This window comes from Marinobacter sp. L-46 (assembly GCF_056859535.1).
In genome coordinates this window covers 1-57,215 of the sequence record NZ_JBSXOP010000092.1, presented here as the reverse complement: position 1 = coordinate 57,215, position 57,215 = coordinate 1, and the positions used below count along the sequence as shown (strand labels likewise).

The window sequence follows — 57,215 nt, the reverse complement described above, 5'->3', positions numbered from 1 at the left end:
GAGGCAGCCTTGTCTCCGCAATCGGATGTCCTGGGCCTGACCATTCGGGATGCCCGGTTCCGGGACCGGTACGGTGCCGTGGTGCTGGCGGTTGCCCGGGGTGGCGAACGGGTGTCCGGCAACCTCGGCAATATCCGGCTGAAGCCCGGGGACGTGTTGCTGCTGGAGGCGCGCCCGGCGTTTGTCAGTCGCCAGCGCTACAACAAAGACTTCCTGTTGATTAATGACCTGGAAACCGAAACGCCACGGCATGACCGGGCGTGGTTATCCTGGGGTATCCTGCTGGTTTTTGTGGGGCTGGCGGCTTGCGGAGTGCTGAGTATGCTCAATGCGGCCCTGCTGGGGGCTGCAATGATGATACTTTTAGGTTGCTGCTCGGTGGGCCAGGCCCAGAAGTCGGTGGATGTGCCGGTTATGCTGACCATTGCCGCGTCCTTTGCACTCGGAGCAGCACTGGAAGAAACGGGAGCGGCCACGTTTATGGCGGAGGGCATTCTGGCGTTCAGTGCCGGCCAGGTTCTGCTCACGCTGTTCCTGGTCTACTGCGCGGTTTCGTTTCTGACGGAAGTGATCACCAATAATGCAGCCGCAGTGTTGGTCATTCCGGTTGTGCTATCGATGACCAACAGCATGGGCGTTCCGGCAGAGCCTTTTGTGATTGCCGTGATGATGGCCGCCTCTGCCAGCTTTGCCACGCCCTTGGGGTATCAGACCAATATGATGGTTTTCGGGCCCGGAGGTTACCGCTTTTCCGACTTTGTGAAAGTGGGGTTGCCAATGAATCTTTTGGTGGGGCTGACGACGGTGGCAGTCATTGCCACTGTGTATGGGCTGTAAAAAGAAAACCCGGCCTTGGCCGGGTTTGTCTGAAATCAGTTGTTGCTGGGTACTACTACGGATTCGTCGAAGTCGAGTTCCATGTCGTTTCCTCTCGGTCACTGAGGCCCCGCGACGGGGCGGATTTAAAGTATGAGTAAATTTTATATCCGCCATGAATTTCAACAATCCGTAGAACCGCATACGCCAAAAGTGGTGGATGTCAACCTCTGTGGATTCTTGATCAGAAATTCTGATGCTGGCCTGCAAAACATTCTGGTTGGTTCACTGTTGGAGGCTCTCTAGACTAGTGCCTGAAGATTACGACCTCGATTTCAGCCCGGGAGGGGCATTGGCATGTCGCTAAAGAATTCTGAACATCACTATGGCTGGCTCGCCGTTGTCCTGCACTGGCTGGTAGCGGCTGTCGTGATTGGGCTGTTCGCCCTGGGATTCTGGATGGTGGATCTGTCCTACTATGATGAATGGTATCGAAAAGGGCCGGACCTGCACCGGAGCATCGGGCTGATACTGTTTGCAGTGGTGGTGTTCCGGTTGCTGTGGCGGTTTATAAACACCAGTCCCAGGCCCCTGGCCAGCCACAAGCGCTGGGAAGTCGTCTCGGCCCATGTGGCCCACAGCCTGCTGTACGTGCTGATGTTTGTCGCGATGGGCAGTGGCTATCTGATTACCACGGCAGACGGTTCGTCGATCAGTGCCTTCGGCTTGTTTGACGTGCCGTCGCTGACCGGTCGGGTGAAGGGTATGGAAGACACTGCGGGTGCCGTTCACCACTGGAGTACCTGGGCACTGGTCGGCCTGGCGGGACTACACGCCCTTGGCGCCCTGAAACACCACTTTATAGACCGGGATGAAACCTTACGCCGGATGTCAGGCCGCGCCTGATTGCCGAAATGTTGTAGAAATTGCTCAAATAAACTGTGTAACAGGAGAACACCATGAAAAAGATTTTCTTGGCATCTGCATTGTCACTGGCCGTTGCCGGAACCGTTCAGGCAGATGATCACAGCGGCACCTACGCGTTTGATACCCAGGGTGCGCACCAGTTCGTCACCTTCAAGATTTCTCATCTGGGTTACAGCTGGCTGTACGGCCGCTTCAACGACTTCGATGGCGAGTTCACCTACGACGCGGAAAACCCGGAGAACAGCTCGGTATCTGTAACCATCGATACCTCCAGCGTCGACTCCAACCACGCCGAGCGGGACAAGCACCTGCGCAGCGAAGACTTCCTGCACGTGGGTGAGTTCCCGGAAGCCACCTTCAAGAGCAAGCGCGTAGTGCTGGATGAAGAAGGCGAGGCAGACATTGTCGGCGACCTGACCCTGCGCGGCGTAACCCGTGAAGTGACCCTGGATACCGAAATGCTGGGCCACGGCCAGGATCCCTGGGGCGGTTACCGGATGGGTTTCGAGGCTGAAACCGAGCTGAAACTGAAAGACTTCGGTATTCCGATGGACCTGGGCAAGGCCTCAGAGACAGTGAAAATCGAGATTTCGGTAGAAGGTATTCGTCAGTAAGTACGAAAAAAGGCGGCCCGGGAATAACCCCGGGCCGCCTTTTTCAGCTATTTCCTTTCCTGAGCGCCGCTCAGCTTTCCTGGGCGCTTCCTGTGTGTTCTGCAGACCGGCACAAATACCGCTGCCGCCAGAACTGTCCCGAAAAAACCACGATCCAGATAACGAAACCCGCCCATAGATAGGGCTCGGGTACCTGGAATGTGCCACTGATAGCAAACTCCACCAGTAGCATCAGGATAACCGCCAGAACGGCGTTGACCAGGGCCGTGACCATGGCATGCCCGCAGGCTTTCAGATTGGGTTTCATAGGTTTCCGCTTGGTTAAAGATAAGACGGCTTTCTACTCACTGTGGCGAGAATACGGCGCACCTTACAGACTCTCCATGCGGGAATTCCGCTATTGGAAATTGGTGTATCCGGGCTGGCGTCCATATAATGTGCCGACATTGCCCGAAGCACACGGCGGGCACAGAGGTTAGCACCACAACCACATTTCAAAACAGGCAGTTAAGGCAAAGAGGCATCTATGCCAGAGTTTCAGACAACGGATGAAGGTTTCGAGCGGGTCTCCCTCAGGGATTATACCGAGAAGGCCTATCTGGACTATTCCATGTACGTCATCCTCGACCGGGCATTGCCCAACGTGGGTGACGGGCTCAAGCCGGTACAGCGCCGGATTGTATATGCCATGTCGGAGCTGGGGCTGAAGTCCACCTCCAAGTACAAGAAGTCCGCCCGTACCGTGGGTGACGTGTTGGGTAAGTTCCATCCCCATGGCGACAGCGCCTGTTATGAAGCTATGGTGCTGATGGCCCAGCCGTTTTCCTACCGCTATCCGCTGGTAGACGGCCAGGGTAACTGGGGTTCTCCGGATGATCCCAAGTCCTTTGCCGCCATGCGTTATACCGAATCCCGCCTGGCGCCCTTCGCTGATGTGCTGCTGGGAGAGCTGGGGCAGGGCACCGTGGACTGGACGCCTAACTTTGACGGCACCATGGAAGAGCCTTCGGTACTGCCGGCACGCCTGCCCCATGTGCTGCTGAACGGCACTACCGGCATTGCCGTGGGTATGGCGACCGACATTCCGCCCCACAACGTGCGGGAAGTGACAGCTGCCTGTATCCGCCTGCTGGATGAGCCGGATGCCACCGTTGACCAGCTGTGTGAACACATCAAGGGCCCGGATTTCCCGACCCGTGCTGAAATCATTACCCCGCGCAAAGACCTGCGGCAAATGTATGAAACTGGTCGCGGTTCGTTGCGCATGCGCGCCCGCTGGGTTCGCGAGAGCGGAGAGGTCGTCATTACCGACCTGCCGCACCAGGTTTCCGGTAACCGGGTGCTGGAGCAGATTGCCCAGCAGATGCAAACCAAGAAGCTGCCCATGGTGGCAGACCTTCGGGACGAGTCAGATCACGAAAACCCCACCCGCCTGGTGATTGTGCCGCGTTCCAACCGGGTAGACCTGGACGGCCTGATGGCCCACCTGTTTGCCAGCACAGACCTTGAGAAAACCTACCGGGTGAATATCAATGTGATCGGAAATGACGGCCGCCCCGGGGTGAAAGGCCTGCGTACCATGCTGACCGAGTGGCTGGCGTTCCGGAAAACCACCGTCACCCGCCGCTTGCAGCATCGCCTGGATAAGGTCCTGGCGCGCCTGCACATTCTGGAAGGTTTGCTGATCGCTTATCTGAATATCGATGAAGTGATCGAGATTATCCGTACCGAAGACAAGCCCAAGGCCGAGTTGATGGCCCGTTTCGGGCTGTCGGCGGACCAGGCCGAAGCCATCCTTGAGTTGAAACTGCGCCACCTGGCCAAGCTCGAGGAAATGAAGATCCGTGGCGAACAGGATGAACTGGCCGCCGAGCGCGACGAGCTGCAGTCCATTCTGGGCTCGGAAGACCGTTTGCGGGAACTGATCAAGACCGAGCTGAAGCAGGATGCCGAAACCTTCGGTGATGATCGCCGTTCACCGATCGTTGAGCGGGAAGAGGCCCGGGCCTTCAGTGAAACCGACCTGGTATCCAACGACCCGGTTACCGTAGTGCTGTCTGACAAAGGCTGGGTGCGCGCCGCCAAGGGCCATGATATTGACCCGGCAGGCCTCAGCTACAAGTCTGGCGACCGCTTTGCCCTGGCTGCCCGGGGCCGCAACAACCAGCATGCCATCTTCCTGGATTCCACCGGCCGGGCCTATGCCCTGATGGCCCATAGCCTGCCCTCTGCCCGGGGGCAGGGTGAGCCTTTGACCGGCCGCATCAACCCGCCGTCCGGCGCCACCTTCTCAGGCTTGCTGATGGGTAATCCTGAACGTAAGGCGTTGCTGGTGACCGATGGCGGCTACGGCTTCGTGACGTCACTGAACGACATGGTCAGCAAGAACCGCGCCGGCAAGGCGGTGGTTTCGGTGCCGAAGGGGGCGCGGATCATGCCTCCGGTGGTAATCCCGGAAACCGCGTCCACCCTGTATCTCGCAGCGGTTTCCAACGAGGGCCGGATGCTGGTGTTCCCGCTCACAGAGCTGCCGGAGCTGGCCAAGGGTAAGGGTAACAAGATCATCAGTATTCCCTCGGCCCGGGTGCAGAGCCGTGAAGAGTATGTGGTTGCGGTCGCCGTGTTCGGCGAGGAAGACCAGGTGGAAGTGAAAGCCGGCAAGCGCAAGCTGGGGCTGAAATTCGGCGACCTGGAACATTACCTCGGTGAGCGTGGGCGTCGCGGCCACAAGTTGCCGAGAGGCTTGCAGCGGGTGGATGGTATCGACGTGATTCCGTCTGCATCCCGGGCGCAGGAAGAAGCGCAGGAACAGGAAGGGGAGAGTACAGACAGTGAGTGAGCTGGTACTGGTAAACGTATCCGGGCGCGACAAGCCCGGGCTGACGTCGGAAATTACCGGCATCATGGGCCAGTATGATGTGCGCATCCTGGATATCGGCCAGGCGGTGATCCACGATCACCTGACCTGGGGCATCCTGATCGAAATTCCGGACGAGTCCAAGTCGTCTCCGGTCATCCGGGACCTGCTGTTCCGCCTGCACTCGCTGGACCTGCAGGTGCGCTTTGCGCCGATTACCGTCGAGGAATACCAGGCCTGGGCGGAAGGCCGTAACCGTGCCTGTTACATCGTCACCCTTCTGTCCCGTGACATCAAGGCAGAACAGATTGCCCGGGTGTCGGCGATTACCGCCCGCCATGGCCTGAACATCGATAACATTACCCGGCTGTCGGCCCGGCCTTCGCTCAATCCGAGCGACAACCGGATTGCCTGTGTGGAGTTTTCGGTGCGCGGCACGCCGTCAGACCTGGAACAGCTGCGGGCGGAATTCCTGCACATTGCCGGTGAGATGAACGTGGATATCGCGTTCCAGGAAGATTCCATCTTCCGGCGTAATCGCCGCCTGGTGGTGTTTGATATGGACTCGACCCTGATCGAGGCGGAAGTGATCGACGAGCTGGCCCACGAGGCCGGTGTCGGCGAGCAGGTGGCCGAGATCACCGAGCGGGCCATGCAGGGCGAGCTGGATTTCAGTCAGAGCTTTGCCGAGCGCCTGGCGCTGCTGAAAGGCCTCGATGAATCCGTTCTGGAGGGTATCGCTAACCGCCTGCGTATGACCGAGGGCGCCGAGCACCTGATCCGCAGCCTGAAAGCACTGGGCTATCGCACGGCTATTCTGTCTGGCGGCTTCACCTACTTTGCCCGCCACCTGCAGCAGAAGCTGGGCATCGATTATATCTATGCCAACGAGCTGGAGATTGTCGACGGCAAGGTGACCGGCCAGGTAAAAGGCCAGGTTGTGGATGGCAAGCGCAAGGCGGAGTTGCTGCTGGAAATTGCCGGGAAGGAGCATATCTCCCGGGAGCAGGTGATTGCCGTGGGCGATGGTGCCAATGACTTGCCCATGCTGAGCCAGGCCGGCCTCGGTGTGGCGTTCCGGGCCAAGCCGCTGGTGAAGGAGTCGGCCCGGCATTCCATCTCCACCCTGGGGCTGGATGCGATTCTCTACCTGATCGGTTTCCGGGAAAGCGAAACCAACCTGTTTTTGCAGAATCCCGACCGCTGAAACCACAAAGGGCGAGGTATCACACCTCGCCCTTTGTTTTTCTGGCACCTGTTGCCGGATCAGCCTGCCCCGAAATCGTAGTTCATGGCCGGCGACGGTGCCTGCAGGTAGTTACCCTGGATAAAGTTCACACCCGCCTGGTACAGCAGGGCCAGCACGCTGGCATGCTGCACATCCGGGATGATGGTGATCTTGCCAGCGTTCTGAAGGCCCTTCACCATGGCTTTCAGTTGCTCCTTGCCGGCATCACCCTTGTCCACTTCCTCCACAAAGGATCCATCCAGGCGAACGTAGTCGGCTTCAATGTGTTTCAGGGTGTTGTACGGGTCCAGCGCGCAGCCGAACTGGGAGATAGACACCTTGCTGTGCAACTGGTGCGCAGCCCTGGTGAACTCCTTGGCCTGCTTCATGAAGTTGTTGGCATCGCCTTCACGGAACTGGAATATCAGGGCATCACCGGGCAGCCTTGCGGCTTTCAGGGCAACGCTCAGCCAGGGCGTAAAGGTCTTGTCCTGAACGGTTTCAGCCGACAGGTTCAGGAACAGCCGGGTATCGTGGCCGCTGGCGCGATGGCTGGCCAGTTGCTTGATGGTCTGCAGGATCATCCAGCGGTCAATCTTGGTGGCGGCGTCGTCACGACCGACCGGCGGAAGCTTGTCGAAGGGCGAGACTTCGTTATTGTCTTTGTCCAGCATCAGCACGGTGACTTCGTAGTGCTCGTCGCCTTCGCCACGCAGGTTCATGATCGGCTGGTACATTACCCGGAACCGGCCATCGTCCATGGCCTTGAGAATCGCATCGGCGGAATTGGATTCCTCGATGGTTTCGTAGTCCGCGGGGTTGTATACCTTGACGCCGTTACCGCGTTCGTGGCCTTCCAGTTTCTTTACATCGCCGGAAGCGACATGGGCACGCCCGATCAGTTCTTCAGCCTTCGGGGAATTCTCCGTAATGGCGGCAACACCAATGGAGACCGTTAGCGGCACGGTACGGCCGTTGATGTCGAACAGGTGATCATCCACCGCCTTGCGAACGCCCTCGCACAGCATGGCCATACCTTTCTCGTCACAAGGCATGCACATCATGCAGAAGGCGTCGTCGCTGAGCCGGGCCAGGGTAATGCCTTCGCCGGTGTTGTCTTTGAGCAGTGCGGCAACATCGCCCAGCAACAGGTCTGTGCCGGCGATGCCGATCTGGTGTTTGATGCTCTGGAAGTTGTCCAGGGCAATGTAGGCAAGGGCTCCGGTCTCGTTGTTCTTGCCTGCCTCGGCGATGGTGCGGGCCAGTTCGTCCATCAGGTACTGACGGTTGTAAAGGCCGGTGAGCAGGTCCTGGCTGCTGATCTGCTTCAGCTTTTCTTCCAGCTCGGCATCGCTGTGTTCCGGTTGCAGCACAATCTGGGTGCAGGCTTCGCCATCGTAGGTGGCGGCAGAGACCGACATGGTAACGGCCAGTTCCTGGTGGTCGCTGCGGCGGGCGGTACAGTTCATGGTCATGCCGTCTTTGCGTTCTTCGGCAAAGGCTTTCATGAATTCCTTGTACCGCTCCTGGCTCTCCGGCGTCAGGGTGTCCAGGACCGGGATGCAGATCAGGTCGTCGATATCGTCGTAGCCGAGGAATTCCATGTACGACTGGTTGGCGTAGATATGCATGCCATCGTTGATGTAGGCAATGGCATCCTTGGAGCTTTCCAGCAGCAGCTGGCAACGTTGCTCGGCTTCGCGCAGGTGGGACTCGAGAGTTCGGCGCCGGCGCCGGTCTTCCAGTGCGGCAAGCTCGCGCTTGGCCACCAGAACCAGCAAGTCTTTGTATTCAAAGGGTATCGCATCCTGGGCGCCTGCCCGGATGATGTTGACGGTACGCTCGCGATCGTATTCTTCGGTCAGCAGAACAAAGGGAATGTCCTTGTCCATCCGTTTGATGGTAGCCAGGGCATCATCCGGGCCGAACTCCTGCTCCAGGTCCCGGGCCAGGAACAGATCCCAGTTGGAGTTTTTCAGGGCGTCTTCGAGGTCTTCTTCGGATGTGATTCTGTGCGCCCTGGTCGCTTTGCCGGAGTTGCGCAGCAAGCTGACCATGGATTCTGCATCGTTCTGGGAGGGATCCAGAATCAGAAGGTGTACGGTCGCGGTTTTTTTCTGCATTCCGAGGGCTCTGCATCAAGAAAGGTAGACATTCGTTAATGCCTGAATGATGCAGGGGTTGGCGACCAATAACAACCCTGAAGCGCCCCGGTTGTGGCAGGAGTCCCGTTACAGGGACGGCCAGAGGGAGTCGAATTCGTCTTCCCGGCTACCTGGTGCAGACGGCGGATTCTGGTTATCTCCTGGGAGTATTTCCGGGCTGCGCAGTTTCAGCTCGAACTGGCTGATGCTGCCGGTAGAGGAGACTTTCTTCAGCAGTTGGCCGTGGTCTTCCCGGCCATCGTGCATCAGTGAAATACGGCTGCCGGTCTGGAATGGAAGCCGGGGCGTAATCAGGGTGGCTGCGTGGTTCACCGCACTGATTTCCGGTAACAACAAACCCCGGAGGTATTCACTGCTGTTGCCCATTTTCTGGATCAGCCGGATGGCGCAGGGGGCTGCGCTGGGGGCCAGCAATTCAATGCCAATCTGGGTGCCCTGGTTGCGTACTTGCCGCAACCAGCGAACCACCGCAATGCTCCAGGGGTGGCTGCTTTGCTCCCGAACCCCGAGAATTTCTCCGGCCTGCAGGGTTTTGGGTACGTTGTTCTCCCAGGCCACGCAGTAACCGCCGGGGCTGGTGTTCACCAGCAGCGCGTGGTGGGACTTGGGCAGGTTGCGGTCGTGGTGTTCGGTAACCGCACGGGTGCTGCCGCGGAAGGTGATCGGGGTGTCGACCGAGTGCAGCTTGTCGTCGTGTGGGCCGGCATCGTGTGCTTCAGACCAGGCATCGGCTTTGCGGTTGGCATTGCGGATAAAGCGGTTGTTCTGGTGGTGGCCGTTGTCGTTGCCATCCAGGAACTCCGCAAAGCTCTTCTCGCCCGCAACAAAGTAATGGGTGGCCGACAGGCCAACAGAGATTTCCAGGGTGCCCTGGCTGGCGATACGGTTAAAGTTACGCTTGGCAATAATGCCGAGCGCCTGGCTCAGGTGGGTGAGCAAGGTATCGCTGACCGGGCCGGGAACTTCCAGGCGGGTCTGGGCCTTGCTGTGGGATCTGCGGGCATCGAGGGTTTCGGACAGATAGCCGGACAGTTCCTCGGTGTCGAAACCGAATCCGTTGTCGCCTGCCTTGCCTTCCAGCAGGCTACGGTAGACCGGAGCGCTGTCCCGCTCCATATTGACCACGAACAGGCTGTCAGGGCCGACATCAGGGCCGCATTGGCAGTATTTTGTCCAGCCTTCGAACAGTTCGTATATCTGGGTCAGCTCGGATTGCCGCAGCTGGTTCGGGCGCGCGCATCCGAGTAGCAGGATGCGTATATAACTGTCGGCCACGGTGCTGCCCCGGCTTGCGCTCAGGGTGTCGTCTTCCACATCGTGATCTGCCAGTTTGTTTCGGCAGGCAAAGCGGTAGAGCCGGTGACATTCAAGCCAGCTGTGGGCCGGGCTGGGGCAGTAGAGCTGGTGCGAACGGACAATGGTGGCCGCCAGCTCGGAAATCGCCCGATGGATGGCGATGGCAATGTGTTTGCGGTTCTTGTCCAGGCCACCGTTATCCAGGTATTCCAGCAGGCAGCGCTTATAGCCGGAAGCCAGGTGCAGCTGAAGGGCCTGGGTCAGGTTGGCAATTTTGCGCTGTTTTTCCGGCAGGGCGACGGCCAGGCCCAGGAAGTGGCGCGAAAGCTCGTTGCACACGAAGTGGATGCTGCTGCGGATAGCCTCCAGGTACTGGATGCGCATCTGGGGTGTCAGAAACAGGTGGTTGAGCTCGATAATGGCGTGGTAAAGCTGCCGCGATGATTCACCAATATTGGCCATCGGCAGCTGGTCGACCCAGGCCCGGAATGCCTTCGGCGTTGTATCGCAAAACGACAGGCTTGCTGTTTTCTGCTCGGGAACCTTGAGCTCTGGTTTGAGTATCGTGCCTTCCATGTTCTCACGCCAATGTCTGGGCAGCATCGTATTCGGGCTGAAAATGCCACAAATACAGGCCGTTATTGTTAGTCGGTCATGAACTCTAAGATAGCAAAGCGGCAACAAAAAGCGAGAAATGCACGAGTTGACAATGTTTTACAAGTTACGGTGCGCAAACTTATGCGACAGGTCTCAAACTCCGACAGGAATCGGGGTCTTGCTGGCCTCTCCGGGCAGCTCCCGAACCAGCTTTGGCACCAGGAATCCCGGGAGTTGCTCCATGAGTTCCCGCACCAGTGTTGCAGCCCTTTCATCACTGACATCGAAATGGTGGGCGCCGGCGACCTGGTCGAAGGCGTGCAGGTAGTAGGGTAGTACGCCGGCCTCGAACAGGGACTCGCTCAGCTGCGCCAGGGTTGCCACTGAATCGTTCACGCCACGCAGAATAACGCTCTGGTTGAGCAGGGTGACATCGGCGGCTTTCAGTTTCCGGAAGGCCTCCCGGGTGGCGTCATCGATTTCTGCCGGATGGTTGATATGCACCACCAGCACGGTTTGCAGTCGTGTGTTCGACAGCCAGTCCAGCAGCTGGTCGTTGACCCGTTGAGGGATCACCACCGGCAGCCTTGAGTGGATTCTCAGCCGGCGCAGGTGCGGCACGGTATCCAGTTGTTGTGCCCAGCTGGCCAGCAGCTGGTCGTTGACGGCCAGGGGGTCGCCACCGCTGAAGATAATCTCGTTGATCTCGGGGCTCTGTTGCAGGGTGTCGATAACCTGCCGGCGGTCATCCGGGCCAATCTTCTGGGAGCCATAGGGGAAGTGGCGGCGGAAGCAGTAGCGGCAGTTGATCGCGCACTGGCCGGTCACCATCAGCAGGGCACGGCTGCGGTATTTCCGGATCAGCCCGGTGGTCTGGATGGCGCTGTCTTCCTGCAGCGGGTCGCGAACGAAGCCCGGTTGCTCGGCGGTTTCTTCCAGCAGGGGCAGTACCTGCCGCAGCAACGGGTCGTCCGGGTTGCCCGGCTGCATTCGCTCGATAAAGGGTTCCGGAACCCTTATCGGGAACAGCGTATGGCCCGCCTGTGCGCCGCCCAGCCAACGCTCGACCGGTAACCCAAGGCGCTCCAGCAGCTGTTCCGGCCGGGTGACAGACTGGCTCAGGATCTGCTGCCACGAGGAGCCGGAATCCTGCTTCGGGGCAATGTTCTGTGTGCGGGACGCGGGTTGGCTCAAATCACGGGCTTCTGTCAAATCATGGGCTTCTATAGGGGAGGGGGTTCGCTGTATCATAGCGACCTTTGAAAATTTAACGACAGTCTGTCAGGTGGACATTTCATGGCTTCATATTCTACCAACGAATTTCGTAGCGGTCTCAAGGTTTTGCTGGATGGCGACCCTTGTATCATGCTTGAGAACGAATTCGTCAAGCCGGGCAAGGGCCAGGCATTCAACCGTGTAAAACTGCGCAACCTGATGACCAACCGGGTCTGGGAACGTACGTTCAAGTCCGGCGAATCCCTGGAAGCGGCCGACGTAGTCGAGCAGGACATGGAATACCTGTATACCGACGGGGAGTTCTGGCACTTTATGCTGACTGACGGCTCCTTCGAGCAGTTCGCTGCCGATGCCAAGGCGGTAGGCGATACCGTGAAATGGCTGAAAGAGCAGGACGTATACACGGTGACCCTGTACAACGGTGCGCCGCTGTCTGTTACGCCGCCTAACTTTGTGGAACTGGAAGTGGTGGATACCGATCCGGGCATGAAGGGCGACACAGCCCAGGGTGGCTCCAAGCCGGCAACCCTGTCTACCGGCGCCGTGGTGAACGTGCCCCTGTTCATCACCATTGGTGAGGTGCTGAAAGTAGACACCCGCTCCGGTGAATACGTGAACCGCGTCAAGAGCAGCTGATCCCTGCCCATGACTGACAAACCTGTCTGGCAGCCTACTGCCTCGCGGGATGTTCTGAAAAGCCGCGCACAGCTACTGGCATACGTGCGCGGCTTTTTTGCACAACGGCAAGTGCTGGAGGTGGAAACCCCGGTGCTTGGCCGCCATGGCGTAACCGATGTGAACCTGGACGGCATCCCGGCTTCGCTCAATGCGGCCGGCATCACGTCCGGCTGGCTGCAGACTTCCCCCGAATACCATATGAAACGGCTGCTGGCGGCCGGTTCCGGCTCTATTTTCCAGGTTGCCCGGGTGTTCCGGAATGGCGAGCGCGGGCGCCGCCACAACCCGGAATTCTCGATGCTGGAGTGGTACCGGGAAGGTTTTGACGACCGGCAGCTGATGGCCGAGGTGGCGGACCTGGTTTGCGGCTGGCTCGGTTGCAAGCGCCCCCTGGTACTTGCCTACCGGGATGCGGTGCAGGCCTATGCCGGTTTTGATCCGATGACAGTGAGCGATCGGGACCTGGCCCGCTATTGCGAACAATGGCTGGAGCCGGAGCAGCTGGCCGGCATGGGGCGGGATGCCTGCCTGGACCTGGTGATGAGCTTTGTGGTGGAGCCGAAGCTGGGCGTAGATGCCCCGGTATTCCTGACCCGTTATCCGGCCTCGCAGGCAGCTCTCGCCAGGGTATCCGATGACGACGGCTTTGCCGTTGCCCACCGGTTCGAGCTTTATATCAATGGCCTGGAGCTGTGTAACGGCTACTGGGAATTGACCGACCCGCAGGAACAGCGGCAACGATTCGAGGCGGATAACCGCCAGCGCCGGGCGGCAGGAAAACCGGAAATGGCGGTCGACCAGGCGTTTCTTGATGCGCTGGATGCCGGCTTGCCGGAGTCTTCCGGGGTTGCGGTGGGCCTGGATCGGTTGTTAATGCTGAAGGTGGGAGCAGCCAGCATCGAAGAGGTGCTGGCATTTCCGGTCGAGCGGGCCTGAGCCCGCCGCCCTGGTCAGGCTTTTGAGGCGCGCAAGGTGCCGAAGGCTTCGCCCATGCGCACGGTTTTGCCGGGCACCTGGTTTGGCTTCCACTTCATGGAACCCCTGGGCATCACCAGCACCACGGTAGAGCCCAGCCGGAACCGACCCATTTCCTCGCCTTTCTCGAAGCTGACGGCGTCGTCACCCTGGTACTGCCAGCGGGATACCTTATGGAGGTTGGGTGCAATCACACCGCCCCAGGTGGTTTCTACACTGCCGACAATCATGGCGCCGACCAGAACCAGTGCCATGGGGCCGGCTTCGGTATCAAAGATACAGGCCACCCGCTCGTTGCGGGCGAACAGGTTGGGTACGTTTTCCGCGGTTACCGGATTAACGGAGAACAGCTTGCCCGGCACGTAGACCATTTCCCGAAGAGTGCCGGCCAGCGGCATGTGCACCCGGTGGTAGTCTTTCGGTGACAGGTAAATGGTGGAGAACTCACCTTCGGCAAAAGGCTTTGCCCGTTCCTCGTCACCACCGAGCAGTTCGGTCAGGCTGAAAGACTGGCCCTTGGCCTGGAACACCCGGTCGTCGCCGACTTGGCCGATCTGGCTGATGGCGCCGTCTACCGGGCTGACAAAGGTATCGGCAGCGTCTGCGACCGGCCGGATGCCGGGCTTCAGGGCCCGGGTAAAAAACTCGTTGAAGGTGGCGTAGGCCTCGGGGTTGGACTCGGCCGCCTCGCTCATATCCACGCCATAGCGATTGATAAACCAGCGGGTGAAGCGGTTTTTAAGTGCGGGTGATTTGTCGCTGTCGGCAAAACGGCCAGCCAGGCGGGAAACCGCCAGTTGCGGCGTTACGTACTGGCTCAGGACAAACAGTTTATCAAGCATCCGGAAAGTCTCTTACCTCGGGAAAGCGGCGAAGTTTAGCAAAACGCAGCCGCCGAATAGAAATGAATTCGTGCCATAAGGGTTGTTGAGGTCACGGTCAGGGCAGCTTCAGGCCGCGGGCCTGTTGTTCGGCCATGTCTTGCAGAATCCGGTGGAAACTCTTCAGTCGCTCGGTGGAAATCTCCCCCTCCGCAGCCGCCCTTTCAAGGGCGCAGCCCGGATCGCCCATGTGCCGGCAGTTACGGAACTTGCACAGGCCGATCAGTGGCCGGATTTCCCGGAACCCGTACTCCAGCTCCTGGGGTGTCATATGCCACAAGCCAAACTCCCGGATACCCGGAGAATCAATCAGGTCACCGCCGCCGGGCAGGTGAAACAGCTTGGCGGTCGTGGTGGTGTGCACACCTTTACCGGTACTCTCTGAGACCGCGCCCACCCGCAACAGTTCATCCGGCAGCAGGGTCTGGATGATCGACGACTTGCCCACACCGGACTGCCCCACAAACACACTGGTCTTGCCCCGCACCAGCGCCTCGACCTCCGGCGCCGCTTCGCCCTCGCAGGCCGCAGCCGACGTGCGTTCAACCTGGTAGCCCAAGGCTTCGTAGCGGGCCAGCAGGGTTTCGATCTGCTCCCGGTTACGATCATTAATCAGGTCGGTCTTGTTCAGCAGGATCACCGCCGGAATATCGGTGCTTTCCGAAGCCACCAGGTAGCGGTCAATCAGGTTGTCATGGGGCTCGGGCTCGGGGGCGATCACCAGGATAATGTGGTCAATATTCGCCGCCACCGGCTTCAGCGCCCCGAAATTATCCGGCCGTTGCAGCAGGTTGTCCCGCTCGCACCTGGCCACAATCACCCCGGTTTCACTCTTCCCGGGCCGCCAGACCACCCGGTCGCCTGTTACCAGGCTGTCGATATTGGCCCGGACAAAACACCGGAACACCTGCCCGGTGTCTTCGCCTTCCAGCGCCTCGATATCCAGTTGCTGCCCGTAGTGGGCAATCACCAGCCCTTCCTGCTCCGGCCCCAATTCCCCGGCCTCGGCCTGAGCCTCCACGGCTTTTTCCTTACGGGCCATGCGCTCGGTGCGTTCTTTCTGGATTTTCTCGATGCGCCACTGCTGGCGTTTATTCAGTTTTCTCTTGGCCATCGGCTCTTAAATGTTCCGGGGAAGTGGTGTGACACATGATACGTGAATCATGGACAATAGGCAGAGTTTCTGATGTTTGGCGCATGTCTGTCTGGACTCTGACCTGGGTGCAGGTGCTGGCCGGGGACACCTTTCCGGGAGACGCTACGAGCACGTCCCTGTGCGCTTGACTGAAGCCATCCTTGGCTTCAGACACTCCCGGAAAGGTGTCCCCGGCCAGCACCACTAACCACGGCGTGGGTTTCAGCTCAACACGCGGCCAGCAATGTAGCCCGAAGTGCAGGTGTGGTTGTGCTTTCCGGAAATGTGCGGAGCCATGGATGGCGGAGCAGAAGCGCCACATGGATGTGCCGCAAGGAGCGGTTTCCGGAAAGCACAACCACACCTGCACCAGCTCCCAAACTAAACCGCATAGGAAAAAAAGAATGCCCGACCACAACCGTTTAGTGTGGATAGACCTGGAAATGACCGGCCTGGATCCGGAGCAAGAACGGATCATCGAGATGGCCACGATTATTACCGATTCGGAACTGAACCTGGTGGCCGAAGGCCCGGTGATTGCCATTCACCAGCCTGACAGCCTGCTGGAGGCTATGGACGAATGGTGCACCAACACCCACGGCGCCAGCGGCCTGACCCAGCGGGTGAAGGACAGCAAAACCAGCGAGGCAGAAGCCGAGCAGGAGACCCTGGCGTTCCTGAAGCAGTATCTGTCCGCCGGCGAATCGCCCCTGTGTGGCAACAGCATCGGCCAGGATCGCCGGTTCCTGGTGAAGTACATGCCGGAACTGGAAGCTTTCTTCCACTACCGGAACCTGGACGTCTCAACCATCAAGGAGCTGGCTCGCCGCTGGCGGCCGGATGTGCTGGATGGTGTGAAGAAGAAAGGCAGCCACCTGGCGCTGGACGATATCCGCGATTCCATCGAGGAACTGCGCCACTACCGCGAGCACTTCTTCAAGCTGTAAGGCCGTGCCGGCGCAACGCCCAGGTAACGTGCTCCCGCACCAGTTCTGACGGGTGGTCCGCCCGTTGCTTCAGTGCCTCGATCACCGGAATGGTGCTCGGGGCATTGCCCAGTCCTACCGCCAGGTTGCGCAGCCAGTTCTCGTAGCCGGTTCTGCGTATAGCAGAGCCTTCGGTGTTTTTCAGAAACTGCTCTTCCGTCCACAGGAACAACTCGGCCAGGTTGGTGTTGTCCAGGCCGTGTCTGGGCTGGAAGTCGTCTTCCCGGGTGGGCTTGCTGAATTTGTTCCAGGGGCATACCAGCTGGCAATCGTCGCAGCCGAATACCCGGTTGCCCATTTTCGAGCGCAGCTCTTCCGGGATCGGGCCTTTCAGTTCAATGGTCAGGTAGCTGATGCAGCGGCGGGCATCCAGTAAGTGAGCGCCAACAAAGGCATCGGTCGGGCACACTTCCAGGCAGGCGGAGCAGGAGCCGCAGTGCTGTTTCTCGAAGGGCTCATCCACCGGCAGCGGTGCGCTGGTGAAGATTTCACCGAGGAAAAAGTAAGAGCCGGCTTTCGGGTGAATCAGCATGTTGTTCTTGCCGATCCAGCCAAGTCCGGCCCGTTGCGCCAGCCCCCGCTCAAGAACCGGGGCACTGTCCACAAAGGCCCGGTAGTCGTAGCCGCTGACGGCTTCATCGATCTTTTTGGCCAGGGTTGCCAGGCGTTTGCGCATCAGCTTGTGGTAGTCGCGCCCCAGGGCGTAGCGGGTGATGTAGGCGGTTTCCCGGTTAGTAAGCGCTTGTTTCGGGTTGTCGGGCGAGGGCAGGTAGTCCATGCGCACGGAGATGACCCGTAGGGTGCCGGGTACCAGGGAGTCCGGGGTGTAGCGTTTGTCGCCGTGGTCGGCCATGTAGGCCATGTCGCCGTGGTAACCGGCGGCCAGCCAGCGTTGCAGGCGTTCGGCATGGGGGCCGGTGTCGGCCAGGGTAATGCCAGCATCGGCAAAGCCGAGATCCCTTGCCCACTGCCGGATTTGCTCCGGCAGGGTGGTCAGTTCGGTGCCGGAAGGGTGATTTTCAGTGGTCTCGGGCTGGCTGGTCATGATCGCAACGTCGGCCTTTGAAGCCTGCAGAGATTTAATTTGATTAAGTTATGACCTTTTTTCCTGTTTTGCTATGCTTAACAGGTATCTGGCCAATTTTCTTAAACCGGTTTCTTTAACGGGATGCCCCATGCGCTACGCGGACAGTCTACCAGAAGCCCTGTACTCCGCCGACTCGGTTCGAGCGATGGATCGGTATCTTATTGATCAGCAGGGTGTTGATGGCTTTGAGTTGATGCAGTCCGCGGCCAGGGGAGCGTTTCGCCAACTGCTCCGGCACTGGCCGTCTCCTGCATCGATTCTGGTGCTGTGCGGGGCTGGCAATAATGGCGGCGATGGTTACCTGATCGCCCTGAATGCCCATAAGCAGGGGATTCCTGTGCAGTGTGTGTCGGTCAGCCCGGCGGGCAAGCTGTCGGGAGATGCTCTCAAGGCCTTCAAGGCTGCCGAACAGGCCGGTGTTGCAGTGGCTGATTTCGCCGGGTTGCCGGAAGGTGACCTGGCCCGACGGCTTGCCGCTGCAGGCGTGGTGGTGGATGCCATGTTGGGTACCGGTGTGGCGGGTGCTCCCCGGGAACCGTTTGCCGGCATTATCCAGGCATTAAACCAGGCCCGGGTGCCGGTGCTGGCAGTGGATTTGCCTTCCGGCCTGAATGCTACGACGGGTGCGGCTGAAGGCGAGGTGGTTCGTGCCACGGTTACGGTCACGTTTATCGGCGCCAAGGCCGGGCTGTTTACCGGTGCAGGTGCCGGTGTTTGCGGGCGGGTAGTGTTTGAATCCCTGGGCGTGCAAGAGCAGCTGCAAGGCTATGCCGGCCAGCCGCTGGCAAGTTTGCAGTCCTGGGCCCGGTGCCGGGATTGGTTTCCTGAGCGGCCGCTGAATGCCCACAAAGGGCAGTTTGGCCATGTGTTGGTGGTGGCGGGTGATCGTGGCTTTGGTGGCGCCGGCATCATGGCGGCAGAGGCGGCGGCCCGTTCCGGCGCGGGGCTGGTCAGCCTGGCTACCCGGCCTGAGCATGTAACTGCGGCCCTGGCCCGGTGTCCGAATGTCATGTGCCATGGCCTGATTCATGGGTCGGAACTGGCGCCGCTGTTGCAGCAGGCAGACATTGTAGTGTGTGGCCCGGGCATTGGCCGCTCGGCCTGGGGCCAGCAGATGTTGCAGCAGGTTCTCGACAGCGGGAAACCGCAGGTGCTGGATGCCGACGCCCTGAACCTGATGGCTGCCCGTGCGGTGGCAACGGCAGACAACCGTGTACTGACCCCGCATCCGGGAGAGGCGGCACGGCTACTGGAATGCAGCGTGGCCGAGATTGAAGCAGACCGTCTGAGAGCGGCCACACGGATTCAGAAGCTTTGGGGTGGTATCGTTTTGCTCAAAGGCGCAGGAACCGTGATTACCGACGGGTCCAACACGCCGTTTGTGGTAGCCGGGGGCAATCCCGGTATGGCGACCGGAGGCATGGGGGATGTGTTGTCCGGCATGATCGGAGCGTTTCTTGGCCAGCTGGAGGATTTTACCCGGGCCACGGTTGCGGCGGCCTCTGCCCACCTGGCAGCGGCAGACCTGGCATCGGAACGGGTTGGCTACAAGTCCCTGGTGCCGGCCGATGTCCTGGATGCCTTGCCGTCGGTATTGAAGCAAACTGAAACCATGCCATTCCATGACGACCGGGAGGCGCGATGAGTATTTTTGGCAACGAACGCCGGTTGTTTCTCGAAGGCGAGGCCGAAACTGTGAAGCTGGGCTCCGAGCTGGCCCGGCTGGCCCAGGCCTCGGAGCAGGGGCTGACGGTGTTTCTGGATGGCGACCTGGGTATGGGGAAAACCACCCTGAGCCGCGGTGTGATTCGTGCCCTGGGCCATGAAGGCGCGGTTAAAAGCCCCACCTATACGCTGGTGGAGCCCTATGAAGACCTGGAACCGCCGGTTTACCACTTCGACCTGTACCGGCTGGGCGATCCTGAAGAACTGGAATACATGGGTATCCGGGATTACTTCGCCAGCCGCAGTTTCCGCCTGATCGAATGGCCGGAGCGCGGCGAAGGCATATTGCCGGACCCGGATATCGAGATTCACCTGGAACGGGAAGGCGAGGGGCGTTCGGTCGTGCTCAGGGCACGTTCGGAACTGGGCGCCAGACTGCTGAACGAAATTGAGTTAATTGGGCCGGAATCATGAGAGTTGTACTGGGGTTCTTGTTGATGATGACTGCAAGCCTGGCCAGCGCCGCTGCTCAGGTGGAAGGTGTGCGTATCTGGCCGGCACCGGATCACACCCGCCTGGTGCTGGACACCGCCGGTGCAGTGGAGCACAACGTGTTTTCGTTGTCTGCCCCGTCCCGGCTGGTCATCGATCTGAAAAATGTTTCCCTGAAAACCGACTTCAGCAAGGTGGACCTGGAAGGCAGCCCGATTCGCCGCATCCGCAGCGCGCGGCGAAATGGCAACGACCTGCGCGTAGTGCTGGATCTTGCCAGTGATATCAAACCGCGAAGCTTTGCCCTGGAGCCCAACCAGCAATACGGACACCGGCTGGTGGTTGACCTGATCGACGAGAAAGGTAGCCGCATAGAGCGGGCTACCAGCCCCACCGTCACCCAGGATTCTGCAGGCAAGCGGGATATCATCGTGGTGATTGATGCCGGCCACGGTGGCGAAGACCCCGGCGCCACCGGCCCCCGGGGCACCCGTGAGAAAGACGTCGTTCTGAGGATGGCGAAAACCCTGGCAGACCTGGTTAACAAGCAGCCGGGCTTTACCGCCAAACTGACCCGCACCGGGGATTACTACATCGGCCTGCGCAACCGCACCATCCTGGCCCGCAAATATAACGCCGACCTGTTTGTGTCGGTGCATGCGGATGCCTTCCGCACACCGCAACCCAGTGGAGCCTCGGTGTTTGCGCTGTCCCAGCGCGGCGCCACCAGTGAAACGGCACGGTGGCTGGCCCAGAGTGAAAACAGTTCGGACCTGATCGGCGGTGCCGGAGGCCTTTCGCTGGAAGGTCGGGACGAAATGCTGGCCGGTGTACTGCTGGATCTGTCCATGACAGCCAGCATCAATGCCAGCCTCGGTGTCGGTAGTTCGGTTCTGGGCCGGCTGGGCAACGTGGCCAAGCTGCACAAGCCCGGGGTGGAGCAGGCGGCCTTTGTGGTGCTGAAATCCCCGGATATCCCCTCGATCCTGGTCGAGGCCGGCTTTATTTCCAACCCCAAGGAAGAAAAGAACCTGGCCAGCCAGTGGTACCGCGACAAGCTGGCGAGCGCGATCATGGATGGTATTCATGAATACTTCCGGCGCACGCCGCCGCCAGGCACCCTGTTGGCCTGGCAAAAACAGAACAAGGGTAGCCCGGAAGTGAGTCAGTACCGGATTCGCCGTGGCGATACCCTGTCGGGCGTGGCCCGGCAGAATCAGACCACCGTCAGTGAGCTCATGCGCTTTAACGGCATGAGCGATGATCGTGTTATGGTAGGGCAAACCATTCGTATTCCCTCATCCTGATCAAGAGGTAGTTCCCGGTTATGCCCCACATCCAATTGCTCTCGCCCCGGCTTGCCAACCAGATAGCCGCCGGCGAGGTGGTGGAGCGCCCTGCATCCGTAGTTAAAGAGCTGGTAGAGAATGCCCTGGATGCAGGGGCCGGCCGGGTAGATATCGAGATCGAGCAGGGCGGGGTCAAGCTGATCCGGGTTCGTGATGACGGTTCCGGTATCGACGAAGCGGACCTGCCCCTAGCCCTGAGCCGCCACGCCACCAGCAAGATCCTGACCCTGGACGACCTCGAAGCGGTGGGTACCCTCGGCTTTCGGGGTGAAGCCCTGGCCAGTATCAGCTCGGTATCCCGCCTGTCCCTGACTTCCCGAACCGAGACGCAGGAAGCCGCTTCCCGGGTGGAAGTGGAAGGCCGGGATATGGACGCGAAAATCTCGCCGGCCGCCCATCCGGTGGGCACCACGGTGGAAGTGCGGGACCTGTTCTTCAACACCCCGGCCCGGCGCAAATTCCTGCGCACCGAGAAAACCGAATTCAACCACGTGGAAGAATGCATTCGCCGGCAGGCCCTGAGCCGTTTCGATGCCGGCTTTACCCTGCGCCACAACCAGCGGGTAGTGCAGAGCCTGAGACCGGCGGAATCGCCACTGGATAAAGAACGGCGCATCAGTTCCCTGTGCGGCCAGCAGTTTATCGACAACGCCGTGGTGATCGATGCCGAGGCCAGTGGCCTGCGGTTATGGGGCTGGGTGGCGCTGCCAACGTTCTCCCGCTCCCAGGCGGATCTTCAGTATTTTTTCGTCAACGGCCGGGTTATTCGCGACAAGCTGGTGGCCCACGCCGTGCGCCAGGCCTACCGGGATGTACTCTACAACAACCGTCACCCGGCCTTCGTGCTGTACCTGGAAGTGGACCCGGCCACGGTGGATGTGAATGTGCACCCCACCAAGCATGAAGTTCGCTTCCGGGATGGCCGGCTGGTGCACGATTTTATTTTCCGTACCCTGCACCGGGCACTGGCCGATGTACGCCCGGATGATCACCTGCGGGGCGCCGTAGCGCAATCGTTCGGGCGCGAGCCGGAGGCTGCTGCTGGTGCGGGTACCGACGCTCCGGCATTCCAGCCGCAGTCGCACCAGATATCCGGGCAGCCCTCTGCTTTTAACGGACATTTCGGACAGGCCGGAGGCCCGCAGCCACAGCAGGAATGGAAAGCCAGCGACCAGATGGCTTTCTATAATTCCCTGAACGAAGGCGGTGGTGTGGCCACCGCATCCCGGTCTGAAGGCTTTACACCGCAGCCCATGCCAACGCCGCCACAGGATGGCGAGGAAGAACCGCCGCTGGGTTACGCCATTGCCCAGCTGCACGGTATCTATATCCTCGCCCAGAGCCGGGCAGGGATGATCGTGGTGGATATGCACGCCGCCCATGAACGCATTACCTACGAGCGTATGAAGCGTGCGCTGGTGGAGCAGGACCTGAAAAGCCAGCCGTTGCTGGTGCCCCTGTCCCTTGCCGTCAGCCAGAAGGAAGCGGCGCTGGCGGAAACCCATGGGGAAGAATTGCAGCACTTGGGCCTGCAGATTGAACGCATCGGGCCGGAAACCCTGGCGGTTCGGCAGATTCCGGCGCTGCTGCGCGGTGCCGATACCGAACAGCTGGTGCGGGATGTACTGGCCGACCTGATCGAGCATGGCCAGAGTGACCGGGTAGAAGCCGTCACCCACGAATTGTTGGGCACCATGGCTTGCCATGGTTCGGTGCGGGCCAACCGGCAGTTGACCATCCCTGAAATGAATTCCCTGCTGCGGGACATGGAAGCCACCGAACGCAGCGGCCAGTGTAACCACGGACGGCCTACCTGGACCCTGGTGACCCTGTCCGAGCTGGACAAGCTGTTCCTCAGGGGGCGCTGATCGCCATGACGCAGCCTTCTGCCGGTGCCGGACAGCCATTGCCTCCGGCCATTTTTCTGATGGGGCCCACCGCCTCTGGTAAAACCGACCTGGCCATGGCCCTGTGTGACCGGCTGCCCTGCGAGATTATCAGTGTCGATTCCGCCATGATCTACCGTGGCATGGATATCGGCACCGCCAAGCCGAGCGCTGAAGAGCTGGCCCGGGCACCACACCGCCTGATTGATATTTGCGACCCGGCCGATACCTACTCGGCGGCCGACTTTCGCCGGGATGCACTGGCAGAAATGGCCGATATAACCCGCCGCGGGCGAATACCGCTGCTGGTGGGCGGCACCATGATGTACTTCAAGGCCTTGCTGCACGGCATGTCAGGCTTACCCTCTGCCAGCCCGGAGTTGCGCCGGCAAATCGAGCAGGAAGCCGAATCCCTTGGCTGGCAGCACCTGCATGATGAGCTTTCGGCAAAGGATCCGGTGGCGGCTGAGCTGATCCATCCCAATAATCGCCAGCGCCTGATGCGTGCCATCGAGGTGATTCGCCTGACCGGCCGGCCGATTTCTGAACTCTGGCAGGCAGAGTCGGGAACTTCTGCACAGCAACAGCGGTCCGGTATTGAGGATTACACGTATTTCACCAAGTGGCAGGCAGACGAAACCGGCGACCTGCCGTATACTGTTTTCCAGTTTGCTCTGGCCCCCGAGGAGCGCAAGGTTCTTCACGAGAGAATCGAAAAACGTTTCCTGCTGATGCTGGAGTCCGGTTTTCTGGAAGAAGTCCGGCGCCTGATGGCCCGGGGAGACCTGAACCCGGAGCTGCCGTCCATGCGTTGCGTGGGCTATCGACAGGCATGGGAATACCTGGCTGGCGATTGTAACTACGAAACCTTTGTAAACCGGGGCGTAGCGGCTACCCGCCAGCTGGCAAAGCGCCAGCTTACCTGGCTGCGAAAATGGCCGGATTTGCACTGGCTGAACAGCGGTGATCCGCAAGTGGTGCTGGAAACCTTGAAAAAGTCCGGACTACCCACCACATTTAATTCTGAAAAATGACGATCTGCACTTACCTATAAACAGGAGAATAAACATGTCAAAAGGGCATTCCTTACAAGACCCTTACCTCAACGCTCTGCGCAAGGAACGCATTCCGGTTTCTATCTTTCTGGTAAACGGCATCAAGCTGCAGGGCCAGATCGAATCCTTTGACCAGTTCGTAATCCTGCTGAAGAACACTGTCAGCCAGATGGTTTACAAGCACGCTATTTCTACCGTGGTACCGGCCCGCAATGTGCGTCTGCCGCAAGCGACCGTGGCAGGAGAGGAAGAGTCTGAAGACTGATACCTCCGGAGTTTCCGGTTTTAACACCCGCGTTCCAGGACAGCCCTTGAGCTGGAGTGGCCGCGGGTGTTTGTTTTTATGGAGTAGACCGAATCTTGTTTGAACGTCCTGACGTCGGAGAACGGGCGGTTCTCGTCCACATCGATTTTACCGCCCACGAAGACACTGAAGACCCGGGCGAGTTCCGGGAACTGGTTACCTCGGCCGGCGTTGAGCCGGTTGCCAGCGTAACCGGAACGCGAAAGCAGCCCAGCCCCCGGCTGTTCGTAGGGGAGGGCAAGCTGGAGGAGATCCGTGATGCGGTTGTCGCCAGCGAGGCTGACGTGGTGCTGTTTAACCACGCCCTGAGCCCCAGCCAGGAGCGCAACATCGAACGGGAGTTGCAGTGCCGGGTACTGGACCGTACCGGGGTCATCCTGGATATCTTTGCCCAGCGTGCCCGCACCCACGAAGGTAAGCTGCAGGTAGAACTGGCCCAGCTCGAGCATATGTCGACCCGGCTGGTACGGGGCTGGACCCACCTGGAACGCCAGAAGGGCGGTATCGGCCTGCGCGGCCCGGGTGAAACCCAGCTCGAAACCGACCGCCGGCTGCTACGTGAACGCATCAAATCCATTCACAAACGCCTGGAGAAGGTGCGTAAACAGCGGGACCAGGGCCGCCGTGCCCGGAAGCGGGCAGATATCCCGACCCTGTCCCTGGTGGGCTATACCAATGCCGGTAAATCCACCCTGTTCAACCGGATTACAACTTCCAGCGTATATGCTGCAGACCAGTTGTTCGCAACCCTGGACCCAACCCTGCGCCGGCTGGAACTTCCGGACATAGGGCCGGTCGTAGTGGCGGACACGGTGGGCTTCATCCGGCACTTGCCCCATAAGCTGGTGGAAGCCTTCCGCGCGACGCTGGAAGAAACCATCCAGGCGACGACCCTGCTGCATGTGATCGATTGTCATGACGATCGTCGTGATGAAAACATCGAGCAGGTCGAAGAAGTGCTGGCAGAAATCGGCGCCGATGAGATTCCCCAGTTGCAGGTGTTCAACAAGATTGACCTGTTGGAAGATTTCGAGCCCAGGGTAGACCGTAACGAAGAAGGTATTCCGGTGCGGGCCTGGGTATCGGCGGTCACCGGCGCTGGTCTGGACTTGCTGTTCGATGCCATTGTCGAGCGGCTCGCAGAAGACGTCGTGCATCACTTTGTTGTGCTCGGGCCGGCCGATGGCAAGCTTCGGGCATTGCTGCACGAAGCCGGCTCGGTGCTGAGTGAGGAGCATCGGGACACCGGTGAATCGGTAGTAGAAGTAAGATTGCAGAACCGGGACTGGCAGCAACTGCTGAGCCGGGCAGGGGTGCGTGAAGACGCCATACGCCTTGAGCAGCGGATCGCCTGAATCCACCCGGCTATTGCCGGGGGCAGGATAAATCCCTAGTATTTGCAGCCATTCGATAAAACACGAACGGAGAGAACTATGGCCTGGAACGAACCGGGTGGAAACCGCAACGACAACGATCCCTGGGGGACCGGTGGTCGTCGCGGCAATGATCAGGGTCCGCCAGACCTCGACGAAGCGCTGAAAAAGGGCCTCGACAAACTCAACCGGATGCTGGGCGGCAAAGGCGGCTCTGGCTCCGGCAACAACGGCAGCAGCTCGGGCGGTAGCAGTGGTGGCTTTGGTGCCATCCTGGCCATCGCAGCGATCCTGGTTGTCGGTTACGTGATGTACCAGTCGTTCTACACCGTAGACGAACAGGAGCGCGCCGTTGTGCTGCGTTTCGGTGAATACAGCCGTACCGAGAATCCGGGCTTGCGCTTCAAGGTGCCGTTGATTGATAACGTGTACAAGGTGCGGGTAACGAACGTACGTACTGCCCAGTCCTCCGGCCAGATGCTGACCCAGGACGAGAACCTGGTGACTGTGGACCTTCAGGTCCAGTACCGGGTTGGTGATGCCAAGGCCTACGTGCTGAACATCCGGGATTCCAACCAGGCCCTGGCCTTTGCCACCGACAGTGCCCTGCGCCATGAAGTGGGTAGTTCATCCCTGGATGACGTACTGACCGAAGGCCGTGCCGAGCTGGCTGTGCGGGTTGAACAGCGGTTGCAGAGCTTCCTGCGTGACTATGGCGCGGGTCTTGAGATCGTTCGTGTCAACGTGGAAAGCACCCAGCCTCCGGGACCGGTGCAGGACGCCTTCCGTGAAGTTCAGCGTGCCCGTGAAGACGAGCAGCGCCTGAAGGAAGAAGCGGAAACCTACCGTAACAAGATTGTTCCGGAAGCCCGGGGCCAGGCCCAGCGCATGATTGAAGAAGCCAGCGCCTACAAGGAAGAGGTGATCGAGCGGGCCCGTGGTGAAACCGCGCGTTTCAACCAGTTGCTTGCCGTGTATGAAAACGCCCCGGCGGTTACCCGTGAGCGTATGTACATCCAGGCCCTGGAACAGGTTCTGGGTAACAGCAGCAAGATCTTTGTCGACACCGAAAGCAGCGGCAACATGATGTACCTGCCCCTGGATCGTCTGACTCAGGGTCGCCTGCCGGCGAACAGTTCCGGTAATTCCGGTTCCGGTAACCAGCAGCTTGATATCCAGACACTGACCGACCAGGTACTGCAGGAACTGCGTACCCGTCAGGACACCAACATCCGGAGGAGCAGATAAGCCATGGGACCTAAAGGTGTAGTGGGTCTTGCAGGCGCCCTTATTGTTGTCCTGCTCGTGCTGTCCAGCGTGTATATCATTCCCGAAACCCATCGGGGCGTGAAACTGCGTTTCGGTGAGTTGGTGGAAACCAACATCCAGGCAGGTATCCATTTCAAGGTGCCGGTGATCGACCAGATCCGTGAGTTCGATATCCGGGTGCTGACCATGGACCTTCCCTCCCGCCAGTACCTGACGGTGGAGAAGAAGCCCCTGGATGTGGACTCCTACGTGGCCTGGAAAATCCGTGACGTAGACCAGTTCTACCGGGCTACCGGTGGTGACGAGTTCCGTGCCCAGACGCTGATCCTGTCCCGCGTGGACAACGGCCTGCGTGACGAGTTCGGTATCCGCACCATGCACGAGGTGGTATCCGGCCAGCGTGATGAGCTGATGCACACCCTGCGGGACCGTGCCAACGAAACGGCCATTACAGAATTCGGTATCGAAATCCTGGATATCCGGGTCAAGGCCATCGAACTGCCGGGCTCCGTCAGCGAGAACGTGTATCGCCGGATGGCGACCGAGCGCCAGAAGCTGGCCCAGGAATTCCGTTCCCGGGGCCAGGAGCTGGCTGAAGGTATCCGTGCCGATGCGGACCGTCAGCAAACCGTTATCCTGGCAACGGCCTTTGCCGAAGCTGAGGAAACCCGCGGTGAGGGTGACGGTGAAGCCGCCCGGATCTACGCGGACTCCTACGGTGCTGACGAGGAATTCTACAGCTTTTACCGTAGCTTGCAGGCGTACCAGAACACCTTCGCCGGCAAAGATGACATCATGGTCATCGATTCTGACAGCAACTTCATGAAGTTCCTGAAGGACCCTGCCGGCGCCAACTGATCGGCCAGCAGGCACTGAAAACCGGAATACTCAGGTATTCCGGTTTTTTTGTGTCTGCCAAGGGTGTAGAATTCTGGCGGTTTTGTGCGGGTATTTTTGGCCCGCTCATCCTGAACCCTGAGTCATTCCCCCGGCACGTGGCCGGAAAGGGAAAAACGGACAACCGAATCTCATGACTGTATCTGATCGCTGGTTACTGCCAGATGGTGTCGAAGATATTCTTCCACCGCTGGCCGGACAGATCGAATCCCTGCGCCGGGAAGTAATGGACACCTGCCAGCGTTGGGGCTACCAACTGGTAATTCCCCCGCTGATCGAATATCTCGAGTCCCTGTTTACAGGCACCGGACACGACCTGGAACTGCAAACCTTCAAGCTTACCGACCAACTGACTGGCCGGATGATGGGTGTGCGCGCAGATATGACTCCCCAGGCCGCCCGCATTGATGCCCATACCCTGGGCCAGGACGGTATTACCCGCCTGTGCTATGCCGGCCATGTTCTGCATACCCGCCCGCGTCACATGCTGACCGGCCGTACGCCGATCCAGGCCGGTTGCGAACTGTTTGGCAGTGCCTCTGAATCTGCAGACCTGGAAGTTATCAGCCTGATGCTGGAGGCCCTCCGGGTGGCTGGCCTGCCCCGGGTGCACCTGGACCTTGCCCATGTTTCCATCTACGAAAGCCTGATCTCTGCGGCCGGCTTTGACAAAGACACCGAAGCCTCGGTGTTTGATGCCATGGCGCGCAAGTCAGTGCCTGAACTGGATGAACTGTTGGGCGATTGTGCCGAAGGCTCAGCCGGTGCGCGCCTGCGCAAGCTGGCGCGGGTAAACGGTGGCGTGGAAGCGCTGGATGAGGCCCGCAGTATTCTGGGTGGTGCTTCCGATGCGCTGGATGCTGCCCTGGACCAGTTGTCCCGGGTGGCAGACATGCTGCAGAGGGACTATCCGGAAGTGAGCCTTGGCTTCGATTTCTGCGAGCTTCGCGGTTACAACTATCACACCGGTCTGGTATTTGCCGCCTATGTGCCCGGCCATGGCGACTCGGTTGCCAAGGGTGGTCGCTACGACGCCATCGGCAGCGATTTCGGCCGTGCCCGCCCGGCGACCGGCTTCAGCCTGGATATCCGGGCACTGGTGGCCCTGGGGCAGCGCTCTGTGCAGCGTCCGGGCTCTGTCTGGGCACCGGCAGATGCCGATCCTGCCCTCGAGCAGGCGGTCGCCGCGCTTCGGGCAACCGACACCGTAATTCGGGCACTGCCTGAAGATGCACACACCGATCCGGCCTCAAAGGGCTGCGACCGGCAACTGGTCAAGCGTGACGGCCAGTGGATTCTGGAAGCTCTGGGCTGAGACATCGCCCGGTGCTTGATGATATTTTCGCGTAAATTTGCAAGGCGCCTGCCTCCGGGCTGCCTGATGTGAGAGAGAATCATGGGTAAAAATGTAGTTGTGCTGGGCACCCAGTGGGGTGATGAAGGCAAGGGCAAGATTGTCGACCTTCTGACAGACAAGGTGTCTGCCGTTGTACGGTTCCAGGGTGGCCATAACGCCGGTCATACCCTGGTAATCGATGGCAAGAAGACCGCGTTGCACCTGATTCCGTCCGGTATTCTGCGTAAGGACGTCCAGTGCCTGATCGGTAACGGTGTGGTTCTGTCGCCGGAAGCCCTGCTCAAGGAAGTCCGTGAGCTGGAAGCCAACGGTGTACAGGTTCGCGATCGCCTGAAGATCAGCCTGGCGTGTCCGGTTATCCTGCGTACCCACGTTCGTATCGACCAGGCCCGCGAGCGCGCCAAGGGTAACGACAAGATCGGCACCACCGGTCGTGGTATCGGCCCTGCCTACGAAGACAAGGTGTCCCGTCGCGGCGTACGTGTCGGCGATCTGTGCAACAAGGCCGACTTTGAAGCCAAGCTGCGCGAGATCATGTCTTACCACAACTTCGTGCTGACCGAGTACTTCAAGGAAGAGGCCGAAGATATCGATGCGGCCCTGGAAGAGCTGATGCAGATGGCGGAGGAAATCCTGCCTATGTCTGCTGACGTAACCGACATCCTGCACGACTACCGCAAGCGCGGCGAGCATATCCTGTTTGAAGGTGCCCAGGGCTCCCTCCTGGATATCGACCTGGGTACCTACCCGTATGTCACATCGTCCAACACCACCGCCGGCGGCACCGCCACCGGTTCCGGTTTTGGCCCGCTTTACCTGGACTACGTACTCGGTATTACCAAGGCCTACACCACCCGCGTGGGCTCCGGTCCGTTCCCCACCGAGCTGTTTGATGCCATGGGCGAGCACCTGGCCGTGAAGGGTAACGAAGTGGGCACCACCACGGGTCGCTCCCGCCGCTGTGGCTGGTTTGACGCCGTGGCCCTGCGCCATGCGATCCAGATCAACAGTGTATCCGGCATCTGCCTGACCAAGCTGGACGTTCTGGACGGCCTGGAGACCGTGAAGGTGTGCGTGGGTTACAAAACACCGAACGGCGAGATTGCCCGTCCGCCCATCGGCTGCGATAACTACGCCGATATCGAGCCTGTCTACGAAGAGCTGCCGGGCTGGAGCGAAAGCACCGTGGGCCTGACCAGCGTCGACCAGCTGCCGGAGAACGCCAAGGCGTATATCCGCTTCCTGGAAGAGCAGATTGAGGCGCCGATCGACATCATCTCGACCGGTCCGGACCGCATCGAGACCATTACCCTGCGCCATCCTTTCGGGGAATAAGGCCCAGGAGAAAAAAAACCGCCTGCAGCGAGAGCTTCAGGCGGTTTTTTCGTCTCAGGGCAGGCTTCAGGGCTTTTCAGCGATAATGGTTGCCCGCTTCGGCCCCGGGTAGCCTTCAATGGTTTTCGAGGGGTTGGCGGGGTCCAGGAAGTCTTTCAGGGAGTTGAAACGCATCCAGTCGGTACTGCGCTGTTCTTCGGTGGTGGTAACGCTGACATCCACCACCCGGGCATTGCGGAAACCGGTGCGGTCGAGCCAGCGCAGAAGGGTGGGGCAGCTGGGCAGGAACCAGACATTGCGCATCTGCCCGTAGCGGTCTTCCGGCATCAGGCTGTAGCCCCCCGGGCCGTCCACCACCAATGTTTCCAGCACCAGTTCGCCGCCCCGGCGCAGGGTGCCTTTCAGCTCCAGCAGGTGATCCAGCGGCGAGCGGCGGTGATACAGCACGCCCATAGAGAAGGTGGTATCGAACAGCTCCAGGTTCTCCGGCAGATCTTCCATACGCACGGGAAGCAGGTCGACCGGTACGTTGTCCAGATACCCCTTTACCGCCAGGAACTGAAACATGAACAGCAGTCCCGGATCGATACCCACCACCCGTTTTGCCCCGGCCCCCGCCATACGCCAGCAGTGATAGCCGGAGCCGCAGCCCACATCCAGGATAGTGCGCCCGTTCAGGTCCGCCAGGTGCGGGGCCACACGGTCCCATTTCCAGTCCGAACGCCATTCGGTATCAATGTGGGTGCCGAAAAACTCGAACGGGCCTTTGCGCCAGGGCATCAGGCCGCGCAGGCCCTGCTCAAGGCGTTCCGCCTGCTCCGGAGAAAGAGGCTCTGGGCCTGACACCGACACCGCAGAGGTGTTGAGGTCGACGGTGGCATCAGTCACCGATGGCAGTGCGTCAAGGGCGGCCTGCCAGCGGGCCATGTCGCCGTGGGGATTGTCTTCAAAACGGCTGACCAGCTGGCCGGTGAGCACGCTGGCCCAGGCCTGTTGGTGCTCGCCATTGAGGTAGTCCAGGAACGGAGTGAAATGGTTACGCCAGTCGAAAGCTGCCATGGGTCTTGGTCGGTCTCGGAATCAGGGGTTCTTGATGGCCAGCATGGAGACAAAGTTGAAGCACTGGTACCATACCAGTACCTGGTCAAAGCCGGCGTTCATGAGTCGTTCGCGGTGGGCTGACAGCGTTTCCGGGATCAGCACGTTTTCAATGGCGGACCGCTTCTGGCTGATTTCCAGGTCGGAGTACCCGTTAGCCCGTTTGAATTCATGGTGCAGGCGGGTCTGGGTATCCTGCTCGATATCCGATTCAAAGCGGATTTTTTCCGACAGGATCAGCACGCCGCCCGGCAGGGTGGCATCGGCAATGCGGGTCAACAGATCCAGCCGCTGTTCGGGGGGCACAAACTGTAAGGTAAAGTTGAGGGTGGTTACCGAGGCCTGGCTCAGTTCCGTCGCCAGAATGTCTTCGCACCGGAGGGTGACCGGCAGTTCGTGGTCATCCAGGGCAATGTAATGTTCGCAGCGCTCGATCATCGCGCTGGAGTTGTCTACACCCACCAAGGTGCAGTCACCGTAGGGAATGCCGTGGCGCATGGCGAGGGTGGATGCGCCCAGGGAACAGCCCAGGTCATAGCAGTGGGAACCCGGTTGCACGTACTGCTCGGTGATCACTTCGATCATCGGAATAATGGTGGTGTAGCCGGGCACCGATCGGCGGATCATGTCCGGGAATACGCGGGCAACCGAGGCATCAAAGCGGAAGTCTTCCGGATTGCGTTCCGTGGCAAACAGGCGGTCGGTCAGTTGCTCCGGTTGTGTCGGCTTGCGGTCACTCATTGCCGGCTTCTCCGGCGGGTTCGGAGGCCAGGTCCTTGTCGGTGGGTGAAGGCCGCTGGCAGCGGATACCGCGATTCTTGTAGTCCACCAGGATGCCCCGGAAAGACGGGTCCACATCGGCAGCAATGGCCAGGTAACCGTTATCACACACCGCATGCAACTCGGAGGACTTGCGGGACATCCGGAACTCCTCGCCCGGCTTGATGTGGATGGCCTGGAAGTCGCCCACCGGCACATGGTCCTTGTTGTCCGAGTGGTCGATGCGGCCGCTGGCTTCCAGCGCCAGCACGGTGCCCACTACAGCCACCAGGGCGGTGACAATCAGGCTGCGCACGGAATAACGGTTTTCGTTGTCGCTCATTGCTTACCTCTTTACGAAATTCAGTATTGCCCGGGCAGGGAAATGGCTGGCTCCTGCAGGGCCGACAGTTGCTCACGCAATGCCAGGACCTGGTCGGACCAGAAACGGGGCTGGGCAAACCAGGGGAAGAACCGGGGGAAGGCAGGGTCTTCCCAGCGCCGGGCCAGCCAGGCGCAGTGGGCGATCTGCCGATAACAGCGCAAGGGTTCGATCAGGTGCCGCTCCCGGCGGTTGAAGTCCCGGAACATTTCATAGCCTTCCAGCAGCTCGCCTAGCTGGCTGCCCCTTTCAGTGGCCTCGCCGTTCAGCAGCAGCCACATATCCTGTACCGCGGGGCCGGTGCGGCAGTCATCCAGGTCGACAAACAGCATGGTTTCGTCACGACACAGGATGTTGCTGGCGTGGCAGTCTCCGTGAATGCGCAGGGTGTCGACAACACCGGCCTCTTCGATCCGCTGCTGGCAGCCCCTGACCAGGTCCGGAATCAGGCTGTCCCACGCTGGCCGGAGATCGTCCGGTACCCAGCCACCCTCAATCAGCAGGGCATTATGATCCTGAATGCCTTGCACCAGATCAAAGCCGGGGCGGTGCTGAAAGCTTTTGGTGGCGCCCAGGTTGTGGATCTGGCCCAGCCACTGGCCGAGACGATACAGGGTGTCGGTAATGCTGGTATCCGGCGCCTGTCCGCCCCGCTGGGGGAACACTGCGAACCGGAAGTCGCCATGCCGGCCAAGGGATTCGCCGTTCTCCATGATCATGGGGGCGATGACCGGAATGTCTGCGGCCTGCAGCTCCAGGGAAAACTCGTGTTCTTCCATAATGGCTGCATCTGACCAGCGCCCCGGCCGGTAAAACTTGGTGATCACCGGCGGGCCCTCTTCCAGCCCTACCTGGTACACCCGGTTTTCATAGCTGTTCAGGGCGAACAGCCGGCCACTGACTTCAAAACCGGCGTCTTCCATGGCGTCCAGGATCACTTCGGGTGTGAGACTGTCGTAAGGGTGGGTAGACGCGGTTATGTCTGAAGACTCGGTGTTCATAAGGCCCAACTGGAAGCAGGATTTGGCGCAAAGTATACCTGTTATGGGGGCTCAGGTAATGCAACGGCCCGCTAACTGCGGTAATTTCTGCAGTCCGTGCCGGAAAGCAGGAATGGGTGTGAGCGAAGACAGTTACAAGGTGCAAACGGTGGTGATCGGCGCCGGTGTGGTGGGGCTGGCCGTTGCCCGCGAGCTTGCCGCTAGCGGGCGGGAAGTCATTGTTCTGGAAGCGGGCCCCCGCTTTGGTGAAGGCATTTCTTCCCGAAACAGCGAGGTTATCCACGCCGGCCTCTACTATCCGCAGGATTCCCTGAAGGCCCGCTTCTGCGTGCGTGGCCGCCAACTGCTGTACGACTACTGCCGGAGCCGCAAGGTGGGCTACCGCAAGTGTGGTAAGTGGATCATCGCCACAGACGTGGCCCAGAGCGAAAAGCTGGCCGGCATTCGTGAACAGGCGGCCCTGAATGGCGTTTCGTTGCAGCTGGCAGACGGCCAGGAGATCACCCGGAAACTTCCGGTTATTAATGCCGAAGCTGGTCTTTGGTCACCGGAAACCGGCATTGTCGACAGCCATGGCCTGATGTTGTCCTTGCTGGGGGCGCTGGAAGACTCTGGTGGCCAGCTGGTGCTCAACAGCCCGGTGACTGCCGTTTGCTCGGACGGCCCGCTCCATACCCTGACCGTTGGTGGAGCTGCCGGCGTAACCCTGCAGGCCCGGGAAGTGGTCAATGCGGCAGGCCTCGGCGCTCCGGCACTGGCCGGTAGCTGGCAGGGCTTGCCGGATACTGCCCGCCCCCGACAATGGCTGGCCCGGGGCGTTTACTTCAGCTACAACGGCAAGCATCCTTTCGACAGCCTGATTTATCCGTTGCCAGAACCGGGTGGCCTGGGCGTGCACCTGACCCTAGACCTGGCGGGCCAGGCGCGCTTTGGCCCGGACGTAGAGTGGATTGATTCCGAAGATTACACCGTGAACCCGGAGCGGGTGCATCGCTTTGTGGAAGGTATCCGGGCCTGGTGGCCGGGCATGGACGCCGGTCGCCTACAACCCGCCTACGCCGGCATTCGCCCCAAGCTTACCGGCCCTGAGGGCGGCTTCTTCGATTTCCGCATCGATGGCCCGCAGCAACATGGCCTGGCCGGACTGGTTAACCTGTTCGGCATAGAGTCCCCGGGGCTCACGTCCAGCCTGGCCATCGCCGGGTATGTGAAATCGATGCTTGCGGATACCTAACCGGGAGTTCGCGCCAGGGCCCAGACCTGAATGTCCCGGGCACCGGCGTCGCGGAGCGCATCAGCCAGCAGCTTCGCCGTTGCCCCGGTGGTCACCACGTCATCCACTATGGCGACCCGCGCCGGCACCGGGCCGCACACCTCGAATACTCCCGCCAGGTTGACCAGCCGTTCGGCCCGGTTCAGCTTCCGCTGGGCCGTCACCCGCCGCCGACGCCGAACCACATCGCCTGCCACCGGAATATCCAGCTGTGAACCGACGAACTCGGCAATATCCCGGGCCTGGTTGAAGCCTCGCTGCCACCTGCGTGACCAGTGCATGGGGGCGGGAATAAGGGCATCGGGCCGTTGATCGGCAGCCAGTTGTTGTTCGAGAAACTCACCGAAGCCGGCCAGAAGTGGCCGCACAAACTTGCGGTGGCCGTTGTACTTGTAGCGGCCGATCATGCCGTCTACCGGGAACTGGTAGCGCCAGGGAATCAGTGCGCGGGAAAAGGGTGGTTTTGCCACCTGGCATTCCCCGCACTGGAGCCCGGGGGTGGCAAAGGGCAGCGGCAACGCACAGGTGTGGCAGGCCCAGCGAATGGCTGGAAGGTCGTCCCGACAGCCCTGGCACAACCCGAAGCTGGCATGGGGCGAAAGACAGGTGACGCAGCGGCCACCTCGTTTTGTGCTGTTAACCTTTTGGTAGATCAAGGTTGACAGCGATTTCAGTCCGTTTATCATCGCGGTTTATCCGTAAACCAAAAACCTTGCGAAGGTTAACAGGACTTTGCCATGACCGCTACTGCCCTCCGTCACGACTGGACGCTTCAGGAAGCCCGGGATCTTTTCAACTTGCCGTTCAACGATTTGCTGTTCCGTGCCCAGACGGTTCACCGGGAGCATTTCGACCCCAACGAAGTGCAGGTCAGCACCCTTTTGTCTATCAAAACCGGCGCCTGCCCGGAGGACTGCAAGTACTGCCCCCAGAGCGGTCACTACAACACCGGGCTGGAAAAGGAAAAGCTGCTGGAGATTGAAAAGGTGATCGCCGAGGCCCGCGCAGCCAAAGAAAAGGGCGCGTCCCGGTTCTGCATGGGCGCTGCCTGGCGCAGCCCCTCCAGGAAGGACATGCCCTACGTACTGGATATGGTAAAGCAGGTGAAATCCCTGGGTATGGAAACCTGCATGACCCTGGGCATGCTGAAAGAGGAAGAGGCCCGGGAGCTGGCTGACGCCGGACTGGATTACTACAACCACAACCTGGACACCTCCGAGAAGTACTACAACCACATCATCACCACCCGAACCTACCAGGATCGGCTGGATACCCTGGATAACGTGCGCAAGGCCGGCATGAAGGTGTGCTGCGGCGGCATTATGGGTATGGGCGAAGACGAAGACGACCGGGTAGGGCTGCTGGTTCAGCTCGCGAACCTGCCCCAGCATCCGGAGAGTGTGCCGGTGAATATGCTGGTGAAAGTGAAGGGCACGCCGCTGGAGAATGTAGACGACCTGGACCCCTTCGAGTTTGTTCGGATTATCGCGGTGGCGCGGATTCTGATGCCGGCGTCCCATGTTCGCTTGTCTGCGGGGCGGGAGCAGATGAATGAGCAGATGCAGGCGCTGTGCTTTATGGCGGGTGCCAACTCCATCTTCTACGGCGAGAAACTTCTGACCACGTCCAACCCTGAGGCGGATGCGGATATGCAGTTGTTCCGTAAGTTGGGTATCCGGCCGGAGCAGCGGGAGCAGTGTGCTACGGAGAAGCAGGAGGTGGAGGCGCTGGCCGACGCCGTCGAGTATGAGGCGACGCGGCATCTGTTCTATGACGCGAGTCGGGAGTCGGCTGCCTCAGTCTGACTTTGGCCTTGGCCTTTCAGCGGGGCTCACGGTGGAGGGCCGCAGGGCGGGGTCCCCTTTCCGGGACTCGCTCAAGACGTCCCTGTGCGCTCAGGTCGGGCCATCCATGGCCCTCTATGGTCCCGGAAAGGGGACCCCGCCCCGCGGCCAGTAAACCTGGGCGATTGTGACCCTGCAGGCTACGCCCCAAGTGAGCGGCGAACCGGGTAGGGCTTTCCGGGACTATCTTTCGCCAGGGATGGCGAAAGCTAAGCGCACTGGGATGTCTTGAGCGTGTCCCGGAAAGCCCTACCCGGTTTGGCGCGACAGGCGTTGTATGCAGGCTCGGTTTTCTCCGTATTGGGTGATGGAATTTATGCGTGACTTTCGGGCTGAGATTGAGCAGCGAAAACAAGCCGGTTTGTACCGGAGCCGGCGCCTGGTGACGGGGCCGCAGCAGCCGGAGTTGGTCGCTGACGGGAAGCCGCTGCTGTCGTTCTGTAGTAACGATTATTTGGGGCTGGCGAATCACGCAGGAAACATCGCAGCGCTGCGGGATACGTTGCCTGAAACCGGTCTGGGCGGCGCCGCTTCTCACCTGGTTTGCGGCCACCACGATGCCCATCATCAGCTGGAACAGCGGCTGGCGGAGTTCACGCAGCGTAGTTCAGCGTTGTTTTTCTCCACCGGTTATATGGCCAACATGGGCGTGATTTCAGCGCTGGCGGGGCGGGGGGATACGATTTTTTCGGATCGGTTGAACCATGCTTCGATCATCGATGGCTGCGTTCTCAGTCGGGCGAAGGTGCGCCGGTATGCCCATGGTGATGTGCCTGCGCTGGAGGCGATGCTGGCGGAGACGTCGGGCCATAAACTGGTGGTAACCGACGGTGTGTTTAGTATGGACGGGGACGTGGCGCCGTTGAAGGAGCTTGCCCGGGTATGTCAGATCCACGATGCCTTGCTGGTGGTGGACGATGCCCACGGTATTGGTGTGCTTGGCCCGCAGGGGCGGGGCAGTGTGCTGGCGGCGGGGTTGTCGGAGGCGGATGCGCCGGTTTTGATTGGCACCCTGGGCAAGGCCGTGGGCACCAGCGGGGCGTTTGTGGCCGGGCCGGAGGTGTTGATGGATTACCTGGTGCAGAAGGCGCGCACTTACATCTACACCACCGCCATGCCGCCGGCACTGGCGAAAGCGACTTGCGTCAGTATCGATCTGATCGAGCGGGATGATGCGCGCCGGTCACATTTACAGGCCTTGATTGCGCGGTTCCGTGCCGGTGCGCGGGAATTGGGTTATCAGTTGATGCCCTCGTACACGCCCATCCAGCCCATTATGGTGGGGGATAACCATGCTGCTCTGGCATTAAGCCGGGCGCTGGAGGAACAGGGCATACTGGTCACTGCCATCCGCCCGCCCACGGTGCCGGAAGGCGAAGCCCGGTTGCGGGTGACCCTGAGCGCCGCGCATTCGGAAGCGCAGGTTGATCGGTTGTTGAAAGCTTTGGCCCAGTGCCGCTCCCTGTTACCGGAACAGGCCGTTCAGGAGTCGGTGGCGGTATGAGTGCCTATAGCGATCTGACGGCAATAGCCCGTTCCGAAGGCGGAACCGGCAGCAAAGCCTGCATCGCCCGGGGCTTCGGCAGCGCCAGCGGAACCTACGACAGCGCCTCCCGCCTGCAAAAAGCCATGGGCGACACCATGCTCGCCCGCATTCCCGAAAACTTCGAACCAACAAGCATCCTGGACCTCGGCTGCGGCACCGGCTGGTTCACCCGCAAACTGGCAAACCAATACCCGAGCGCCGCCATCACCGGCGCAGACCTTGCCTCCGGCATGCTGCAACAGGCCCAAGCCCGCAGCCCCGAAACCATCGCCTGGCTCAACGCAGACGCTGAACAGCTCCCCCTGGCCGACAACAGCGCCGATCTGATCTTCAGCAACCTGATGATCCAGTGGATCACCCGCCCGGAAACCGTCCTGGCGGAATGCCAAAGAATCCTTAAACCCGGCGGCACCCTCGCCATCTCCACCCTGCTGGATGGCACCCTCGAAGAACTCAAACAAGCCTGGACCAAAGCCGACCCCGGCCAACCCCACGTAAACCGTTTTACCCACCATGCTGACTGGCAGCAATTAACCAGCCGGCAACTCCCCGGTTCCAGCCTCGAGACGGCAACCCTCACCTTGCCCTATGATTCCCCCATGGCCCTGAACCGTGAGCTCAAGCACCTGGGTGCCGTGTTCAAAGGCGAAGAGCGACGCAGAACCGTTACCGCTCCGGGAAGGTTCAAGGCGATGTGTGCCGCTTATCCGACATTGGAAAACGGTGAGATCATCGCCAGCTACCATGCAGGCTGGTTGTACTGGTCAAAGCCGATCTGACTACGACTTTCAATGACCGGATGAGGACGTCAACCTCGAAAGTTTGCGGTGAGGGTGTGGTGTGTCTTTCCGGGACTATAGAGGGCCAGGGATGGCCCGACCTAAGCGCACAGGGAAGTCTTGAGCGTGTCCCGGAAAGACACACCACATCCTCACCCTGCACCCGAAACCGATACAGTAGGAACTCCAGAAAATGGCAAAGAAAACCTATTTCGTAACAGGCACCGACACCGGCGTAGGCAAAACCATCGTAGCCGCCGCCATCCTTGAGGCCGCCAAGGCCCAGGGTAAACGCACCCTGGCCATGAAGCCAATTGCATCGGGCTGCGACCAGACCCCCGACGGGCTGCGCAATGAAGACGCACTGATGCTGCAAGCGGCCATGACCGAACAACTGGCCTACGACGCCATCAACCCCATCGCCATGGAACCCGCCATCGCCCCCCACGTAGCCGCCCAGCAAGCCGGCAAACAACTCAGCGCCCAGCGGCTGGTCGGCTTTTGCCGCGGAATGCAGATTCGCCCGGCCGATCTTATGCTGGTGGAAGGCGCCGGCGGCTGGCGGGTTCCCCTGAACGACCGCGAAACCTATGCAGCGGTGCCCCGCGAGCTGAAACTGCCCGTGGTCCTGGTGGTCCCTCTCAAGCTCGGTTGCATCAATCACGCCATGCTCACGGTGGAGGCCATTCAGAATGACGGCCTGACGGTAGCCGGCTGGGTAGCCAATCACCCGGAGCAGGAAACCATGAGTTGCGAACAGGAAACCCTCGGTTACCTGGTGAACCATATTCCGGCGCCGTGTCTGGGCATATTACCCCGCCTTGATGACACAGCAACCGAGCGCCTGCCGGCCCGGCTGGCGGAGTTTCTGAATATCTCGCCGTTATTTGACGGCTGACAGGTTCTGCAGCCTGGGCCACACAAAATTTGCTCAGGGCTATTGACAATTCCGTGCCTCAAAACGTATGTTTCAAACAAGTGTTTAATTAAGGCCGCGGTGCAGCGCATCGTGGTGTCTGAGCAAACCCAAGGCCGAAGGCTGTTACTGCATTCAGCCGAGACCAAACCGAGGTGGATTCCATGCCTGAATACAAAGCGCCCCTGCGTGACATTAAATTCGTAATGAACGAGCTGCTGAACAGCGAGCAGCACTACGCCAATCTGGAAGGTGCTGAAGACGCGACCCCGGATATGGTTGATGCCATCATCCAGGAAGGCGCCAAGTTCTGTGAGCAGGTATTGTCTCCGCTGAACCAGGTAGGTGACCAGGAAGGCTGTACCTGGAGCGAAGACGGTGTGAAAACCCCGACCGGCTTCAAAGAGGCCTACCAGCAGTACATTGAAGGTGGCTGGCCGTCCATGACTGCCGACCCCAACTACGGTGGCCAGGGCTTGCCGCACTCCATCGGCCTGGTGGTCAGTGAAATGGCTGGCACCTCCAACTGGTCCTGGGGTATGTACCCGGGCCTGAGCCACGGCGCTACCAACACCATCGAAGCCCACGGTACCGAAGAGCAGAAGCAGACCTACCTGACCAAGCTGATCAGCGGTGAGTGGACCGGTACCATGTGTCTGACCGAGTCGCACTGTGGTTCTGACCTGGGCACCCTGCGCACCAAGGCCGAGCCTAACGCTGACGGCACCTACAGCATTACCGGTACCAAGATCTTTATCTCTGCCGGTGAGCACGACATGGCCGAGAACATCGTCCACATCGTACTGGCCCGTCTGCCGGGCGCACCGGAAGGCACCAAGGGTATCTCCCTGTTCATCGTGCCCAAGCAGCTGCCGAACGAAGACGGTTCTGCCGGCGAGCGCAACGCGGTTTCCTGTGGCTCCCTGGAGCACAAGATGGGAATCCACGGTAACGCCACCTGCGTAATGAATTTCGACGGCGCCAAGGGCTGGCTGATCGGGCCTGAGAACAAAGGCCTGAACTGCATGTTCACCTTCATGAACACTGCCCGTATCGGTACTGCCATCCAGGGTCTGGGTGCTGCAGAACTGGGCTTCCAGGGCTCCCTGGCTTACGCCAAAGAGCGTCTGGCCATGCGTTCCCTGAGTGGTCCGAAGAACCCGGATGGCATCGCTGACCCGATCATCGTGCACCCGGACGTACGCCGCATGCTGCTGACCCAGAAGGTTGTAGCGGAAGGCGCCCGCGCCCTGATCTACCTGGCTGGCCAGCAAGTGGACGTGGTTCACAGTGGCAAGACCGAAGAAGAGCGCAAGCACGCCGATGCACTGCTGGGCTTCCTGACCCCGATCGCCAAGGCGTTCCTGACCGAGATCGGTTACGAGTCTGCCAACCTGGGTATGCAGGTATTCGGTGGCCACGGCTTTATCGCTGAGTGGGGCATGGAGCAGAACGTTCGTGATTCCCGCATCGGTATGATCTACGAGGGTACCACCGGTATCCAGGCACTGGATCTGCTGGGCCGTAAGGTTCTGATGACTCAGGGCGAAGCCTTGAAAGTGTTCACCAAGCAGGTTCACGTATTCTGCAAAGAGAACGCCGACAACGAGCAGCTGAAAGAGTTCATCGAGCCGCTGGCAGCGATCAACAAGGAGTGGGGCGACCTGACAATGAAGGTTGGTATGACCGCCATGAAGAACCGTGAAGAAGTCGGTGCCGCTGCGGTGGACTACCTGATGTACTCCGGTTACGCGGTATTCGCCTACCTGTGGGCCCGTATGGCCAAGGTGGCACTGGACAAGATGGCCGAAGGCACCTCCGAGGAGATGTTCTACAACGCCAAGGTTCAGTCTGCGCGCTTCTACTTCAAGCGCCTGCTGCCGCGCACCAAGACCCACGCAGAAACCATGCTGGCCGGTGCAGACAGCCTGCTGGATATGCCGGAAGAAGCCTTCGTTATCTAAGACGGGGTTGCTATCTGGTTGAAGGCACAGCAAAAGCCCGTTCTCCGCTCGGAGGCGGGCTTTTTTCATGAGTTTGGTGGCACGTTTGAGGTAGAATGGCGGGCCACAGAATAACAACCTTGTTTCGGACACATAGCCGAGCGGGCGAACCCGAAGACCTTTACACAGAAGGCGTTGTTACCCGGTTCCCCAAGTGACTGACTGAATTTCTGGAGAGTTATACATGGCTGATTATCAGGCACCCCTTCGTGACATGCGTTTTGTATTGAACGAAGTGTTCGACGCGCCCGCACTCTGGGCCTCTCTGCCAAAGATTGCCGAAAACGTAGACCCGGACACTGCCGACGCGATTCTTGAAGAAGCTGGCAAGATCACCGGCGGCGTACTGGCGCCCCTGAACCGCGAAGCGGACGAGCAGGGTTGTAAGTGGAATGAAGGCGAAGTAACCAGCCCGGAAGGCTTCAAAGAAGCCTACCAGACCATCGTTGAGGGTGGCTGGAACGGCCTGGGCGGCAACCCGGAGTTCGGCGGCATGGGCATGCCGAAAACCCTGGTGGCCCAGTTTGAAGAAATGATGCAGGGCGCCAACATGGCCTTCGGCCTGGCTCCGATGCTCACCGCCGGTGCCTGCCTGGCCCTCGACGCCCACGGCAGCCAGGAGCTGAAAGAGAAGTACCTGCCCAACATGTATTCCGGCGTATGGTCCGGTGCCATGGACCTGACCGAGCCCCACGCCGGTACCGACCTGGGCATTATCCGCACCAAGGCCGAGCCCAATGACGACGGCTCTTTCAACGTGACTGGCACCAAGATCTTCATCACCTGGGGCGAGCACGACATGGCGGAGAACATCATCCACCTGGTGCTGGCCAAGCTGCCGGACGCGCCCAAAGGTCCGAAGGGTATTTCCCTGTTCCTGGTGCCCAAGTTCATGGTGAATGACGACGGTTCCCTGGGCGAGCGCAACCAGTTCAGCTGCGGTTCCATCGAGAAGAAGATGGGTATCAAAGGCTCAGCCACCTGCGTGATGAACTTCGACGGCGCCAAGGGCTGGCTGGTCGGTGAAGAAAACAAAGGCCTGGCCGCCATGTTCACCATGATGAACTACGAGCGTCTGGGTGTGGGCATCCAGGGCATCGGCGCCGCCGAAGCTTCCCTGCAGAGCGCCCGCGAATACGCCAACGAGCGTATCCAGAGCCGCGCGCCGACTGGTGCCCAGCAGCCTGAAAAAGCCGCTGACCCAATCCTGGTACACCCGGACGTACGCCGCATGCTGCTGACCATGAAGAGCTACGTGGAAGGCGGCCGTGCCTTCTCTACCTACGTGGCCCAGTGGCTGGATATTTCCAAGTACTCCCAGGACGATGAACAGCGCAAACACGCCGAAGGCATGGTTGCCCTGCTGACCCCCGTCGCCAAGGCCTTCCTGACCGACCGCGGCCTGGAAACCACCATCATCGGCCAGCAGGTCTTCGGTGGCCACGGCTTCATCCGCGAGTGGGGCCAGGAGCAGCTGGTACGTGACTGCCGCATCACCCAGATCTACGAAGGCACCAACGGCATCCAGGCCATGGACCTGATGGGTCGTAAAGTCGTCGGCAGCCAGGGCAAACTGTACGAACTGTTCGTACAGGACGTAGCCACCTTCATCGAAGCAAACACCGGCGACGCCGCCCTCAAGCCTTACCTTGAGCCGCTGGCGGCTGCTGTTGAGCGCTTGTCCGACGTTACCGAACACGTCATCAAACAAGCCGGCGACAACCCCAACGCCATCGGCGCCGCTGCAGTCGATTACCTCGACATGTTCGGCTACACCGCCCTGGCATACATGTGGGCCAAAACCGTCAAAGCCGCCGCTCCGAAGGCAGAGGCTGACACCTCCGGCTTCTACACCGGCAAGCTGAAAACAGCCCGCTTCTACTTCGACCGCCTGCTGCCAAAGACCGTGTCCCTGGCCGAAGGCATTCGCAGTGGCAGCGATGCCATGATGGCTCTGGCGGCTAACGAAATCTGATACAGGTTTCGTTCTTCCAGAAAGCAAAAAAGCAGGCCCAGGTGGCCTGCTTTTTTGTTGATAGCGAACTGAAATATATGGGCGCCGGTCAGGGTATGGCTATCCAAAACCTTGCGTAGCTGATCGCAGAAGTGCGAGCGCCAGTCAGGGGGTAGCTTTCCAAAACCTTGCGGAGCCAGGGATGGCGGAGCAGAGCGTACACGGACGTATCCACAGCGTGTTTTGGAAAGCTACCCCCTGACTGGTGCTTACTCCCAAAGTGAGATCAAAGTATCAGAGCCGACTAATCAGCCCGGGATTAACCACAAAGGGATTCTCATTACCCTGAATCTCGGCAATCCGGCTATGCCGCGCCAACTCGCCATCATCCGGCGGATCCAGCTCGTTCCAGCCCTGAAACAGCGTAGTAGCCCCCAGCCACGGCAAACCGTACGTATCAACCATGTACGCCATCGTCCGGGCCACATCACCCTTGGCATGCTCGGGCGGCTCGAAAAATTGGGTGCTTTCACGAATACCGCAGTCATCCGGTTGGGCGCTGGCGCCAATGTTTTCATAGCGGGCATTGCGGCGACGCATCTCTATCCGACTGGTTACAGGCACCATATTGTGCAAATCCGAGGCAATCTGCCGGTAGCGGTTGTCCCGCTTGCACTGCGATGTAGTACCGCAATCCAGGGCGGAACGCACATCCGCCAGCGGGTAGATATAACCGTCGGTCAGCACAAAGCCCTTGCTGGTAAACGGTTTTTCGCAGAAGAAGGATGAACCGCCTTCCGCATACAGGTTGCCCCAGAACTCATTCTTGATAACGGTTTCGGGATCACTGAAACGGATGTTCTGGCCAGTAACCAGACCGGCAGAGAGAGACAGGGCGAGAGTGACAGAGAGCGCAGTAACTTTTTTCATATGACAGGTATACCTCACAGTATGTGCCATATTCCTTGGCCAGCCAGACGGCAAGTTGGTGGCAAAATGAACAATACGACAAAATTATGACGTAAGATTCATTTCTTACTGTGAAGTATGGCACAGAGACGATGAGACGTGTGTCTCTATGCCTGTCTTGATGTGTCTGTTTGTTAACGGGTTAACGTTTACTTCAGCTTGTTGCGGATGTTCTGGTAGCCGGATTTTAGCTCTTCACCCATCTTGCGGGCGGTTTCCCGGGCTTCCTGGCTGGCATCTTCTGCGTCATGGAAAATCTGGTCGAGCTTCGAACGGAACTTGTCCCAGTTCTGCTCCAGGTCGTCCCATTCGTCCTTCACATCTTCCTTGGCCAGGTGCATCTGCACCTTGGCTTCGTCGCGGTATTGTCTGACTTTCTCGGACAGCTTGTTGAATTCGTCTTGCAGGCTCATGGCAGGTTCTCCTTCCCTGATTGAGTGGAGAATGTACAATGCGCCCGATTGCAAAATCGTGTCAAGTGCCGCCGGGGCCGGTACTCGCCCGGGTTTGGCCCAGGTCAGCCGTTACGGGTTGCGGCCAGCAGAATTGAGAGGTCACGCAGGTGATGCCAGGGGGTAAGGTCGTCAAAGCCCTTGGCGGCCCGGTCAGTCAGGCTGCACAGGGCCAGGGCCTGGTTCAGGCGGGGCAGGGTCAGGCGGCGGGCTGCCTGCTGGATGGCAGACGCTCGCCGGGGCTGGAAAACGCCCCGTTTCTTCAGAAAGCCCGAGGGGTTGTCGCCCGGGGGCAGGGCGGTCTTTAGCTCGATAATCATGTTCAGGTCGCGCACCAGCACGCTCAGCAGGCCCAGGGGATTTTCTCCTTCCTGCTGCAGTACGCCGATGATGCGGCTGGCGTGGCCGGCCTTACCAGTGAGCAGTTCGGTGACCAGCTCAAAGCCGTTGAAGCGGGCGCTGTCCTGGACTGCCTGCTCTACGGTTTCCTCGTCAATGGTCTTGCCGTTGGTCAGCAGGGTCAGGCGATCCAGCTCCTGGCTCGCCGCCAGCAGGTTGCCTTCCAGCCGTTCAGCCAGCATTCCCAGTGCACCGCGGGTCAGGCTCAGCCCCTGATTGCTTGCCCGTTGCTGCAGCCAGTTGGCGAATTTGTCCGCCTCAACCGGCCACACCGGAACGTGCACACCGGTTTTCTGAAGGTCCTTGTACCATTTACGCTTGGTTTCCGCGGCATCCAGCCTGGCGCTGATCAGCAACAGGATGACGTCCTCAGGCGGGGCCTGCAGGATTTGCTCGAGTACCTTGCGGCCATCGCCGAGTTTGCCGGTGGGCAGGTGAATCTCGATCCGGCGTTTCTCCGCAAACAGCGACATGGCGTTGCATTCGTCTGCTACGGAGTTCCAGTCGAGCTGATGATCTGCGTGGTAGGTGAGGCGGTCCTGGTAACCGGCATCCCGGGCGGCCTTTCGAACCTGGTCGCAACACTCCTGAACCAGCAGGGGTTCATCACCGGAGATCAGGTAAACCGGTGCCAGGCCCTTTTTCAGTAACTGAGGGAGCTGGCCAGGCTGGGTTTTCATTGCGCCTCAGCCTGTTCCTGGCTGGCCTGGTAATCGTTGATGATGGTGTCTATCCGTTCCCGGGTCATGGGGGCCAGGCGGAAGATAACCTGCTGGGCCAGCCGGTCGCCCAGCTGTTGCCGAAGCTCCTCTTCATCGCGCTGCTTGGCGAGTACGTTGGTTTCGTCGTAGCGGTAGCTTTCGCTGGCATTCAGGTTGGTGCTGGCAATCAGCGGGATCCGGTCAGCCGTGAGCAGTTCAATGGCGACAGTATGGCGCAGAACGTACTCTGCTGCAGCGGCCTGGGCAGTAATGGCCGAGGCCCGGCGGTCCTGCCGGTAATCCCGCAGGCGCAGGATGTAATCGGCCTGGGCGGCGCTGTCAGCAACCTGGACGCCGCCCAGGGTCAGCTGATCCCGAACCGATTGACAGAAACGGCCCGGAAGGTTGTCCGGGCAGTCTACTGCAAGGGGTTGCAGTGCGGCCGGTACCGGCGAGGTGCCCCGTAACTGAAAGCCGCAGCCGCTGGCCAGCACCAGGGTAACCAGGGCCAGGGCGGCGAGTTTCAAAGCTTTCAGGAACGGGACGGTGGCGGTCATATCAGTTGGCCACCACGTTAACCAGTTTGCCGGGCACGACAATCACCTTGCGAACGGTATTGCCTTCCACAAAGCGCTGAACGTTTTCGTTCTCCAGGGCCAGCTTTTCCAGGTCCGGCTTACTGATGTCGGCCGGGACCGTGGCCTTGGCCCGCACCTTGCCGTTCACCTGCAGAACCACTTCGATCTCGCTGCGGACCATGGCGCTTTCATCGGCAACTGGCCAGCTGGCGTCGACCACCGGTTCGCTGTGGCCCAGAACCTGCCAGAGCTGGTGGCAGATGTGCGGAACAATCGGTGACAGCACACGAACCGCAGTGTCCAGGGCTTCCTGGCGCACGGCGCGGCTCTGGGGTTCGTCATCACCCAGGCGGCCTACTTCATTCAGCAATTCCATCACAGCAGCGATGGCGGTGTTGAAGGTCAGCCGGCGGCTGATGTCGTCACTGACCTTGGAAATGGTCTCGTGGGTCTTGCGGCGCAGGTCTTTCTGGCCGCTGTTCAGAGCGCTGGCATCCAGGGCAGGAACGTCGCCGCCGGCTGTATGCTCGGTCACCATGCGCCACAGGCGCTTGAGGAAGCGGTGCGCGCCTTCCACGCCACTGTCAGACCACTCCAGGGACTGCTCTGGCGGTGCGGCAAACATCATGAACAGGCGCACGGTGTCGGCACCAAACTCATCAATGATTGACTGGGGATCGATGCCGTTGTTCTTGGACTTCGACATCTTGGTAACGCCGCTGATTTCCACCGGCTGGCCATCGGCTTTCAGGATGGCGCGTACCACCTGGCCCTTGCCGTCGCGTTCTACGGTGACGTCCGCCGGGTTGAACCAGGTCTTGCCGCCGTTGTCTTCGTTACGGTAGTAGGTCTCGGCCAGCACCATGCCCTGGGTGAGCAGGCGGTTGAACGGCTCGGAACTGTTTACCAGGCCCACGTCCCGCAGCAGCTTGTGGAAGAAGCGGGCGTACAGCAGGTGCAGGATGGCGTGCTCGATACCGCCGATGTACTGGTCTACCGGCAGCCAGTAGTTGGCGGCGGCCGGGTCCAGCATGCCCTTGTCGTAGTTGGGGCTGCAGAAACGGGCGTAGTACCAGGATGACTCCATGAAGGTGTCGAAGGTGTCGGTCTCCAGGGTGGCGGCCTGGCCGTTGAACTCGGTTTTGCACCACTCCGGGTCGGCCTTGATGGGCGACTGCACGCCATCCATCTCGACATCTTCCGGCAGGCGAACCGGCAGCTGGTCGTCCGGAACCGGCATTTCGGTGCCGTCGTCCAGGGTCATCATCGGGATGGGCGCGCCCCAGTAACGCTGGCGGGAAACACCCCAGTCCCGCAGGCGGTAGTTAACGGTGCGCTTGCCAATGTTGTTGGCTTCCAGGTAGCTGGCGATTTCCTCGAAGGCTTCATCGCTGGTCAGGCCGCTGTATTTGCCGGAGCTTACCAGTACACCTTTTTCGGTATAGGCCTTTTCCTGAACATCGATATCTTCGTGGTTGCTCGGTGCAATCACCTGCTTGATGGCGAGTTTGTATTTGCGGGCAAACTCGTGGTCACGGTCATCGTGGCCCGGTACGGCCATCAGGGCGCCGGTGCCGTAATCCATCAGTACAAAGTTGGCGACCCAAACCGGAATTTCTTCCTGGGTCAGCGGGTGGATGGCCTTGAAACCGGTATCAATACCTTTCTTTTCCATGGTGGCCATTTCGGCCTCAGCGACCTTGCTGTTACGGCACTGGTCCACAAACTCGGCCACGTCGCGGTGGCGCTCTGCTGCTGCCTTGGCCAGCGGGTGCTCGGCAGCGACCGCCATGTAGCTCACGCCCATCAGGGTGTCCGGGCGGGTGGTGTAAACGGTCAGGCCGTCTTCACGGTCTTTCAGGGGGAAGGTCAGCTCGGTACCGGTGGACTTGCCGATCCAGTTGCGCTGCATGGTCTTGACCTGTTCCGGCCAGCCTTCCAGGTCGTCCATGTCGTTCAGCAGTTCTTCCGCGTAGTCGGTGATGCGGATGAACCACTGGGGAATCTTTTTCTGCTCTACCAGCGCGCCGGAGCGCCAGCCGCGGCCGTCAACCACCTGTTCGTTGGCCAGCACGGTCTGGTCAACCGGGTCCCAGTTGACGGTGGACATCTTCTTGTACACCAGACCTTTTTCATACAGGCGGGCGAAGAACCACTGTTCCCAGCGGTAATATTCCGGGTCACAGGTGGCCAGTTCACGGCTCCAGTCGTAACCGAAGCCCAGCTGCTTGAGCTGGTTCTTCATGTAATCGATGTTGGAGCGGGTCCACTTTGCCGGCGCGGACTTATTGGCAATGGCGGCGTTTTCCGCTGGCAGGCCGAAGGCGTCCCAGCCCATAGGCTGCATCACGTTCTTGCCCTGCATGCGCTGATAACGGGAAATGACGTCGCCGATGGTGTAGTTGCGAACGTGGCCCATGTGCAGCTTGCCGCTGGGGTAGGGGAACATGGACAGGCAGTAGTACTTGGGCTTGCCCGGCTCTTCCTTCACCTTGAAGGTTTCGTTGGTTTCCCAGAAGTTGCGGGCGGTCTGTTCTACGTCACGTGGGTTGTATTGCTCGTCCATTCCTGCCATTACCAAAAGTACCCTGTGAGAAAAGGATGTTCGAAAAGGCCGAACATTCTAACGCACCGAAGGCTTAACAGGTAGTCTGCCAAATTCTGCGGGATGTGCCAGACTGTCAGTAATGGCGAAGGCCGCAGGCCAGTGCCCCGAAGTCAGGTTGGAAGTCAGGTTGAAGGAGCCGTTATGACAGAACCGGAACGCAGTCACCTTTCAGGTAAAGCCCTCGAGGCCTATGACCGAATGCTGGAGCGGGTGCAGATCCGCCTGCACGATCTGCAGGAGACGTCCTTGCAGACTCTGGAAGAAGAAGTGCAGAAGGCGGTCGAGTTTGAATACGAACTGGAGGAGATGACCCGGGAGGAAGCCGACCTGCTGGGCGCCTACCTGCAGCGGGATCTCCAGCATTTGATGCACTTTGTGGAGGAAACCGGGGAAGGCCTGAAAGAGTGGCTGCAGCTGGACATCTCCCTGCTGGAACAGACTCTGACCGACCGCCTGCTGTCGGTGGCGGACCAGACCCTGGTAGATACCCTGGAGCTGTCCCAGAAGCTGGAGAACGAAGATGTCAGCCACTACATCTCCGGCGAAGTGGCCACCGCCGGCATGTTCCGTTGCCTGAACTGCAGCCATATGCTGTGCCTGACCAAAACCAGCCACCTGCACCCTTGTGAGGCCTGCGGTTCCCACTACTTCGAGCGCGTAACCAGCCGGTGGCCGCCTAAGGAAGGGTGATTCCGTGGCTAAAAATCAGCGTTTAGGAATCACCCGCTCCCGCACGAAAACAATCAGGATCACCGCCAGGGTCAGCACCGGCCAGGAGCCGGTCTGCATGTAGGGCGTGCTGCCGGTGGCGGAGAATACCTCGCCGGTGAGTACGGCCCGCTGGAACTGGGGGATGCGCTCGGTGATCTGGCCTTTTTCGTTGATGATGGCCGTTACCCCGTTGTTGGTGCCGCGCAGCATGTAGCGCCCGGTTTCCAGGGCGCGCATGCGGGCCAGTTGCAGGTGCTGAAGAGGGCCGATAGAGTCGCCGAACCAGCCATCGTTGCTGATGGTCACCAGCATGCCGGTATTCCGCGCGTTGAACGCCACAAAATCCGGGTAGGCCACTTCGTAGCAGATGTAGGGCATCAGCCGGGTATCGGTGGCGCTCAGGCCGGATTGCTGGCCCGGGCCCGGGGTGAAGCTGCTCATGGGCAGGTCAAAGAAGCCGATCAGTCCCCGCAGTAATCCCTGCAGCGGCACATACTCGCCGAAAGGTACCAGCTTCTGTTTGTGGTACATGCCCTCGCCGCCACCGGCAGCCAGGATGCTGTTGTGGAAGGTGTAGTCCTCGATTTCGCCGCTGTAGCCATACCAGGGAATACCGGAAATCAGGGTGCTGTTCTCGCCAAGCCGTTCCTCGATGTGGTCAATGATCTTGCCGGCCTGGTCCTGGGGAATGGGAATGGCGGTTTCCGGCCACAGGATGATGTCTTTATCCCAGTGTTCTTCAGTCATCCCCAGATACGCCACAATCTGGTCTTTCAGGAACTCCGGATCCCACTTGATCTGTTGCGGAATATTGCCCTGCATGGCAGCAAAGCTTTTCGGCTCCTCGCTGATACTGGTCCAGCTGACCTGGTTAAGGGCAGGAGCCAGCAGCCAGGGTAATACCGCGATCGCCGCTGTTGCACCGGCCGCAGCTTTTCGGCCAGCCAGGATCAGCCACCACACCCCGTAAGCCGCTGCGCCGGTAACCACGATCCAGAAGGTCAGCCCGTGCACACCGGTTAATGGTGCCAGCCCGGCCAGTGGGCCATCGGTGTGGGCGGTGCCCAGGTACAGCCAGGGAAAGCCGGTCAGCAGCCAGCCCCGGAGCCAGTCCCCCAGTAGCCAGATGGCGGGAAACAGGATCAGCCGGCGCACCATGCTTTGCCTGGCCAGCTTGCCCCAGAACCAGAACGCCAGCCCGTGGAATAGCGCCAGCCCTGCCACGAACAGCACCATCAGCAGAACTGCGATGGGCATCGAGGTGTTGCCGTGCTTGCTGATGCTGATGTAAATCCAGCTCACGCCGGAGGCAAACAGCCCAAGGCCGACAAACCAGCCGGCGCGAAACAGCTTCTCCGAGGGCAGGTTCAGGGTAACCAGGAGGATCAGAAGAACCGATACCGGCCCCAGCGCCCAGATATGGAACGGCGAGAAGGTAAGGGTTTGCAGGGCGCCGGCGATCATCAGGATCACCGGGCCCAGCCAGGGATGGGCAGTAAATTTCAGGTTGAGCGGATGGCTCAGGCCGTTTTCATGACTCACTTCGGGTTACCTGCAGCAAACGGATGACTCGGTTATCGGCGTTCGCAATAGTAAACTGTAAACCGCCGAATTCAACCGTTTCGCCCCGTCTGGGCAGGTGACCGAACTCTTTGAGCACCAGGCCGCCAATGGTATCGAACTCTTCTTCGTCCAGGTCGGTGCCAAAAAATTCATTGAAGTCGTCAACCGGAGTCACGGCCTTCACCGCAAAGGTGCCATCGCCCCGGGCCTTGATGTGGGTTTCTTCGTCGAAATCGTGTTCGTCTTCGATCTCGCCGACGATCTGCTCCAGCACATCCTCAATGGTAATCAGGCCTGCCGTACCGCCGTACTCATCCACCACGATGGCCATGTGGTTGCGGTTTTCCTTGAACTCCTTGAGCAGCTGGTTCAACCGCTTGCTCTCGGGCACAAAGGTGGGCGGGCGCAGGATTTCACGGATGCGGGACCAGTTGAGATCGTTATTCAGGGCCAGCGGTAGCAGATCCTTGGCCAGCAGAACACCCAGCACGTCGTCCGGGCTTTCACCAATCACCGGGAAACGGCTGTGGGCAGATGACATGATCTCGGGCAGGAATTCTTTCGGTTCCTGGGAGGCTTTCACGGTGATCATCTGTGAGCGGGGAATCATGATTTCATCCACCCGCATATCGATCACCTGCATGGCACCTTCGATGATGCTCATGGAATCGGTATCAATAATGCTCTGGGACTCGGCGTCCCGCAGAATTTCCAGCACGTCCTCAACGGACTCAGGCCCGCTGGAAAAGGCCTGTGATATACGCTCCAGCCAGGACTTGCTGCCCTGGCTGCGACTCGACTGATCGTCGCTCATGAGTCTGGTTCCGTTTCCTCTGCTTCGTAAGGGTTAGCAAATCCGAGCTGCGACAGCAGCCGAACCTCGAGGGCTTCCATGACCTCGGCTTCGTTATCTTCAATATGGTCGTAGCCCTGAAGGTGCAACATACCGTGCACCACCATATGAGCCCAGTGGGCTACAGGCTCTTTATGCTGTTCCTGCGCCTCTTTTTCAACAACCGGTGCGCAAATAACCAGATCTCCGGCCAATGGCATCGTTATACCCGCTGGCGCTTCAAATGGGAAGGACAAAACATTGGTGGGTTTGTCCTTGCCCCGGTACTGGTGGTTCAGCTCCCGGCTCTCGTCGTTATCGACAATACGGATGGTCACCTCGGACGGATCCTCGCCCAGCCAGGCTTTTTCGGCCCAGCTGTGGAACTGCGCTTCATCCGGCACACCCGCACCGTCAAAGGCCATCTGGAAGTCCACAGTCAGCTTGTTCATCGGCTGCCGGAACTCCCGTCATCAAAGGAATCGTAGGCTTCCACAATCCGCTGAACCAGCGGGTGGCGCACCACATCCTTGGCTTCAAAACGGGTAAAGCCGATGCCAGGCACCTTGCTCAACACGCCGGCGGCGTGAATCAGGCCGGAATTCTGGCCCCGTGGCAGGTCCACCTGGGTGGTGTCACCGGTAATCACCGCCGTAGAGCCAAAACCGATCCGGGTCAGGAACATCTTCATCTGCTCCCGTGTGGTGTTCTGGCTCTCGTCCAGAATGATGAACGAGTTGTTCAGCGTGCGCCCGCGCATAAACGCCAGCGGCGCAATCTCGATCACGCTCTTCTCGATCAGGCGGGTAACCTGGTCAAAGCCCAGCATTTCATAAAGCGCGTCGTATAACGGCCGAAGGTACGGGTCCACCTTCTGGGCCAGGTCGCCGGGCAGAAAGCCCAGTTTCTCACCGGCTTCCACCGCGGGCCGAACCAGCAGAATCCGCTTCACCTGCTCGTCTTTCAGTGCTTCAACCGCACAGGCCACGGCCAGCCAGGTCTTACCCGTGCCCGCTGGCCCGATACCGAAGTTGATATCGTGGGTGCGGATGCTATGCACATACTTCTGCTGATTCCGGCCCCGGGGCTTGGCGGTCAGTTTGGGGGTCTTGATGACGGTAATCTGGCCTTCATCATAAGGCACGTCATCCGGCAGCCGCTCAAGGCCGGTCTCGCGGATAAACAGGTGCACAGTATCCGGCGGAATGTCCTCGCTGGCCTCGGTTTCCCGGTACAGGTGCCGGATGACCTCGGTAGCCGCTGCCACGTTTTCAGTGTGGCCTTCCACCCGGAAATGATGCCCGCGCCGGCCGACTTTCACCTGCAGGCGCTGTTCGATCATCTTCAGGTGTTCATCAAACTGCCCGCACAGAGTCGCCAGCCGACGCTGGTTCACCGGGTGCAGGTCAAATTGTCTGGTATCGTGAGTGTTCAAGTTTTCTCCGAGTTTCCTACTCCCGGGTATCAGGGAGTATGCATTTCTTGAATTGGGCAGTATGGCCGATGCGTGGGTTCGCTTCCACAGGGACGCTCAAGACGTCCTGTTCGCTTAGCTTCGGCCATCCATGGCCTACGATACCCTGTGGAAGCGAACCCACGCACCGGCCTTTCTTGCTATGTGCAGGTTCGCTGATTAAAAATCAAGCTGGCTTGGCTGTTGCTTCATGATGAACGCACTATGGTGAGCGTTTTGGCATGCTGCACTGTTGATGGTCGGAGCTTGGGCGGGTAGGCCTTCCAAAAATGTGCGGAGCCATGGATGGCGGAGCAGAAGCGTCACAGGGATGTGCCGTAAGGAGCGGTTTTTGGAAGGCCTACCCGCCCAAGATCCCGCCCCCAAACAACAAGCACATAGGTGCCGAAGCCTAAAACAACTCAGAACTAACCGGCACACCACGAAGAGAGTTCGGGTAGGCCTCGACAATCTCCACGTCGATGAAATGGCCAACCACCTCAGGATTCTCATGGCGGAAGTTCACAATGCGGTTGTTCTCCGTACGCCCCGCATACTCCCCCGGGTCCTTCTTGGACAGACCAGTCACCAGAATCCGCTGAGTGGAACCCACCATCTTGCGGCTGATATCCATCACATTCTGATTCAGGCGATCCTGCAGAATACTCAACCGCTGCTTCTTCACCTCCATCGGCGTATCGTCCGGCAGATCCGACGCCGGAGTACCCGGACGGGCGCTATAGATGAAGCTGAAGGACATATCAAAGCCGATGTCGTTGATCAGCTTCATAGTGTCCTCGAAATCCTTATCGGTTTCACCCGGGAAGCCGATGATGAAATCCGAAGAAAAGCTGATGTCCGGGCGGATCTTGCGCAGACGGCGCAGCTTGGATTTGTACTCCAGCGCCGTGTGGCCGCGCTTCATGGCTGCCAGGATGCGGTCGGAGCCGCTTTGCACCGGCAGGTGCAGGTGGCTGACCAGTTCCGGGACCCGCTCGTAGACATCGATCAGTGACTCGCTGAATTCCACCGGGTGAGAGGTGGTGTAGCGGATGCGGTCGATGCCGTCGATGGTGGCGATCACTTCGATCAGTTCTGCCAGGTCCATCTGGTCGCCGTCGTGGGTGTCGCCACGATAGGCGTTTACGTTCTGCCCCAGCAGGTTCACTTCGCGCACGCCCTGGGCAGCCAGGTGGGCCACCTCGGCAATCACGTCGTCTACCGGGCGGCTGACTTCTTCGCCACGGGTGTAGGGCACCACGCAGAAGGTGCAGTATTTGCTGCAGCCTTCCATGATAGAAACGAACGCAGAAGGGCCGTCGGCGCCGGGTTCCGGCAGGTTGTCGAACTTCTCGATTTCCGGGAAGCTGACGTCGACCACGCCTACGCCGTTACCTTTCATTCGAACTTCGCTGATCATATCCGGCAGGCGGTGCAGGGTTTGGGGGCCGAAGACCATGTCTACGTAAGGGGCCCGGTCGAGGATGGCCTGGCCTTCCTGGCTGGCTACGCAGCCGCCAACGCCGATAATCATGTCGGGCTTTTTGCTTTTGAGACGTTTCCAGCGGCCGAGCTGGTGGAACACTTTCTCCTGGGCTTTTTCGCGAATGGAGCAGGTGTTCAGCAGCAGGATGTCGGCGTCATCCGGGTTGTCGGTCATTTCAACCGCTTCGCCGGTTTTGAGCAGGTCTGCCATGCGGGCAGAGTCGTACTCGTTCATTTGGCAGCCGTGGGTTTTGATGAACAGCTTCTTGGCCATGGGTCTCACGTAGTTTGGTGTATGTTGCGCCGGGGTGTGGGGCGCTGGCAAAAATTGACTGCGTATTATAACGGGGTGCCTAAACTTCAACCACCGTTGTCTCGGATTGTCTCTAGTTTTGCTGTGGTATCATTTCCAGCTTTCCGGCGTGGGTGCAAGAAGGCTTGTGGGATGGGGCTTCCAAAAAACGCTCCTTACGGCACATCCATGTGGCGCTTCTGTTCCGCCATCCATGGCTCCACAAATTTTTGGAAGCCCCATCCCACAAGCCTTCACCAACGCTATTCCTGGATTCCGACAGACATTACGTTATGACCCCCGAACGCCTCGCCCGAATCAAACAAGTCCTGAACACCCGCCAACCCGACCTGCGGGTGCTGACGGACCAGGTGCATAAACCCAGAAACCTGTCCGCCATTATCCGCTCCTGCGACGCCTTTGGTGTGGCGAACATGCACGTGGTCTGGCCGAAGGAGGGTTTTCGGGCGTTTCGCAAAACAGCCGGCGGAAGCTTTCACTGGGTAACAACCCACACCCATCCCACCATGGACAACGCGGTGATCGAGCTGAAGGCGCAGGGGCATAAGTTGTATGCCGCGCAGTTGTCAGACCGGGCGGTGGATTTTCGGGAGGTGGATTTCACCGTGCCGTGCACGATTATCATGGGTAACGAGGTGGACGGGGTGAACCCGGTGACCGCCGAGCAGGCGGATGAGCATATCGTGATTCCGATGATGGGGATGGTGGAGTCGCTGAACGTGTCCTCAGCCTGTTCCATCATCCTCTCGGAGGCACAACGGCAGCGAAAGCTGGCGGGGATGTTTGACCAGCGGCGGATGCCGGATGACGAATACAACCGCCTGCTGTTCTGCTGGTGCCAGCCCACGGTGAAGCGCTACTGCGACGACCGCAACCTGTCGTATCCGCCCATCGACCACGAAACCGGTGAGTTAATCGACGGGGTAGGGTGGATGCAGGAAGTCAGAAAAATAAGGGCGAATCGCCCCCGGTGGGATGAGCAACCAGAAAATCTAGGGTAAGCGGATTAAATGGTTGATCTTACCTTTGCATGAGAGTGAGACAGACCGGCATCTCATCGGATTATCTGGTTGATGCTTCACCTACTGCTGGTGCATGTTTCCTTCGCTAATTCCAGCAAGAACCCCACACGCCTC

General features: G+C 59.8%; 51 protein-coding genes (1 of these 51 running past the window's edge). 29 read left to right on the top strand and 22 right to left on the bottom strand.

What is annotated here, in order from left to right; translation table 11 throughout:
- The 4 genes from AC13DJ_RS17315 to AC13DJ_RS17300 form a co-directional block, all read left to right on the top strand.
- Window positions 1–837 carry the 3' end of an SLC13 family permease gene (locus AC13DJ_RS17315; RefSeq protein ID WP_482933958.1) on the top strand. The gene continues 930 nt to the left of window position 1, outside the view, so the window shows 837 of its 1,767 coding nt (coding positions 931–1,767); the start codon falls outside the window, past its left edge; it ends in the stop codon at window positions 835–837.
- Window positions 838–969: 132 nt separating this feature from the next.
- Window positions 970–1,122: a hypothetical protein gene (locus AC13DJ_RS17310; protein ID WP_482933957.1), complete on the top strand. Its 153-nt coding sequence runs from the start codon at window positions 970–972 to the stop codon at window positions 1,120–1,122.
- A 51-nt stretch (window positions 1,123–1,173) separates the two neighbouring features.
- Complete coding sequence (locus tag AC13DJ_RS17305; protein WP_482933956.1) at window positions 1,174–1,722, top strand: cytochrome b; 549 nt, start codon at window positions 1,174–1,176, stop codon at window positions 1,720–1,722.
- 53 nt (window positions 1,723–1,775) lie between these two features.
- Complete coding sequence (locus AC13DJ_RS17300; protein WP_476130251.1) at window positions 1,776–2,357, top strand: YceI family protein; 582 nt, start codon at window positions 1,776–1,778, stop codon at window positions 2,355–2,357.
- A gap of 70 nt (window positions 2,358–2,427) precedes the next feature.
- Here the strand turns inward: AC13DJ_RS17300 and AC13DJ_RS17295 are convergent, their stop codons facing one another.
- Window positions 2,428–2,664: a hypothetical protein gene (locus AC13DJ_RS17295; protein WP_288371480.1), complete on the bottom strand. Its 237-nt coding sequence runs from the start codon at window positions 2,662–2,664 to the stop codon at window positions 2,428–2,430.
- Between the two features lie 219 nt (window positions 2,665–2,883).
- Between AC13DJ_RS17295 and parC the strand changes: the two genes are divergently transcribed.
- A complete protein-coding gene (parC, locus tag AC13DJ_RS17290; protein ID WP_058341354.1) occupies window positions 2,884–5,196 on the top strand; it encodes a DNA topoisomerase IV subunit A in 2,313 nt (770 codons plus the stop codon).
- Entirely contained in the window at window positions 5,189–6,421 is a 1,233-nt protein-coding gene (serB, locus tag AC13DJ_RS17285) for a phosphoserine phosphatase SerB (protein WP_474539903.1), read from the top strand. The genes parC and serB overlap by 8 nt, the downstream gene beginning before the upstream one ends.
- A 59-nt stretch (window positions 6,422–6,480) precedes the next feature.
- Here the strand turns inward: serB and AC13DJ_RS17280 are convergent, their stop codons facing one another.
- From AC13DJ_RS17280 to epmB, 3 genes are all read right to left on the bottom strand, one after another.
- Window positions 6,481–8,565 carry an EAL domain-containing protein gene (locus AC13DJ_RS17280; protein WP_474539902.1) on the bottom strand — a complete coding sequence of 695 codons (2,085 nt, stop codon included), beginning with the start codon at window positions 8,563–8,565 and terminating at the stop codon, window positions 6,481–6,483.
- 108 nt (window positions 8,566–8,673) lie between these two features.
- Complete coding sequence (locus tag AC13DJ_RS17275; RefSeq protein WP_474539901.1) at window positions 8,674–10,479, bottom strand: GTPase; 1,806 nt, start codon at window positions 10,477–10,479, stop codon at window positions 8,674–8,676.
- A 174-nt stretch (window positions 10,480–10,653) separates the two neighbouring features.
- Entirely contained in the window at window positions 10,654–11,751 is a 1,098-nt protein-coding gene (epmB, locus tag AC13DJ_RS17270; RefSeq protein WP_482933955.1) for an EF-P beta-lysylation protein EpmB, read from the bottom strand.
- Between the two features lie 45 nt (window positions 11,752–11,796).
- On the opposite strand from epmB, the gene efp reads away from it, so the two are divergent.
- Together efp and epmA are read left to right on the top strand one after the other, a co-directional pair.
- A complete protein-coding gene (gene efp, locus AC13DJ_RS17265; protein ID WP_022989948.1) occupies window positions 11,797–12,372 on the top strand; it encodes an elongation factor P in 576 nt (191 codons plus the stop codon).
- Between the two features lie 9 nt (window positions 12,373–12,381).
- Complete coding sequence (epmA, locus tag AC13DJ_RS17260) at window positions 12,382–13,350, top strand: EF-P lysine aminoacylase EpmA (RefSeq protein ID WP_476130244.1); 969 nt, start codon at window positions 12,382–12,384, stop codon at window positions 13,348–13,350.
- A gap of 14 nt (window positions 13,351–13,364) precedes the next feature.
- Here epmA and asd read toward each other — a convergent pair whose 3' ends face one another.
- Entirely contained in the window at window positions 13,365–14,231 is an 867-nt protein-coding gene (asd, locus tag AC13DJ_RS17255; RefSeq protein WP_474539897.1) for an archaetidylserine decarboxylase, read from the bottom strand.
- 97 nt (window positions 14,232–14,328) lie between these two features.
- Complete coding sequence (gene rsgA, locus AC13DJ_RS17250; RefSeq protein WP_022989945.1) at window positions 14,329–15,384, bottom strand: small ribosomal subunit biogenesis GTPase RsgA; 1,056 nt, start codon at window positions 15,382–15,384, stop codon at window positions 14,329–14,331.
- Between the two features lie 425 nt (window positions 15,385–15,809).
- Between rsgA and orn the strand changes: the two genes are divergently transcribed.
- A complete protein-coding gene (gene orn / locus AC13DJ_RS17245) occupies window positions 15,810–16,352 on the top strand; it encodes an oligoribonuclease (protein WP_474543681.1) in 543 nt (180 codons plus the stop codon).
- Here orn and queG read toward each other — a convergent pair.
- On the bottom strand, window positions 16,342–17,436 hold the full coding sequence (gene queG, locus AC13DJ_RS17240) for a tRNA epoxyqueuosine(34) reductase QueG (RefSeq protein ID WP_474539895.1): 1,095 nt from the start codon (window positions 17,434–17,436) through the stop codon (window positions 16,342–16,344). The two genes, orn and queG, sit on opposite strands and share 11 nt — an antisense overlap.
- A 130-nt stretch (window positions 17,437–17,566) precedes the next feature.
- On the opposite strand from queG, the gene AC13DJ_RS17235 reads away from it, so the two are divergent.
- The 11 genes from AC13DJ_RS17235 to AC13DJ_RS17185 all read left to right on the top strand — a co-directional run bounded on the left by AC13DJ_RS17235 (window position 17,567) and on the right by AC13DJ_RS17185 (window position 30,460).
- Complete coding sequence (locus AC13DJ_RS17235) at window positions 17,567–19,123, top strand: NAD(P)H-hydrate dehydratase (protein WP_474539894.1); 1,557 nt, start codon at window positions 17,567–17,569, stop codon at window positions 19,121–19,123.
- A complete protein-coding gene (tsaE, locus tag AC13DJ_RS17230) occupies window positions 19,120–19,617 on the top strand; it encodes a tRNA (adenosine(37)-N6)-threonylcarbamoyltransferase complex ATPase subunit type 1 TsaE (RefSeq protein ID WP_022990689.1) in 498 nt (165 codons plus the stop codon). The genes AC13DJ_RS17235 and tsaE overlap by 4 nt, the downstream gene beginning before the upstream one ends.
- Entirely contained in the window at window positions 19,614–20,942 is a 1,329-nt protein-coding gene (locus tag AC13DJ_RS17225) for an N-acetylmuramoyl-L-alanine amidase (protein ID WP_473802154.1), read from the top strand. The genes tsaE and AC13DJ_RS17225 overlap by 4 nt, the downstream gene beginning before the upstream one ends.
- Window positions 20,943–20,962: 20 nt before the next feature.
- Entirely contained in the window at window positions 20,963–22,852 is a 1,890-nt protein-coding gene (gene mutL / locus AC13DJ_RS17220) for a DNA mismatch repair endonuclease MutL (protein WP_474539892.1), read from the top strand.
- 5 nt (window positions 22,853–22,857) lie between these two features.
- Window positions 22,858–23,904, top strand: a complete 1,047-nt coding sequence (gene miaA, locus AC13DJ_RS17215) for a tRNA (adenosine(37)-N6)-dimethylallyltransferase MiaA (protein ID WP_473802152.1) — start codon at window positions 22,858–22,860, stop codon at window positions 23,902–23,904.
- A 34-nt stretch (window positions 23,905–23,938) separates the two neighbouring features.
- Complete coding sequence (hfq, locus tag AC13DJ_RS17210) at window positions 23,939–24,190, top strand: RNA chaperone Hfq (protein WP_022990693.1); 252 nt, start codon at window positions 23,939–23,941, stop codon at window positions 24,188–24,190.
- 92 nt (window positions 24,191–24,282) lie between these two features.
- A complete protein-coding gene (gene hflX, locus AC13DJ_RS17205) occupies window positions 24,283–25,584 on the top strand; it encodes a ribosome rescue GTPase HflX (RefSeq protein ID WP_482933961.1) in 1,302 nt (433 codons plus the stop codon).
- A 78-nt stretch (window positions 25,585–25,662) separates the two neighbouring features.
- Window positions 25,663–26,850 (top strand): FtsH protease activity modulator HflK, encoded by a 1,188-nt coding sequence (hflK, locus tag AC13DJ_RS17200; RefSeq protein ID WP_289102365.1) that lies wholly within the window; start codon window positions 25,663–25,665, stop codon window positions 26,848–26,850.
- Between the two features lie 3 nt (window positions 26,851–26,853).
- Window positions 26,854–27,729, top strand: a complete 876-nt coding sequence (gene hflC, locus AC13DJ_RS17195) for a protease modulator HflC (RefSeq protein WP_288373419.1) — start codon at window positions 26,854–26,856, stop codon at window positions 27,727–27,729.
- A 172-nt stretch (window positions 27,730–27,901) separates the two neighbouring features.
- Complete coding sequence (locus AC13DJ_RS17190) at window positions 27,902–29,083, top strand: ATP phosphoribosyltransferase regulatory subunit (protein ID WP_022990697.1); 1,182 nt, start codon at window positions 27,902–27,904, stop codon at window positions 29,081–29,083.
- Window positions 29,084–29,164: 81 nt separating this feature from the next.
- A complete protein-coding gene (locus tag AC13DJ_RS17185) occupies window positions 29,165–30,460 on the top strand; it encodes an adenylosuccinate synthase (protein ID WP_232901591.1) in 1,296 nt (431 codons plus the stop codon).
- 66 nt (window positions 30,461–30,526) lie between these two features.
- Here AC13DJ_RS17185 and cmoB read toward each other — a convergent pair whose 3' ends face one another.
- The 4 genes from cmoB to AC13DJ_RS17165 are packed head-to-tail and all read right to left on the bottom strand — an operon-like array spanning window position 30,527 to window position 33,700.
- Window positions 30,527–31,519: a tRNA 5-methoxyuridine(34)/uridine 5-oxyacetic acid(34) synthase CmoB gene (gene cmoB, locus AC13DJ_RS17180; RefSeq protein ID WP_476130234.1), complete on the bottom strand. Its 993-nt coding sequence runs from the start codon at window positions 31,517–31,519 to the stop codon at window positions 30,527–30,529.
- 21 nt (window positions 31,520–31,540) lie between these two features.
- Window positions 31,541–32,299, bottom strand: coding sequence for a carboxy-S-adenosyl-L-methionine synthase CmoA (cmoA, locus tag AC13DJ_RS17175; RefSeq protein ID WP_476130232.1), 759 nt, complete (start codon window positions 32,297–32,299; stop codon window positions 31,541–31,543).
- Window positions 32,292–32,660: a PA3694 family proteiin gene (locus AC13DJ_RS17170; RefSeq protein ID WP_199458045.1), complete on the bottom strand. Its 369-nt coding sequence runs from the start codon at window positions 32,658–32,660 to the stop codon at window positions 32,292–32,294. The genes cmoA and AC13DJ_RS17170 overlap by 8 nt, the downstream gene beginning before the upstream one ends.
- 20 nt (window positions 32,661–32,680) lie before the next feature.
- Entirely contained in the window at window positions 32,681–33,700 is a 1,020-nt protein-coding gene (locus AC13DJ_RS17165; RefSeq protein WP_476130230.1) for a serine/threonine protein kinase, read from the bottom strand.
- 118 nt (window positions 33,701–33,818) lie between these two features.
- Between AC13DJ_RS17165 and AC13DJ_RS17160 the strand changes: the two genes are divergently transcribed.
- Window positions 33,819–34,934 carry an NAD(P)/FAD-dependent oxidoreductase gene (locus AC13DJ_RS17160; protein WP_482933954.1) on the top strand — a complete coding sequence of 372 codons (1,116 nt, stop codon included), beginning with the start codon at window positions 33,819–33,821 and terminating at the stop codon, window positions 34,932–34,934.
- On the opposite strand, the gene AC13DJ_RS17155 is transcribed toward AC13DJ_RS17160, so the two are convergent.
- A complete protein-coding gene (locus AC13DJ_RS17155; RefSeq protein ID WP_482933953.1) occupies window positions 34,931–35,659 on the bottom strand; it encodes a ComF family protein in 729 nt (242 codons plus the stop codon). The genes AC13DJ_RS17160 and AC13DJ_RS17155 overlap by 4 nt on opposite strands.
- A 51-nt stretch (window positions 35,660–35,710) precedes the next feature.
- On the opposite strand from AC13DJ_RS17155, the gene bioB reads away from it, so the two are divergent.
- The 6 genes from bioB to AC13DJ_RS17125 all read left to right on the top strand — a co-directional run bounded on the left by bioB (window position 35,711) and on the right by AC13DJ_RS17125 (window position 44,036).
- Window positions 35,711–36,778, top strand: coding sequence for a biotin synthase BioB (bioB, locus tag AC13DJ_RS17150; RefSeq protein ID WP_482933952.1), 1,068 nt, complete (start codon window positions 35,711–35,713; stop codon window positions 36,776–36,778).
- 355 nt (window positions 36,779–37,133) lie between these two features.
- Window positions 37,134–38,321, top strand: a complete 1,188-nt coding sequence (gene bioF, locus AC13DJ_RS17145) for an 8-amino-7-oxononanoate synthase (RefSeq protein ID WP_482933951.1) — start codon at window positions 37,134–37,136, stop codon at window positions 38,319–38,321.
- On the top strand, window positions 38,318–39,142 hold the full coding sequence (gene bioC / locus AC13DJ_RS17140; protein ID WP_482933950.1) for a malonyl-ACP O-methyltransferase BioC: 825 nt from the start codon (window positions 38,318–38,320) through the stop codon (window positions 39,140–39,142). Before bioF ends, bioC begins: the two co-directional genes overlap by 4 nt.
- A gap of 193 nt (window positions 39,143–39,335) precedes the next feature.
- On the top strand, window positions 39,336–40,040 hold the full coding sequence (gene bioD, locus AC13DJ_RS17135) for a dethiobiotin synthase (protein WP_288371387.1): 705 nt from the start codon (window positions 39,336–39,338) through the stop codon (window positions 40,038–40,040).
- 182 nt (window positions 40,041–40,222) lie between these two features.
- A complete protein-coding gene (locus AC13DJ_RS17130) occupies window positions 40,223–42,022 on the top strand; it encodes an acyl-CoA dehydrogenase C-terminal domain-containing protein (protein ID WP_273132189.1) in 1,800 nt (599 codons plus the stop codon).
- 223 nt (window positions 42,023–42,245) lie between these two features.
- On the top strand, window positions 42,246–44,036 hold the full coding sequence (locus tag AC13DJ_RS17125; protein WP_473802143.1) for an acyl-CoA dehydrogenase C-terminal domain-containing protein: 1,791 nt from the start codon (window positions 42,246–42,248) through the stop codon (window positions 44,034–44,036).
- Window positions 44,037–44,309: 273 nt separating this feature from the next.
- On the opposite strand, the gene AC13DJ_RS17120 is transcribed toward AC13DJ_RS17125, so the two are convergent.
- The 5 genes from AC13DJ_RS17120 to leuS all read right to left on the bottom strand — a co-directional run bounded on the left by AC13DJ_RS17120 (window position 44,310) and on the right by leuS (window position 49,680).
- Complete coding sequence (locus AC13DJ_RS17120; protein WP_289102352.1) at window positions 44,310–44,945, bottom strand: endonuclease; 636 nt, start codon at window positions 44,943–44,945, stop codon at window positions 44,310–44,312.
- Window positions 44,946–45,133: 188 nt separating this feature from the next.
- Window positions 45,134–45,397, bottom strand: a complete 264-nt coding sequence (locus AC13DJ_RS17115) for a hypothetical protein (RefSeq protein WP_022989716.1) — start codon at window positions 45,395–45,397, stop codon at window positions 45,134–45,136.
- A gap of 104 nt (window positions 45,398–45,501) precedes the next feature.
- A complete protein-coding gene (gene holA / locus AC13DJ_RS17110; protein ID WP_289102351.1) occupies window positions 45,502–46,515 on the bottom strand; it encodes a DNA polymerase III subunit delta in 1,014 nt (337 codons plus the stop codon).
- Window positions 46,512–47,093 (bottom strand): LPS-assembly lipoprotein LptE, encoded by a 582-nt coding sequence (locus tag AC13DJ_RS17105; protein ID WP_289102349.1) that lies wholly within the window; start codon window positions 47,091–47,093, stop codon window positions 46,512–46,514. The genes holA and AC13DJ_RS17105 overlap by 4 nt, the downstream gene beginning before the upstream one ends.
- A gap of 1 nt (window position 47,094) precedes the next feature.
- Window positions 47,095–49,680 carry a leucine--tRNA ligase gene (gene leuS / locus AC13DJ_RS17100; RefSeq protein ID WP_289102396.1) on the bottom strand — a complete coding sequence of 862 codons (2,586 nt, stop codon included), beginning with the start codon at window positions 49,678–49,680 and terminating at the stop codon, window positions 47,095–47,097.
- Window positions 49,681–49,863: 183 nt separating this feature from the next.
- Here leuS and AC13DJ_RS17095 point away from each other — a divergent pair, with 183 nt between their 5' ends.
- Window positions 49,864–50,412, top strand: a complete 549-nt coding sequence (locus tag AC13DJ_RS17095; protein ID WP_476130215.1) for a zinc ribbon-containing protein — start codon at window positions 49,864–49,866, stop codon at window positions 50,410–50,412.
- A gap of 15 nt (window positions 50,413–50,427) precedes the next feature.
- Here the strand turns inward: AC13DJ_RS17095 and lnt are convergent, their stop codons facing one another.
- From lnt to miaB, 5 genes are all read right to left on the bottom strand, one after another.
- Window positions 50,428–51,897 (bottom strand): apolipoprotein N-acyltransferase, encoded by a 1,470-nt coding sequence (gene lnt / locus AC13DJ_RS17090; protein WP_476130267.1) that lies wholly within the window; start codon window positions 51,895–51,897, stop codon window positions 50,428–50,430.
- 67 nt (window positions 51,898–51,964) lie between these two features.
- Window positions 51,965–52,810, bottom strand: a complete 846-nt coding sequence (locus AC13DJ_RS17085; protein ID WP_199458060.1) for an HlyC/CorC family transporter — start codon at window positions 52,808–52,810, stop codon at window positions 51,965–51,967.
- Window positions 52,807–53,280 carry an rRNA maturation RNase YbeY gene (gene ybeY / locus AC13DJ_RS17080; protein ID WP_058341324.1) on the bottom strand — a complete coding sequence of 158 codons (474 nt, stop codon included), beginning with the start codon at window positions 53,278–53,280 and terminating at the stop codon, window positions 52,807–52,809. The genes AC13DJ_RS17085 and ybeY overlap by 4 nt, the downstream gene beginning before the upstream one ends.
- Window positions 53,277–54,263, bottom strand: a complete 987-nt coding sequence (locus AC13DJ_RS17075) for a PhoH family protein (RefSeq protein WP_022989707.1) — start codon at window positions 54,261–54,263, stop codon at window positions 53,277–53,279. Before AC13DJ_RS17075 ends, ybeY begins: the two co-directional genes overlap by 4 nt.
- Before the next feature lie 430 nt (window positions 54,264–54,693).
- Window positions 54,694–56,040, bottom strand: coding sequence for a tRNA (N6-isopentenyl adenosine(37)-C2)-methylthiotransferase MiaB (miaB, locus tag AC13DJ_RS17070; RefSeq protein ID WP_482933949.1), 1,347 nt, complete (start codon window positions 56,038–56,040; stop codon window positions 54,694–54,696).
- Window positions 56,041–56,351: 311 nt separating this feature from the next.
- Between miaB and trmH the strand changes: the two genes are divergently transcribed.
- On the top strand, window positions 56,352–57,080 hold the full coding sequence (gene trmH / locus AC13DJ_RS17065; protein ID WP_482933948.1) for a tRNA (guanosine(18)-2'-O)-methyltransferase TrmH: 729 nt from the start codon (window positions 56,352–56,354) through the stop codon (window positions 57,078–57,080).
- Window positions 57,081–57,215: the final 135 nt, after the last annotated feature.

Excerpts from the sequence above, each read along its gene's own strand:
- tsaE (WP_022990689.1), top strand. The coding sequence starts at position 19,120 with ATGAGTATTTTTGGCAACGAACGCCGGTTGTTTCTCGAAGGCGAGGCC.
- AC13DJ_RS17115 (WP_022989716.1), bottom strand. The coding sequence starts at position 45,397 with ATGAGCCTGCAAGACGAATTCAACAAGCTGTCCGAGAAAGTCAGACAA.
- holA (WP_289102351.1), bottom strand. The coding sequence starts at position 46,515 with ATGAAAACCCAGCCTGGCCAGCTCCCTCAGTTACTGAAAAAGGGCCTG.
- hfq (WP_022990693.1), top strand. The coding sequence starts at position 23,939 with ATGTCAAAAGGGCATTCCTTACAAGACCCTTACCTCAACGCTCTGCGC.
- epmA (WP_476130244.1), top strand. The coding sequence starts at position 12,382 with ATGACTGACAAACCTGTCTGGCAGCCTACTGCCTCGCGGGATGTTCTG.
- AC13DJ_RS17235 (WP_474539894.1), top strand. The coding sequence starts at position 17,567 with ATGCGCTACGCGGACAGTCTACCAGAAGCCCTGTACTCCGCCGACTCG.
- AC13DJ_RS17085 (WP_199458060.1), bottom strand. The coding sequence starts at position 52,810 with ATGAGCGACGATCAGTCGAGTCGCAGCCAGGGCAGCAAGTCCTGGCTG.
- rsgA (WP_022989945.1), bottom strand. The coding sequence starts at position 15,384 with ATGGCCAAGAGAAAACTGAATAAACGCCAGCAGTGGCGCATCGAGAAA.
- miaA (WP_473802152.1), top strand. The coding sequence starts at position 22,858 with ATGACGCAGCCTTCTGCCGGTGCCGGACAGCCATTGCCTCCGGCCATT.
- AC13DJ_RS17120 (WP_289102352.1), bottom strand. The coding sequence starts at position 44,945 with ATGAAAAAAGTTACTGCGCTCTCTGTCACTCTCGCCCTGTCTCTCTCT.
- mutL (WP_474539892.1), top strand. The coding sequence starts at position 20,963 with ATGCCCCACATCCAATTGCTCTCGCCCCGGCTTGCCAACCAGATAGCC.
- AC13DJ_RS17305 (WP_482933956.1), top strand. The coding sequence starts at position 1,174 with ATGTCGCTAAAGAATTCTGAACATCACTATGGCTGGCTCGCCGTTGTC.
- ybeY (WP_058341324.1), bottom strand. The coding sequence starts at position 53,280 with ATGAACAAGCTGACTGTGGACTTCCAGATGGCCTTTGACGGTGCGGGT.
- cmoB (WP_476130234.1), bottom strand. The coding sequence starts at position 31,519 with ATGGCAGCTTTCGACTGGCGTAACCATTTCACTCCGTTCCTGGACTAC.
- AC13DJ_RS17295 (WP_288371480.1), bottom strand. The coding sequence starts at position 2,664 with ATGAAACCCAATCTGAAAGCCTGCGGGCATGCCATGGTCACGGCCCTG.
- cmoA (WP_476130232.1), bottom strand. The coding sequence starts at position 32,299 with ATGAGTGACCGCAAGCCGACACAACCGGAGCAACTGACCGACCGCCTG.
- asd (WP_474539897.1), bottom strand. The coding sequence starts at position 14,231 with ATGCTTGATAAACTGTTTGTCCTGAGCCAGTACGTAACGCCGCAACTG.
- AC13DJ_RS17300 (WP_476130251.1), top strand. The coding sequence starts at position 1,776 with ATGAAAAAGATTTTCTTGGCATCTGCATTGTCACTGGCCGTTGCCGGA.
- efp (WP_022989948.1), top strand. The coding sequence starts at position 11,797 with ATGGCTTCATATTCTACCAACGAATTTCGTAGCGGTCTCAAGGTTTTG.
- AC13DJ_RS17155 (WP_482933953.1), bottom strand. The coding sequence starts at position 35,659 with ATGATAAACGGACTGAAATCGCTGTCAACCTTGATCTACCAAAAGGTT.
- bioC (WP_482933950.1), top strand. The coding sequence starts at position 38,318 with ATGAGTGCCTATAGCGATCTGACGGCAATAGCCCGTTCCGAAGGCGGA.
- AC13DJ_RS17130 (WP_273132189.1), top strand. The coding sequence starts at position 40,223 with ATGCCTGAATACAAAGCGCCCCTGCGTGACATTAAATTCGTAATGAAC.
- hflC (WP_288373419.1), top strand. The coding sequence starts at position 26,854 with ATGGGACCTAAAGGTGTAGTGGGTCTTGCAGGCGCCCTTATTGTTGTC.
- miaB (WP_482933949.1), bottom strand. The coding sequence starts at position 56,040 with ATGGCCAAGAAGCTGTTCATCAAAACCCACGGCTGCCAAATGAACGAG.
- orn (WP_474543681.1), top strand. The coding sequence starts at position 15,810 with ATGCCCGACCACAACCGTTTAGTGTGGATAGACCTGGAAATGACCGGC.
- bioB (WP_482933952.1), top strand. The coding sequence starts at position 35,711 with ATGACCGCTACTGCCCTCCGTCACGACTGGACGCTTCAGGAAGCCCGG.
- bioF (WP_482933951.1), top strand. The coding sequence starts at position 37,134 with ATGCGTGACTTTCGGGCTGAGATTGAGCAGCGAAAACAAGCCGGTTTG.
- AC13DJ_RS17095 (WP_476130215.1), top strand. The coding sequence starts at position 49,864 with ATGACAGAACCGGAACGCAGTCACCTTTCAGGTAAAGCCCTCGAGGCC.
- AC13DJ_RS17165 (WP_476130230.1), bottom strand. The coding sequence starts at position 33,700 with ATGAACACCGAGTCTTCAGACATAACCGCGTCTACCCACCCTTACGAC.
- AC13DJ_RS17170 (WP_199458045.1), bottom strand. The coding sequence starts at position 32,660 with ATGAGCGACAACGAAAACCGTTATTCCGTGCGCAGCCTGATTGTCACC.
- AC13DJ_RS17105 (WP_289102349.1), bottom strand. The coding sequence starts at position 47,093 with ATGACCGCCACCGTCCCGTTCCTGAAAGCTTTGAAACTCGCCGCCCTG.
- trmH (WP_482933948.1), top strand. The coding sequence starts at position 56,352 with ATGACCCCCGAACGCCTCGCCCGAATCAAACAAGTCCTGAACACCCGC.
- leuS (WP_289102396.1), bottom strand. The coding sequence starts at position 49,680 with ATGGACGAGCAATACAACCCACGTGACGTAGAACAGACCGCCCGCAAC.
- bioD (WP_288371387.1), top strand. The coding sequence starts at position 39,336 with ATGGCAAAGAAAACCTATTTCGTAACAGGCACCGACACCGGCGTAGGC.
- AC13DJ_RS17310 (WP_482933957.1), top strand. The coding sequence starts at position 970 with ATGAGTAAATTTTATATCCGCCATGAATTTCAACAATCCGTAGAACCG.
- AC13DJ_RS17185 (WP_232901591.1), top strand. The coding sequence starts at position 29,165 with ATGGGTAAAAATGTAGTTGTGCTGGGCACCCAGTGGGGTGATGAAGGC.
- hflK (WP_289102365.1), top strand. The coding sequence starts at position 25,663 with ATGGCCTGGAACGAACCGGGTGGAAACCGCAACGACAACGATCCCTGG.
- queG (WP_474539895.1), bottom strand. The coding sequence starts at position 17,436 with ATGACCAGCCAGCCCGAGACCACTGAAAATCACCCTTCCGGCACCGAA.
- AC13DJ_RS17190 (WP_022990697.1), top strand. The coding sequence starts at position 27,902 with ATGACTGTATCTGATCGCTGGTTACTGCCAGATGGTGTCGAAGATATT.
- AC13DJ_RS17225 (WP_473802154.1), top strand. The coding sequence starts at position 19,614 with ATGAGAGTTGTACTGGGGTTCTTGTTGATGATGACTGCAAGCCTGGCC.
- AC13DJ_RS17280 (WP_474539902.1), bottom strand. The coding sequence starts at position 8,565 with ATGCAGAAAAAAACCGCGACCGTACACCTTCTGATTCTGGATCCCTCC.
- AC13DJ_RS17275 (WP_474539901.1), bottom strand. The coding sequence starts at position 10,479 with ATGGAAGGCACGATACTCAAACCAGAGCTCAAGGTTCCCGAGCAGAAA.
- lnt (WP_476130267.1), bottom strand. The coding sequence starts at position 51,897 with ATGATCGCCGGCGCCCTGCAAACCCTTACCTTCTCGCCGTTCCATATC.
- AC13DJ_RS17125 (WP_473802143.1), top strand. The coding sequence starts at position 42,246 with ATGGCTGATTATCAGGCACCCCTTCGTGACATGCGTTTTGTATTGAAC.
- epmB (WP_482933955.1), bottom strand. The coding sequence starts at position 11,751 with ATGATACAGCGAACCCCCTCCCCTATAGAAGCCCATGATTTGACAGAA.
- parC (WP_058341354.1), top strand. The coding sequence starts at position 2,884 with ATGCCAGAGTTTCAGACAACGGATGAAGGTTTCGAGCGGGTCTCCCTC.